Source organism: Mesorhizobium sp. P2_A12 (assembly GCF_056405075.1).
This window is the reverse complement of record NZ_JBFUCU010000001.1, coordinates 559,954-616,436: the sequence shown is the minus strand read 5'-3', so window position 1 is coordinate 616,436 and position 56,483 is coordinate 559,954. Positions and strand designations below refer to the sequence as shown.

Annotated in this window: 52 protein-coding genes and 1 riboswitch (2 of these 53 only partly in view); of the genes, 31 read left to right on the top strand and 21 right to left on the bottom strand. The window is 63.3% G+C overall.

Going from position 1 to position 56,483, the window contains the following annotated elements; translation table 11 throughout:
- From AC1DZU_RS02985 to AC1DZU_RS02965, 5 genes are all read right to left on the bottom strand, one after another.
- Positions 1-260: the 5' portion of a hypothetical protein gene (locus AC1DZU_RS02985; RefSeq protein ID WP_477281578.1), read on the bottom strand. 139 nt of this gene lie to the left of the window's left edge; 260 of the gene's 399 nt are visible here — the first part of the coding sequence; it begins with the start codon at positions 258-260; its stop codon lies beyond the left edge, outside the window.
- A 104-nt stretch (positions 261-364) separates the two neighbouring features.
- Entirely contained in the window at positions 365-1,363 is a 999-nt protein-coding gene (locus AC1DZU_RS02980; protein ID WP_477281576.1) for a 2-hydroxyacid dehydrogenase, read from the bottom strand.
- Positions 1,360-2,382 (bottom strand): LacI family DNA-binding transcriptional regulator, encoded by a 1,023-nt coding sequence (locus tag AC1DZU_RS02975; protein WP_184873355.1) that lies wholly within the window; start codon positions 2,380-2,382, stop codon positions 1,360-1,362. Before AC1DZU_RS02975 ends, AC1DZU_RS02980 begins: the two co-directional genes overlap by 4 nt.
- 124 nt (positions 2,383-2,506) lie before the next feature.
- A complete protein-coding gene (locus tag AC1DZU_RS02970) occupies positions 2,507-3,391 on the bottom strand; it encodes a DMT family transporter (protein ID WP_477281574.1) in 885 nt (294 codons plus the stop codon).
- A gap of 240 nt (positions 3,392-3,631) precedes the next feature.
- Positions 3,632-4,039, bottom strand: coding sequence for a DUF2000 family protein (locus AC1DZU_RS02965; protein ID WP_477281572.1), 408 nt, complete (start codon positions 4,037-4,039; stop codon positions 3,632-3,634).
- Positions 4,040-4,088: 49 nt separating this feature from the next.
- On the opposite strand from AC1DZU_RS02965, the gene AC1DZU_RS02960 reads away from it, so the two are divergent.
- Positions 4,089-4,961 (top strand): AraC family transcriptional regulator, encoded by an 873-nt coding sequence (locus AC1DZU_RS02960; protein ID WP_477281570.1) that lies wholly within the window; start codon positions 4,089-4,091, stop codon positions 4,959-4,961.
- A 21-nt stretch (positions 4,962-4,982) separates the two neighbouring features.
- Here AC1DZU_RS02960 and AC1DZU_RS02955 read toward each other — a convergent pair whose 3' ends face one another.
- Positions 4,983-5,453 carry a MarR family winged helix-turn-helix transcriptional regulator gene (locus tag AC1DZU_RS02955; protein ID WP_095084311.1) on the bottom strand — a complete coding sequence of 157 codons (471 nt, stop codon included), beginning with the start codon at positions 5,451-5,453 and terminating at the stop codon, positions 4,983-4,985.
- A gap of 217 nt (positions 5,454-5,670) precedes the next feature.
- A complete protein-coding gene (locus tag AC1DZU_RS02950; protein WP_477281568.1) occupies positions 5,671-6,417 on the bottom strand; it encodes an intradiol ring-cleavage dioxygenase in 747 nt (248 codons plus the stop codon).
- 198 nt (positions 6,418-6,615) lie between these two features.
- Here AC1DZU_RS02950 and AC1DZU_RS02945 point away from each other — a divergent pair, with 198 nt between their 5' ends.
- The gene (locus AC1DZU_RS02945) at positions 6,616-7,683 is read left to right on the top strand and encodes a CobW family GTP-binding protein (RefSeq protein WP_477281566.1); all 1,068 of its coding nucleotides are present in this window, start codon (positions 6,616-6,618) and stop codon (positions 7,681-7,683) included.
- A gap of 243 nt (positions 7,684-7,926) precedes the next feature.
- Positions 7,927-8,901 (top strand): WD40 repeat domain-containing protein, encoded by a 975-nt coding sequence (locus AC1DZU_RS02940; RefSeq protein WP_477281564.1) that lies wholly within the window; start codon positions 7,927-7,929, stop codon positions 8,899-8,901.
- 14 nt (positions 8,902-8,915) lie between these two features.
- Here the strand turns inward: AC1DZU_RS02940 and AC1DZU_RS02935 are convergent, their stop codons facing one another.
- Positions 8,916-9,368: a hypothetical protein gene (locus AC1DZU_RS02935; protein ID WP_477281562.1), complete on the bottom strand. Its 453-nt coding sequence runs from the start codon at positions 9,366-9,368 to the stop codon at positions 8,916-8,918.
- 156 nt (positions 9,369-9,524) lie between these two features.
- Here AC1DZU_RS02935 and AC1DZU_RS02930 point away from each other — a divergent pair, with 156 nt between their 5' ends.
- The 4 genes from AC1DZU_RS02930 to AC1DZU_RS02915 all read left to right on the top strand — a co-directional run bounded on the left by AC1DZU_RS02930 (position 9,525) and on the right by AC1DZU_RS02915 (position 15,125).
- Positions 9,525-10,904 carry an aspartate aminotransferase family protein gene (locus AC1DZU_RS02930; protein WP_477281560.1) on the top strand — a complete coding sequence of 460 codons (1,380 nt, stop codon included), beginning with the start codon at positions 9,525-9,527 and terminating at the stop codon, positions 10,902-10,904.
- 46 nt (positions 10,905-10,950) lie between these two features.
- Positions 10,951-12,336 carry a glutamine synthetase family protein gene (locus AC1DZU_RS02925; RefSeq protein WP_477281558.1) on the top strand — a complete coding sequence of 462 codons (1,386 nt, stop codon included), beginning with the start codon at positions 10,951-10,953 and terminating at the stop codon, positions 12,334-12,336.
- Between the two features lie 87 nt (positions 12,337-12,423).
- Positions 12,424-13,659 (top strand): putative DNA modification/repair radical SAM protein, encoded by a 1,236-nt coding sequence (locus tag AC1DZU_RS02920; RefSeq protein WP_477281556.1) that lies wholly within the window; start codon positions 12,424-12,426, stop codon positions 13,657-13,659.
- Positions 13,660-13,661: 2 nt separating this feature from the next.
- Positions 13,662-15,125 (top strand): UdgX family uracil-DNA binding protein, encoded by a 1,464-nt coding sequence (locus AC1DZU_RS02915; RefSeq protein ID WP_477281554.1) that lies wholly within the window; start codon positions 13,662-13,664, stop codon positions 15,123-15,125.
- 2 nt (positions 15,126-15,127) lie between these two features.
- Here the strand turns inward: AC1DZU_RS02915 and AC1DZU_RS02910 are convergent, their stop codons facing one another.
- The 4 genes from AC1DZU_RS02910 to AC1DZU_RS02895 form a co-directional block, all read right to left on the bottom strand.
- Positions 15,128-16,387, bottom strand: a complete 1,260-nt coding sequence (locus AC1DZU_RS02910) for a glycerate kinase type-2 family protein (RefSeq protein ID WP_477281553.1) — start codon at positions 16,385-16,387, stop codon at positions 15,128-15,130.
- Complete coding sequence (locus AC1DZU_RS02905) at positions 16,384-16,887, bottom strand: heme-degrading domain-containing protein (protein ID WP_477281551.1); 504 nt, start codon at positions 16,885-16,887, stop codon at positions 16,384-16,386. Before AC1DZU_RS02905 ends, AC1DZU_RS02910 begins: the two co-directional genes overlap by 4 nt.
- An 80-nt stretch (positions 16,888-16,967) precedes the next feature.
- Positions 16,968-18,281 (bottom strand): guanine deaminase, encoded by a 1,314-nt coding sequence (gene guaD / locus AC1DZU_RS02900; protein WP_477281549.1) that lies wholly within the window; start codon positions 18,279-18,281, stop codon positions 16,968-16,970.
- Between the two features lies 1 nt (position 18,282).
- Positions 18,283-19,500 (bottom strand): urate hydroxylase PuuD, encoded by a 1,218-nt coding sequence (locus tag AC1DZU_RS02895; RefSeq protein WP_477281547.1) that lies wholly within the window; start codon positions 19,498-19,500, stop codon positions 18,283-18,285.
- Positions 19,501-19,637: 137 nt separating this feature from the next.
- On the opposite strand from AC1DZU_RS02895, the gene AC1DZU_RS02890 reads away from it, so the two are divergent.
- From AC1DZU_RS02890 to AC1DZU_RS02880, 3 genes are all read left to right on the top strand, one after another.
- Positions 19,638-20,558, top strand: a complete 921-nt coding sequence (locus AC1DZU_RS02890) for a LysR family transcriptional regulator (protein WP_477281545.1) — start codon at positions 19,638-19,640, stop codon at positions 20,556-20,558.
- 103 nt (positions 20,559-20,661) lie between these two features.
- Positions 20,662-21,675: an LLM class flavin-dependent oxidoreductase gene (locus tag AC1DZU_RS02885; RefSeq protein ID WP_477281543.1), complete on the top strand. Its 1,014-nt coding sequence runs from the start codon at positions 20,662-20,664 to the stop codon at positions 21,673-21,675.
- A complete protein-coding gene (locus tag AC1DZU_RS02880; RefSeq protein ID WP_477281541.1) occupies positions 21,672-22,937 on the top strand; it encodes an LLM class flavin-dependent oxidoreductase in 1,266 nt (421 codons plus the stop codon). Before AC1DZU_RS02885 ends, AC1DZU_RS02880 begins: the two co-directional genes overlap by 4 nt.
- 13 nt (positions 22,938-22,950) lie before the next feature.
- Here AC1DZU_RS02880 and xdhC read toward each other — a convergent pair whose 3' ends face one another.
- From xdhC to uraH, 4 genes are all read right to left on the bottom strand, one after another.
- Entirely contained in the window at positions 22,951-23,841 is an 891-nt protein-coding gene (xdhC, locus tag AC1DZU_RS02875; RefSeq protein ID WP_477281539.1) for a xanthine dehydrogenase accessory protein XdhC, read from the bottom strand.
- Positions 23,842-23,903: 62 nt separating this feature from the next.
- Entirely contained in the window at positions 23,904-26,252 is a 2,349-nt protein-coding gene (xdhB, locus tag AC1DZU_RS02870) for a xanthine dehydrogenase molybdopterin binding subunit (RefSeq protein WP_477282208.1), read from the bottom strand.
- Complete coding sequence (xdhA, locus tag AC1DZU_RS02865) at positions 26,252-27,733, bottom strand: xanthine dehydrogenase small subunit (RefSeq protein WP_477281537.1); 1,482 nt, start codon at positions 27,731-27,733, stop codon at positions 26,252-26,254. The genes xdhB and xdhA overlap by 1 nt, the downstream gene beginning before the upstream one ends.
- 3 nt (positions 27,734-27,736) lie before the next feature.
- Positions 27,737-28,111: a hydroxyisourate hydrolase gene (uraH, locus tag AC1DZU_RS02860; protein ID WP_477281535.1), complete on the bottom strand. Its 375-nt coding sequence runs from the start codon at positions 28,109-28,111 to the stop codon at positions 27,737-27,739.
- Positions 28,112-28,314: 203 nt separating this feature from the next.
- On the opposite strand from uraH, the gene puuE reads away from it, so the two are divergent.
- From puuE to AC1DZU_RS02795, 13 genes are all read left to right on the top strand, one after another.
- Positions 28,315-29,733 carry an allantoinase PuuE gene (gene puuE / locus AC1DZU_RS02855; RefSeq protein ID WP_477281533.1) on the top strand — a complete coding sequence of 473 codons (1,419 nt, stop codon included), beginning with the start codon at positions 28,315-28,317 and terminating at the stop codon, positions 29,731-29,733.
- A 9-nt stretch (positions 29,734-29,742) separates the two neighbouring features.
- Positions 29,743-30,606, top strand: coding sequence for a bifunctional allantoicase/(S)-ureidoglycine aminohydrolase (locus AC1DZU_RS02850; protein ID WP_477281531.1), 864 nt, complete (start codon positions 29,743-29,745; stop codon positions 30,604-30,606).
- Positions 30,603-31,106 carry an ureidoglycolate lyase gene (locus AC1DZU_RS02845; RefSeq protein WP_477281529.1) on the top strand — a complete coding sequence of 168 codons (504 nt, stop codon included), beginning with the start codon at positions 30,603-30,605 and terminating at the stop codon, positions 31,104-31,106. Before AC1DZU_RS02850 ends, AC1DZU_RS02845 begins: the two co-directional genes overlap by 4 nt.
- Positions 31,106-31,699, top strand: coding sequence for a nucleoside deaminase (locus tag AC1DZU_RS02840; protein WP_477281527.1), 594 nt, complete (start codon positions 31,106-31,108; stop codon positions 31,697-31,699). Before AC1DZU_RS02845 ends, AC1DZU_RS02840 begins: the two co-directional genes overlap by 1 nt.
- An 82-nt stretch (positions 31,700-31,781) precedes the next feature.
- Positions 31,782-33,767: a CocE/NonD family hydrolase gene (locus AC1DZU_RS02835; protein ID WP_477281525.1), complete on the top strand. Its 1,986-nt coding sequence runs from the start codon at positions 31,782-31,784 to the stop codon at positions 33,765-33,767.
- Positions 33,768-33,921: 154 nt separating this feature from the next.
- Positions 33,922-35,508, top strand: a complete 1,587-nt coding sequence (locus AC1DZU_RS02830; RefSeq protein ID WP_477281523.1) for an ABC transporter substrate-binding protein — start codon at positions 33,922-33,924, stop codon at positions 35,506-35,508.
- Between the two features lie 16 nt (positions 35,509-35,524).
- A complete protein-coding gene (locus AC1DZU_RS02825; RefSeq protein ID WP_184873155.1) occupies positions 35,525-36,484 on the top strand; it encodes an ABC transporter permease in 960 nt (319 codons plus the stop codon).
- A 9-nt stretch (positions 36,485-36,493) separates the two neighbouring features.
- Positions 36,494-37,318, top strand: coding sequence for an ABC transporter permease (locus AC1DZU_RS02820; protein WP_184873154.1), 825 nt, complete (start codon positions 36,494-36,496; stop codon positions 37,316-37,318).
- Entirely contained in the window at positions 37,318-38,973 is a 1,656-nt protein-coding gene (locus AC1DZU_RS02815) for an ABC transporter ATP-binding protein (protein ID WP_095083048.1), read from the top strand. The genes AC1DZU_RS02820 and AC1DZU_RS02815 overlap by 1 nt, the downstream gene beginning before the upstream one ends.
- A 209-nt stretch (positions 38,974-39,182) precedes the next feature.
- Positions 39,183-40,022, top strand: a complete 840-nt coding sequence (locus AC1DZU_RS02810) for an alkaline phosphatase family protein (protein ID WP_477281520.1) — start codon at positions 39,183-39,185, stop codon at positions 40,020-40,022.
- Positions 40,023-40,151: 129 nt separating this feature from the next.
- Positions 40,152-40,718: a sigma-70 family RNA polymerase sigma factor gene (locus tag AC1DZU_RS02805; protein ID WP_095084313.1), complete on the top strand. Its 567-nt coding sequence runs from the start codon at positions 40,152-40,154 to the stop codon at positions 40,716-40,718.
- Positions 40,715-41,383: an anti-sigma factor gene (locus tag AC1DZU_RS02800; protein ID WP_477281518.1), complete on the top strand. Its 669-nt coding sequence runs from the start codon at positions 40,715-40,717 to the stop codon at positions 41,381-41,383. Before AC1DZU_RS02805 ends, AC1DZU_RS02800 begins: the two co-directional genes overlap by 4 nt.
- On the top strand, positions 41,373-42,815 hold the full coding sequence (locus tag AC1DZU_RS02795) for a S8 family serine peptidase (RefSeq protein ID WP_477281516.1): 1,443 nt from the start codon (positions 41,373-41,375) through the stop codon (positions 42,813-42,815). The genes AC1DZU_RS02800 and AC1DZU_RS02795 overlap by 11 nt, the downstream gene beginning before the upstream one ends.
- Here AC1DZU_RS02795 and AC1DZU_RS02790 read toward each other — a convergent pair.
- The gene (locus tag AC1DZU_RS02790) at positions 42,787-43,317 is read right to left on the bottom strand and encodes a hypothetical protein (protein ID WP_477281514.1); all 531 of its coding nucleotides are present in this window, start codon (positions 43,315-43,317) and stop codon (positions 42,787-42,789) included. The genes AC1DZU_RS02795 and AC1DZU_RS02790 overlap by 29 nt on opposite strands.
- A 23-nt stretch (positions 43,318-43,340) precedes the next feature.
- Positions 43,341-44,159, bottom strand: coding sequence for a class I SAM-dependent methyltransferase (locus AC1DZU_RS02785; protein WP_477281512.1), 819 nt, complete (start codon positions 44,157-44,159; stop codon positions 43,341-43,343).
- A gap of 78 nt (positions 44,160-44,237) precedes the next feature.
- On the opposite strand from AC1DZU_RS02785, the gene AC1DZU_RS02780 reads away from it, so the two are divergent.
- Positions 44,238-45,146 carry a LysR family transcriptional regulator gene (locus AC1DZU_RS02780; protein ID WP_477281510.1) on the top strand — a complete coding sequence of 303 codons (909 nt, stop codon included), beginning with the start codon at positions 44,238-44,240 and terminating at the stop codon, positions 45,144-45,146.
- A gap of 32 nt (positions 45,147-45,178) precedes the next feature.
- On the opposite strand, the gene AC1DZU_RS02775 is transcribed toward AC1DZU_RS02780, so the two are convergent.
- Positions 45,179-46,210: a substrate-binding domain-containing protein gene (locus tag AC1DZU_RS02775; RefSeq protein ID WP_477281508.1), complete on the bottom strand. Its 1,032-nt coding sequence runs from the start codon at positions 46,208-46,210 to the stop codon at positions 45,179-45,181.
- Positions 46,211-46,572: 362 nt separating this feature from the next.
- On the opposite strand from AC1DZU_RS02775, the gene AC1DZU_RS02770 reads away from it, so the two are divergent.
- From AC1DZU_RS02770 to AC1DZU_RS02750, 5 genes are all read left to right on the top strand, one after another.
- Complete coding sequence (locus AC1DZU_RS02770; RefSeq protein WP_477281506.1) at positions 46,573-47,928, top strand: ABC transporter substrate-binding protein; 1,356 nt, start codon at positions 46,573-46,575, stop codon at positions 47,926-47,928.
- A gap of 255 nt (positions 47,929-48,183) precedes the next feature.
- Positions 48,184-49,197: a carbohydrate ABC transporter permease gene (locus AC1DZU_RS02765; RefSeq protein ID WP_477281503.1), complete on the top strand. Its 1,014-nt coding sequence runs from the start codon at positions 48,184-48,186 to the stop codon at positions 49,195-49,197.
- Position 49,198: 1 nt separating this feature from the next.
- Entirely contained in the window at positions 49,199-50,353 is a 1,155-nt protein-coding gene (locus AC1DZU_RS02760; RefSeq protein WP_477281501.1) for a carbohydrate ABC transporter permease, read from the top strand.
- Positions 50,354-50,357: 4 nt separating this feature from the next.
- Complete coding sequence (bglA, locus tag AC1DZU_RS02755) at positions 50,358-52,022, top strand: beta-galactosidase BglA (RefSeq protein WP_477281499.1); 1,665 nt, start codon at positions 50,358-50,360, stop codon at positions 52,020-52,022.
- Between the two features lie 40 nt (positions 52,023-52,062).
- The gene (locus AC1DZU_RS02750) at positions 52,063-53,175 is read left to right on the top strand and encodes an ABC transporter ATP-binding protein (RefSeq protein ID WP_477281497.1); all 1,113 of its coding nucleotides are present in this window, start codon (positions 52,063-52,065) and stop codon (positions 53,173-53,175) included.
- 71 nt (positions 53,176-53,246) lie between these two features.
- Here AC1DZU_RS02750 and AC1DZU_RS02745 read toward each other — a convergent pair whose 3' ends face one another.
- Positions 53,247-53,486: a DUF680 domain-containing protein gene (locus AC1DZU_RS02745; RefSeq protein ID WP_477281495.1), complete on the bottom strand. Its 240-nt coding sequence runs from the start codon at positions 53,484-53,486 to the stop codon at positions 53,247-53,249.
- 68 nt (positions 53,487-53,554) lie between these two features.
- Positions 53,555-53,755 carry a DUF680 domain-containing protein gene (locus tag AC1DZU_RS02740; protein WP_095083078.1) on the bottom strand — a complete coding sequence of 67 codons (201 nt, stop codon included), beginning with the start codon at positions 53,753-53,755 and terminating at the stop codon, positions 53,555-53,557.
- 513 nt (positions 53,756-54,268) lie between these two features.
- Positions 54,269-54,470: riboswitch (cobalamin riboswitch) on the top strand.
- Positions 54,471-54,584: 114 nt separating this feature from the next.
- Between AC1DZU_RS02740 and AC1DZU_RS02735 the strand changes: the two genes are divergently transcribed.
- Both AC1DZU_RS02735 and AC1DZU_RS02730 read left to right on the top strand, forming a co-directional pair.
- A complete protein-coding gene (locus AC1DZU_RS02735; protein ID WP_477281492.1) occupies positions 54,585-55,832 on the top strand; it encodes an aromatic ring-hydroxylating oxygenase subunit alpha in 1,248 nt (415 codons plus the stop codon).
- Between the two features lie 80 nt (positions 55,833-55,912).
- A protein-coding gene (locus AC1DZU_RS02730) for an FAD-binding oxidoreductase (RefSeq protein ID WP_477281490.1) crosses the window boundary here: on the top strand, positions 55,913-56,483 show its 5' portion. Its footprint extends 530 nt past the window's final position; 571 of the gene's 1,101 nt are visible here — the first part of the coding sequence; it begins with the start codon at positions 55,913-55,915; the stop codon falls past the right edge of the window.

The following is a 56,483-nucleotide window of genomic DNA, read 5'->3' as shown; positions in this document are numbered from 1 at the left end:
TGTTCCTGCCGCCAGAACTTTGCCCGCTCGATGCCAGGCAGGAGCCGGCGGCAGTTCGGCCCCACCGTCAACAGCGACAGGTCATCCGAAACCGACGCGCCGCGCGTGACCGCGCAATTGCCTTGGTCGCCATTGGCCACCAGCCTGTAGCTGTTGGATGGCGCGACCGCATCGGCTGCACTTTCACCGTTGCCGGGATGAAACGGCTGGATGCCGCCAAACAGCGCGGCGGCAGCGATCACCATAGAAAGCGTTTTCATCATCTTCATCCACGCACACGGACAAGATCAAGAATGATTTCAGATGGTTAAACGGACGTCAATAAGTGTGGCAGCCTGCCGTTCCATCCAGACGGAAAGGCGCTTCACACTTTTCCTGGAATTGCTTTGGCCTTCACATTCACAGTCTCCGGCACCGGCGTCAGCGGACGACGTTCTGCGAACCAGGAGACCAGATTGTCGACGCACAGATCCGCCATGGCGCGGCGTGTATGGTCCGAGGCAGAGCCGACATGCGGCAACAGCGAGGTGTTGGGTGCGTCGAGCAGGGCCTTGGGCACGTTCGGCTCGTCGGCGAAGACATCGAGGCCCGCGGCGGCGATGGTGCCATTGGCGAGCGCTGCCGCTAGCGCTGTCTCGTCGACCGTGCTGCCGCGGCCGATGTTGACGAAGACGCCGTTGGCGCCGAGCGCCGACAGGATTTCGGCATTGACCGCCTTCTCCGTCGAGGCGCCGCCGGGCGCCACCGAAATCAGCGTGTCGACCGCTCCGGCAAGGCCCTTCAGCGTCGAATGGTACTGGTAGCTCAACCCCTCGACCCGGCGCCGGTTGTGGTAAGCGACGGGCAGGCCAAAAGCTTCCAGCCGCCTGGCAACCGCCTGGCCGATGCGGCCCATGCCGAAAATGCCGGCGCGGCGCCCGCGCAAGGTCAGCCGGCTCAGGGGATAGTTGCCCTTGCGCAGCCAGCTGCCGTCACGCAGCCAGGTCTCGGCGCGCGGCAGGTCGCGGATGGTGTTGATCAGCAGCCCGATGGTGGTGTCGGCAACCTCTTCGGTCAACACGTCCGGCGTGTTGGTGACCATGATGTTTTTCGCAGCCGCGTGGCCGACATCGACCGAATCATAACCGACGCCGAAGGAGGCGATGAGTTCGAGATTGGGCAATGCATCCATCATTGCCGCATTGATGCCGGCGAACGAGGCAATGCCACGCACGTTGCTGCGCATCTCGTCGGTGACCAGCGCCGGATCGGCTCGTTCGATCCTGACCGGGTTGAAGGTGTTGTCGATGCGCTTGACCGCATGATCGTTGAAATCGCCCGGCACCAGAATGCCGACGGTCTGCAATTGCTCGGTCTTGGTCATGCACGCTCCACCGGCTTGCCGGTCGACTGGCGCACATGCAGTTCCGGCTTGATCAATTCCTGCGACGGCCGCACCGTCTGCCCGTTCAACTTGTCCAGCAGCGCACTGGCGGCGCGGCGTCCAACCTCGCGCTGGCCGTTCCAGACGGTGGTCAGCGCAGGCGTCGCAATCGCCGCCTCTTCGAGATCGTCATAGCCGGTGACCGAGATGTCGACGCCCGGCACCAGGCCGGCACGCGCAATGCCGTTCATAAGGCCGATGGCGACAAGGTCGTTCCAGCAGCAGGCGGCCGTCGGCTTGTCCTTCAGCGCCAGGAACTGCCCGGCGGCCTCGAAGCCGGCTTGCTTGGTGCGCGGGCCGGCGATGCGCCAGGACGGCCTGACTTCAAGCCCGGCCGCCTCCATGGCGTTGACATAGCCCTGGTAGCGATCGCGGCCGGTCGAGGTCTGGTCGGTGCCGCCGATCATGGCGATGCGCTTGTGGCCGAGCGAGATCAGATGGTTGGTGGCGAGCCCGGTGCCATAGGCATCGTCGCCGCGAAAGACCGGCACGTCGGCGCCCTCGACCGTGCGGGCGATCAGCACCGCCGGGAGGCCGTTCTCCTCCGCCATCAGGATGTCGGAAGCCGGCGTGCCGATGGCCGGCGACATGATGACCCCGTCGGCACCGAGCTGCAGCAGCGTATCGATGAAGGTGCGCTGCTTCTCGAGTTGGTCATAGTGGTTGGACAGGATGAAGGTCTGGCGGCTGCGGTCAAGCTCGCTTTCGATCGAGCGCAGGATCTCGGCGAAGAACGGGTTCATGATGTCGTGGACGACGACACCGACAATGCCCGAACGCGAGGTGCGCAGGCTGGCGGCGCGCCGGTTGTAGATATAGCCGATGGCGCGGGCATGTTCCTTGATGCGGTCGCGGGTGGTGCCGGCGACCAGCGGGCTGTCGCGTAGCGCCAGTGACACCGTGGCCGTGGAGACGCCGAGCGCATCCGCGATCGTCGAAAGCTTGATTTTCTGTGCCAGCGACCTGTGCTCCCCGACCGGCTTCAGTCCTTATGCACGTCGTTGTCCCGAAACCGGTTCCCACTTTTGGGCGACATGCATTAAACAGTTTAAAGGCGGCGTTATGCCATCGATCGGCAGTAAATCAAAGTTTTTTTGCCAACGCCTCCGCTTCGACGTCGGAGGCCGCGCGGCTCTGCAGCCGAAGCCGATGCTCGCGATGAACGATGTAGAGGCCGCTGGCGACGATAATGGCGGCGCCGACCAATGTCCAACGGTCGGGAAACTGCTTGAAGACGATCCAGCCGGAAATGATCATCCACACCATCTGCGAATAGGGATAGGGCGCCAATGCGGTGGTCGTCGCCAGCCGGTAGGCCTGGACCAGCAGCCAGTGGCCGACACCGCCGAACACGCCAAGCATGAGCAGGACAAACCAGTGCCAGCCATCATGCGGCAGGGAGAACGAAAACGGCAGCAGGGGCAAAAGCAGCACCGCCGGCGCCAGTGCCGAGAACAGGATGAGGCTTTCCGACGTCTCGGTCGCCGACATGCGGCGCGTCATGATGACGTAGAAGCAGTTCGAGAGCATCGAGCCGAGCGCGAAGAGATGCCCGATGCCGAAGACGCCGACACCCGGCCGGGTGATGATCAGAACCCCGGCGAAAGCGGCAAGGATCGCCAGCCAGCGGCGCCAGCCGGCCCATTCGCCAAGCAGCGGGCCGGCAAGTGCAGTGATCACCATCGGCCCGAAGAAATAGATCGAGGTGGTTTCTGCCAGTTGCAGGGAGCGTAGCGCCAGGATGTTGAACATGGTCGAGCCGAACAGGAACAGACCGCGCAGGACATGGGCCGGCAGGTTGACCGGGCGAAACCGTACCGGTTGGCGCCAGCCGCGCAAAAGCGCGCCGACAAGCACCACATGCACGGCAAAGCGTACCCAGGCCACGATCAGTACGGATACGCCGGCCAGCACGAGATATTTGCTGCTGGTGTCGAGGAAGGTGAAGAAGATGTAGGTGGAAAGCATGCAGAGGATCGCCACCGGGGGCGTTGCGCTTTCTGGATGTCTTTGGGGAGCGCTCACTTGCAGGCCGGATGGGAAGCTGGGCTGGAGCCCACCTTTGCGGGAAATGCCGCTTGCCGGCAAGCCAATTGTCGGCTGCCACCGCGCCAAAGCCGGCTGGCACAACAACAGCGCCCGGCAGGCTTAGTCTTTTGGAGCGAAGGTGCATCGAAACCCCAATCAGGCCGGCATATTCAGCGCACCCTAGTCGTGCATGCGGGCGCCCTTGGTGATCTTGTCGACCACCTTCTTCTCGGCGCGAAGCGCGATACCGACCACCCTGGCGTCTTCAGGTGCGAATTCGGCAAAGACCGCACGGTTGGCAGCGTCGTGGCCGGTCGCGAACATCTCCTCGACATAGAGCGAGGTCGTCACGCCACGCTCCAGCGTGCGCTGGTGGATTGTGGCCAGCGTCGCCTGGTCGGCGGACAGCACGATGACCGGCTGGATCGACAGCGGATTGTAGAGATTGCCTGCGCGGTCGCGGTAGGGTTCGCCGATGATGTCCGGGAACTGGGCGACGATGCCGCTGGTCAGGAAGGCGGTGACGTTGAGTTTCTGCCAGACCGGCAGATCGTGCCTGAGCACGATTGCAAATTTCGTGTCGAACATGAGACATTGACCATTCGAGCTGTGCCCCAACGCGAGGCTGAAGGAGAAGATGTCGCACGATCTAAACAGCCAGGCCTTCGAGGGTCTTGGACGTTTGTGCGTTGACGCGGCGGAGAACTGCATCATTTCCGCCTCCGACCCTGCCGGCATGGAGCGGATCGAGGCGCGGTTCCATGGCAGCGCCTTCGACCTGCACCGCCACGACACCTATGCGATCGGGGTGACGCTGCATGGCGTGCAGCGGTTTCGCTACCTCGGCGCGACGCGCCACAGCCTGCCTGGCCAGGTCATCGTGCTGCATCCCGACGAATTGCATGACGGGGGTGCCGGCACCGAGGACGGATTGCGCTACAGGATGCTCTACCTGGAACCCTCGTTGATGCTCGACTGCCTTGGCGGCGCGTCTTTGCCCTTTGTCAGGGACGGCGTGCTGACGGACGACAGCTTCTGCACGACGCTGCTTTCGGCGCTGGGACCGCTGGAGGAGGAACTCGACGAGCTGTTCGTTGCCGACTTCCTCGCTCAGCTGATGCAAAGCCTGACCCGGCATGCCGGCCAGCCGGCGAAGCCAATGGCCAGAACGGCATGGCGAGCAGCTACGCTGGCGCGCGACTATCTCGCGGAGAATTTCGGCCGCCCGGTGCGTTCGGGTGAGTTGGAGGCGATCACAGGGCTCGACCGCTATGCCTTGTCACGGCATTTCCGGGCCGCCTTCTGCACCAGCCCGCATCGCTTCCTGGTGATGCGCCGGCTTCAGAGCGCGCGGCGGATGATCGCCGCCGGCGAGCCCCTGGCGCAGATCGCCATTGAGGCCGGCTTCAGCGACCAAAGCCATTTCATTAGGCAATTCAAGAAGGCGTTCGGCATGACGCCGGGGCGCTGGTCCTCGCTGATCCAGGGCGCTGCGGCTGAGGCCGCTTGATTGCTGCGCCGGGATCAGCGATCAGTCGTCCGTCTCGGCGTCGTCGTCGATCAACACCAATTCCTCGTTCGAGAGGTTGGCCTCGATGCGGGCAAGCAGCTTGAACAGCGCTTTCTGGTCCTTCTTGTCGAGGCCCTTCAGCGCCTGCTTTTCGGTCTTCTTCACCGATTTCTCGATAGCGTGGATGATGTCTCGGCCCGTGTCGGTGAGGAAAATATGGGCCTGGCGAGCATCGGCCGACGAGGCGCGCTTTTCCAGAAAGCCCTGCGCCTGCAGGCGGTTGATGGTCTTGGTGATGGTCGGCGGGCGCACGCCGAGGCGTCCGGCGAGATTGCCCGGCGTCTGGCCGTCTTCACGATCGAGCGCCAGCATGATCTGGTCCTGGCCGGCATAGAAGCCGTGTGCCAGAAGCCGCGCCGCGAGCGCGGTTCTTGCCAGCCTTGCCGCCGAATGCAGCCGGCTCATTGTTGCAGTTTTGTCCGCCTTGGCCATGGTCATCCCTCTTCGGCCGTACCGGTGCGGTCAGCATAGACGCAGCCGGCCGGTTGGCAATCGACGATCAAAAAGATTCCGGCGCTCCAAACAGCTTTGCCGGCAAGCATTGCGGTGTCCGCCGTGGCTAATGCCAGATGTTTATTTCAGTTAGATGACAAACGACTTTTCGCGACCGGAGTTTTCGCCGCGGGGGCACATGCGTGAGGGATGTCGCTCAACCGGGCTTCACCGCGACGATCATCAGCGCCTGATAGGCATCCTCCACCTCGCGCAGTGCGGCCTGCGACAACGGTCCGGCCTGCCTGGCGATGCCGTCGCTGGCGTTCGAGGTGTCGCGCTTGCCGGGCCGGTCATTGTATGGCGCGACAGCGGTGAATATCTGCTCGCTGAGACTGTCGGGGAAGAACAACTGGCCGGTCATCACCGAATTGTCGTCGGGGAACACCTTGAAGTGGATATGGGTGGTGCGGCCGCGATACCAGCCGGGATAGATGGTGGCGAAGGTAACGATGCCGCTCGCATCGGTCTTCTGCCAACCACGCAGGAAGGTCTGGCCCGACGTGTCGACATCGCGGCCGTCACCTTGTCCCGGGTAGCCCGAATAGGCACCTTGCGCATCGCAATGCCAGATGTCGACGCGGGCGCCGGCAAGCGGGCGGCAGGTCGCGTCGACAACCTGGAGCCTTACGGTGAGGGCAACGCCCTTCTTGCCTTCAGTGACGTCGGCACGTTCGAGTTTCGGGTCGAAATAGAATGGCCCTTCGGTCACCTCGGGTGTGATGGCGCAGACGCCGGCGCCGGATTGGAACAGGGTCAGCCCGGCATAGGACCAGGACTGGGCGGCGGAAGACTGGGCGGCGATTGCCGCGGCCGGCAGGAAGGCACCACCGCCGGCAGTCACCGCGATCAAGCCGAGCGCCTTGCGCCGGCTCAATGACAAGGAGAATGGTTTGCCGGACATATCGCGCCTCTCGAATTGGCCTGCCGTATGCTGATCTAGGCTGTGACAGCGGCTCCCGCCGGTGAAAAACCGGCAATGGCGGCAAGCCGGTTTGGCCCATCGGTTTGCCTCGTGCAAAATCCCGGCACACGTCCTATATGGAGCCAACAATCCCTTTTCGAGGCTTTTTTCAAGGCCCAGATTTTTCCGAGGCAAGTCATGAGCGACGCACAGACGCAGATCCCCGTAACCGTTCTCACCGGCTATCTCGGCGCCGGCAAGACGACGCTGCTCAACCGCATCCTGTCAGAAAGCCACGGCAAGCGTTACGCCGTCATCGTCAATGAGTTCGGCGAAATCGGCATCGACAACGAACTGATCGTGGAATCCGACGAGGAAATCTACGAAATGAACAATGGCTGCGTCTGCTGCACGGTGCGCGGCGACCTGATCCGCGTCGTTGAAGGCCTGATGCGCCGGCCCGGCCGTTTCGACGCCATCGTGGTCGAGACCACCGGCCTCGCCGATCCGGTGCCGGTGGCGCAGACCTTCTTCATGGACGACGACGTGCGCTCCAAGACCAGGCTCGACGCGGTGGTGGCGCTGGTCGATGCCAAGCATCTGCCGCTGCGGCTCAAGGATTCCAGAGAAGCCGAGGACCAGATCGCCTTCGCCGACGTCGTCGTGCTCAACAAGACCGACCTCGTCACCCCCGAAGAGCTCGCCAAGGTCGAAGCGACGATCCGTGCCATCAATCCAGCGGCGAAGATCCATCGCACGACGCGCGCCGGCGTCGCCTTGTCGGAAGTGCTCGACCGCGGCGCCTTCGACCTTTCAAGGGCGCTGGAAAACGATCCGCATTTCCTCAAGGCGCATGACGATCACGATCATCACGACCACGACCACGACCATCATGACCATGACGGGCACGATCACCATGATCATGACGGGCATGACCACCATCACGCGCATCCTTCCGACATCCATGACGTGACGGTGCAGTCGGTGTCGCTGCGCGGCGGCGAGATGGACCCGAAGAAGTTCTTCCCGTGGATCGAGAAGATCACCCAGATGGAAGGCCCCAACATCCTGCGCCTGAAGGGCATCATCGCGCTCAAGGGCGATGACGAGCGCTACGTCATCCAGGGCGTGCACATGATCATCGAGGGTGACCACCAGCGCGCCTGGAAAGACGGCGAGAAACATGAGAGTCGGCTGGTCTTCATCGGCCGCCAACTCGACGCAGAGCGGCTGAAGAAGAGTTTTGACGCCTGCCAGGCTGCCTGATTTCCCAATCAGTTTCTGGCGCTAGCGCTGGCCTTCCTTCGCCCCTTGTGGGAGAAGGTGGCCGAGCGAAGCTCGGGCGGATGAGGGGTGTTCCAGCTTGGCAAACCGCAATCTGTCCAGCACCCCAACCGTCTTGGCGCTGCGCCAATCCACCTTCTCCCACAAGGGGAGAAGGAAACGAGCGCGGTCGCCCGTGATTGAGACGGAAGAGGCGCAAACAGATCTCGAATGGAATAGTTGTAGATGCCCACCGTCGCCCCGCTTGATCTCGAAGGCCATTGCGTCGCCGCCGTCTTCCTCGGCGACGTGCCGCATTTCGCGCTGGCCGATGGTGCCGTCCATCGGCTCGACCATGGCCACAAGACAATTCAAGCCAATGACGGGCTGCTCGCCGCCTTCCACGATGCGGCCAATGACCGGCTGATCACCGGCGGCGAGGATGGCAAGATTTTTTCTGTCACCGCGGGCGGCAGCTTCCAGGAGTTGGCGAGCGCCGGGAAAAAATGGATCACCAGCGTCGCCGCCGGACCGCAGGGCACCATCGCCTATGCCTCAGGCAAGAACGCCTTCGTGCGTTTCGCCGACGGCAAGACCAGGGAATTTGCCCATCCGCGTTCGGTCGAGGGGTTGGCGTTCTCGCCCAAGGGCATGCGCTTTGGTGTTGCCCGCTACAATGGCGCGACGCTGCATTTCCCGGCCACCGAAGGCAAGCCGGCGGAGCTCGAATGGGCCGGCGCCCATACCGGCATCACCTTCTCGCCCGACGGTGCGTTCCTTGTCACCACGATGCAGGAGAACGCCCTGCACGGCTGGAAGCTTGCCGATGGCAAGCACATGCGCATGAGCGGCTATCCCGGCAAGGTCAAAAGCCTGTCGTGGAGCGCGAAAGGCAAGTGGCTGGCGAGCTCCGGTGCGCCGGCGGCGATCGTCTGGCCGTTTTCAGGCAAGGACGGCCCGATGGGCAAGGCACCGCTGGAACTCGGCACGCGCGGCAACGCCATGGTGACGGCGGTCGCCTGCCATCCGAGCCAGGATGTCGTCGCTGTCGGCTATGATGACGGCATGGTGATGGCGGTACGCTTCTCGGACGCCAAGGAAGTGCTGTTGCGGCGACCGGGCAAGGGCACCATCACCTCGATGATGTGGGACAAGGAAGAGCGCCGCGTCGCCTTCGGCAGCGCGGCCGGCGATTGCGGCGTCATCGACATCACGGCATAATTTCAAAAGACGGATCACTCGGCGCCGCAGGAAACCTTGCCGGTCAGATCGGCGGTCTTGCCATCGCCGTCCTTGTCGGCGGTGCTGTCATAGACGGCAAGCGTATACTGCCCGTCATAGATACCTTCATCGCTGGCCTTGGTCAGGATCGTCAGTTCGACGGAACTGAAGGTCTTGGCCACCTCGTGCTCATGATAGATGTTCAGGCGCAACTCCTTGTCGTCGAGCCAGTACTGAGTGAGGTTGGCATCCTCGAACACGGTCTTGCGCAGCTGGTCGTCAGCAGGCCTTGCCTTGATTTCGAGGTCGCCACGAAAGTTGAAAGTCGGGCCGCCCATGCCTCTGGTGACGCCGGCGCCGACCTCGAATGCGACCGCCGCATCGTCGACGTTGCACCAGATGCCACCGGAGGCGCAGGCCATGTTGGCCGACAAAAGCAACCCCGCCGCGCAGATGATCGTCCGCATTTTTCCCCCGCACCCCAAATTGCCCCCCTTATTGGCCCTGGTTTCGCCAGCAGCGTCAAGCGCTGGCACCAGCGGCTGAGCCAATGCAGGACAGACGCGCGGCCGATTGCGGTCGCGGACATGGATTGGCTAAGAGGGACGACCAGAGGGGTTTTCATGCACAGCGACAGTTCCAGGACGTCCATCGGCGGCATCGATCGCGACCGTATTGCCGACCTGCGCGAGATTGAGGCGGCAGCCTTCCGCAAGGCGCGGCCGAAATCGGAGGCGAAGGTCGGCAATGGCCTGCCAGGCTTCTTCGGTGGCGTGCCGATGCACTGGATGAACGACTGGCCGACGCCGTTTCCGATCCTGGTCGACAGAGCCAGGGGCGCCACCATCACTGACATCGACGGTATGAGGCTCGACGATTTCTGTCTGGGCGACACCGGCTCGATGTTCGGCCATTCGCCACCGCCGGTGGCGCGCGCCATCCGCCGCCAGGCCGGGCGGGGCCTGACCTATATGCTGCCCTCCGAAGACGCACTCGCCATCGGCCCATTGCTGCAGCAGCATTTCGGCCTGCCGTTCTGGCAGATCGCGACGACGGCGACCGATGCCAACCGCTTTGCGCTGCGGGTCGCCCGGGCCATCACCGGGCGCGAAAAGATCCTGGTCTTCAACGGCTGCTATCACGGCTCGGTCGATGAGACGATGGTGCGGCTGGTGGATGGTATTCCAGTCAACCGGCCGGGACTGGCGGGCGAATTCCGCGACCTGACCCGCACGGCGAAGGTGATCGAGTTCAACGATGTCGCCGCACTGGAGGCCGCGCTTAGGGATAAGGATGTCGCCTGCGTCATCGCCGAGCCGGTGCTTACCAATTCCTGTATGGTGCTGGCCGATCCGGGCTTCCATGACGCGTTGCGCAGGCTGACGCGCGAAGCCGGTACACTGCTTCTGATCGATGAGACGCATACGATCTCGACCGGCCAAGGCGGCTACACCAGGAAATACGGGCTGGACCCGGACTTCTTCGTGCTGGGCAAGCCGATCGCCGGCGGTGTGCCGGCCAGTGTTTGGGGCATGAGCGATGGCGTCGCCTCGCGCTATGCTGCCTACAACAGGGAGAAGGAGCCGGGTTATTCCGGCATGGGCACGACGCTCTCGGCCAATCCGCTGCAGTTTGCGGCGATGCGCGCCACGCTCGAAGAGGTGATGACCGAAGACAATTATGCCCGCATGGACCATTTGGCGCGGCGACTCGACGCCGGGCTGACCGGCGTGATCGACCGTTACCGCTTGCCCTGGCATGTCGCCCGCGTCGGCGCCCGCGTCGAGTTCATCTGTGCGCCCGGCCCGCTGCGGAATGGCGCCGAGACCGAGACGGCGCATGCGCCGGAGCTGGAAGCGGCCATCCATGTCGCGCTGGTCAATCGCGGCGTGCTGATCGCGCCCTTCCACAACATGATGCTGATCTCGCCGGCGACCACCGGTGCCCAAGTCAACCGGCTGATCTCCGCCTTCGGCGCGGTTGCGGCAAAGCTTGCAGCATGAGACAAGCGGCTAACAAATGGGCGCGCGAAGAAAAGCCGGACAGATCATGACCTCACCTTCGGGCTCGACGCCCACCGAGGCGCAAGCCTTTCTCGACGCCCATCCCGAGATCGAAGCCTTCGATATCGTGCTGACCGACGCCAATGGCGTCGGTCGCGGCAAGATCGTGCGCCGGCATGAGCTGAAAAGCATCTTCGAGGGCGGCCGGCACATGCCGATCTCGATCCTCGGCCTCGATATCACCGGCGAGGATGTGCACGAAACCGGGCTGATCTGGACGACCGGTGACGGCGACCTCAGGGCCTGGCCAATCCCCGGCACGCTGGTGCCGCTCTACGGCACGAACCCGCCGCGCGGCCAGCTGCTGATGGAGATGTATCACCTCGACGGCCAGCCGATGTCGTCGGATCCTCGCCTGGCGCTGGCCCGGCAAGTGGAGATCCTGGCTGCCAAGGGTCTATATCCGGCCGGCGCCTTCGAGCTGGAATTTTTTCTCCTGGCCAACGAGCGCGATGCCGACGGCAAGGTGCAGCCGGCGCGCGCCGTGCTCGACGGCCGCGTCTCGGGCAAGACGGAAGTCTATTCCGTCGATCACCTGCACGGCATGGAGCCGCTGTTCTCCGACATCTATGCGGCTGCCAAGGCACAAGGCATTCCGGCCGAGACGGTGATTTCCGAATATGCCCCTGGCCAGTACGAATTGACGCTGAACTACCGCAAGGACGTGATGCGGGCGGCCGACGACCTGGTCATGCTGAAGCGGCTGGTGCGGGCGCAGGCGCGCCGCCACGGCGTCACCGCTTGTTTCATGGCCAAGCCGATCGAGAAATATGCCGGCTCGGGCATGCATTTCCATGTCTCGCTGCAGGACAAGGCCGGCCGAAACGTCTTTGCCGAATCCGGTGGCGAGAGCTGGTCGCTGCCGCTGCTGCAGGGGCTCGGCGGCCTGATCCAGACGATGGCCGAATCGATGCTGGTGTTTGCGCCGCACGCCAATTCCTGGCGGCGTTTCGTCTCGCAATCCTATGCGCCGGTGGCGCCGACCTGGGGCGTCAACAACCGCTCGGTGGCGCTGCGCGTGCCGGCGGGAGACGCGAAGAACCGGCGCATCGAGCATCGGCCATCGGGCGTCGACGCCAACCCCTACCTGATCGCCGCGACCGTGCTCGCCGCCATCATCAAAGGGCTCGACGAAGGTCTCGATCCCGGCCCTGAGACCACCGGCAACGGCTATGAGGCAGCGATAACGCGCACAACGATGCCGGTCGACTGGCGCGCCGCCATCGAGGCTGCCAGGGCATCCAGCTTCCTGAAAGGCGCGCTCGGCGAAGACCTGCACCGCACCTTCGTGGCGATCAAGCAATCCGAGTACCTGCGCGTGGCGCGCACGGTGAGCGAACTGGATTATCATCTCTACCTGCACGAGGTCTGAGAGCCTTGCGATCAGGCGGCGATCACTTTTTCGCCGCCTGCATCAAATGAGGTGGCGTGTTCGCTCCCGAGAACATATCATGAACAAATGAGCGCACTTACCGTCCGCGAAAAGCTAGCGATCCTGTCCGATGCCGCCAAGTACGACGCCTCCTGCGCCTCATCGGGTGCGGCGAAAAACGATTCCCTGACATCCGGCGGCATCGGCTCCACCGAAGGCATGGGCATCTGCCATTCCTATGCGCCGGATGGGCGCTGCATTTCACTGCTGAAAATCCTGCTGACCAATTTCTGCATCTACGATTGCAGCTATTGCATCAACCGCTCGTCGTCGAATGTGCGGCGCGCCCGTTTCACCGTTGACGAGGTGGTGAAGCTGACCATGGATTTCTACCGGCGCAACTACATCGAGGGCCTTTTCCTGTCCTCAGGCGTCATCCGCTCGCCCGACGAGACGATGGGCGAGATGGTCGAGGTGGCGCGAAGGCTGCGGCTGGAAGCGAAGTTCTCCGGCTATATCCATTTGAAGACCATTCCGGAAAGTTCAGCGGAACTGGTCGAGAAAGCAGGCCTCTACGCCGACCGGTTGTCGATCAATGTCGAGCTGCCCACCGACGAAGGCGTGAAGAGACTGGCGCCGGAAAAGAAGCCGGAAACGATCCGGCTTTCCATGGCCAGGCTGCGCCAGAAGATGGAGGAAAAGGCCGAGCCGACGCTGAGGACCAAAAAGCGCGAGCGCTTCGCGCCGGGTGGGCAGTCGACGCAGATGATCGTGGGCGCCGACAAGACCTCCGATGACGGCATCCTTCATGCCAGCGCGCGGCTCTATGGCAGTTACCATCTGAGGCGCGTCTATTATTCCGCGTTCAGCCCGATCCCGGATTCGTCGTCGTCCCTGCCCTTGCAGAAACCGCCGCTGATGCGCGAACACCGGCTCTACCAAGCCGACTGGCTGATGCGGTTTTACGGATTTTCGCAGCCGGAGATCCTGGCCGGCAGCAGCGACGGCATGCTCGACCTCGCCATCGATCCGAAACTGGCCTGGGCGCTGCGCAACCGGGGACGGTTCCCCGTCGATATCAACCGCGCTGATCGAGAGGCACTGTTGCGCGTGCCCGGTCTCGGCACCAAGGTGATCGCTAAGATCCTGGAGACCCGCCGACACCGGCGGCTGCGGCTGGAAGATATCGGCCGTCTCTGCCAGTCGATCGCCAAGCTCAGGCCTTTTATCGTCGCCGAAGGCTGGTCGCCGGGCGCGCTCACCGACAAAGCCGGTTTGCGCGGCAAGATCGTGCGTTCCTGCGAACAACTGTCCCTGTTTTGACCATGCGGCCGGCGCAGCTCGATCTTGGCAGATATACGGTGCGGCTCGACGCCGAGACCGATTTTTCCGGCTGGCGCGACGCGGCGCGCCGGCTGGCTCTGAATGAGGTCAGGCCCGATGACATCAGCTGGCATGTCGAGCCGGGCTCCAATCAAACCGATTTGCCGGCCGTGCCGGCGGGCGTGCAACTCGAGGTACCGAGCGACGTCGTCGAGCATGCCGAAATCGTCCTCTGCCATTCGGACCCCGGCCGGTTCGCTTTTCTCTACCGGTTGCTCTGGCGATTGCGCACGGAGCCGAAGCTGCTGGCGATTGCATCGGATCCAGACATCAGGCGTCTCGAAACGATGGAGAAAGCGGTGCGGCGCGACATCCACAAGATGCGCGCCTTTGTACGCTTCCGGAAGATCGGCGATGGCGATGAGGAGCGTTATGTCGCCTGGTTCGAGCCGGATCATTTTATCGTCGAGCGCAACGCAGCTTTCTTCGTCAGGCGCTTCACCGGCATGCGCTGGACCATTTTGACGCCGCATGCCTCCGCCGACTGGGATGGCGAGAGGCTGGCGATCGGGCCTGGCGCCATCAAGGGCGATGCGCCGGCGCAGGACGATACCGAAGCCCTATGGCGCACCTATTTCGAGAACATCTTCAATCCGGCGCGGCTGAAGGTGAAAGCCATGCAGAAGGAGATGCCGAAGAAATATTGGCGGAACCTTCCCGAGGCCTCGCTCATTCCGGAATTGATCGCAGGAGCGGACAAGGCCGCCAAGGACATGATCGCCAGAATGCCGACGACACCCGCGCCGCACCACGCCAAGCTGCAGGCAAAGCATTGGTCGAAGAATGAGCCGGCTGAAGGCCTGGGAGAGCAGGCCGCCAACACCATTTCCGAATTGCGGGAGGCGGCAAAAGGTTGCCGGCGCTGCCCGCTTTGGCGCGACGCCACGCAGACCGTGTTCGGCGAAGGGCCTGACGGCGCCAAGGTGATCTTCGTCGGCGAACAGCCCGGCGACCAGGAGGATCTGGCCGGCAAACCTTTCGTCGGCCCGGCGGGCAAGGTGTTCGATGCCATCCTCGACGACGCGGGGGTTGACCGCCAGAAAGTCTACGTGACCAATGCAGTCAAGCACTTCAAGTTCGAGCCGCGTGGCAAGCGACGTATCCATTCCAAACCGAATGCCGGTGAGGTTCAGGCCTGCCGCTGGTGGATCGACAAGGAGTTCGAGCTGATCAAGCCGAATCTGGCCGTGGCACTCGGCGCAACGGCGGCCTTGTCGCTGCTGGGCAAGGCGATCCCGGTAACAAAAATGCGCGGCCAGGTGATCGAACGCGAGGACGGCTTGCGTGTCTTCATCACCATCCACCCCTCCTTTATCCTGCGCATCCAAGAGCCCGCGGACAAGGAAGCTGAACGCCAGCGGTTCCTGCAAGACATGAAGCAGGTGAAGCGGCTGATGGCCGCTTGAGATTACCGGATCAGAATTGCCCGCAGGTCGTTGACATTCGTGCCGGTCGGGCCGGGTACGAATAGATCGCCTATCGCATTGAAGGCCGTCCAGGCATTGTTGCCTGCAAGCATCGCCTTGGCATCGACGCCGGCCGCGCGCATGCGCGACACGGTCGAACCGTCGGCGAAGGCCCCGGCATTGTTTTCCGAACCGTCGATGCCGTCGGTGTCAGCGGCCAGGGCGTGAATGCCTTGCGCGCCGTTGATGCCGATGGCGAAGGCGAGCAGGAATTCCGAATTGCGGCCGCCCTTGCCTTTTTCGCGCAAGGTCACTGTCGTCTCGCCACCGGACAGGATCAGCACTGGCTTTGCGAACGGCCGGTTGCGCGTCGCCGCTTCGCGCGCGATGGCCGCATGGACGCCGCCGACCTCACGTGCCTCGCCTTCGATGGCATCGGAAAGGATGACGGCTTCGATGCCTTGCCGTTTCGCCTCAGTGGCCGCTGCTTCGAGCGAGACCCCGGCCGAGGCGATCAAATGTACCTCGTTGCGTGAAAAGCGCGGATCATCGGAGTTTGGTGCATCGGCGGCAGGCGTGCTGATATGAGCCATTACCGCAGCCGGCAGTTTCATCCCATAGGCTGCAATCGACGCCAACGCGTCTTGACGGCTGCCGGTATCCGGCACGGTCGGACCGGAGGCGACCAGGGCAGGATTGTCGCCGGGAATGTCGGAAACGACCAGGGACACCACCCTGGCCGGCCAGGCTGCGGCAGCCAACCGTCCACCCTTGATGGTGGAAAGATGCTTGCGGATGGTGTTCATCGCCGCGATCGGCGCACCGGATGCGAGCAGCGCCTCATTGACGGCAATCTCGTCCGCCAGCGTCAGGCTGCCGGCGGGCGATGGCAAGAGCGCCGAACCACCACCGGAAATCAGCGCCACGACCAGATCATCCGCTGTCAGCCCCTGGACCTTGGCGAGCAGGCGTTGCGAGGCTTCGAGGCCGGCGGCGTCCGGCACCGGATGCGCCGCCTCGATGATCTCAATGCGCTCGCATGTCGCGCCATAACCGTAGCGGGTCACGACCAGCCCCTCGATCGGCCCGTCCCAGACCTTCTCGAAGGCCGCCGCCATCTGCGCGGAGCCTTTTCCCGCGCCAATGACGATGGTGCGGCCCTTGGGCTTGGCCGGCAAATGATCCCTGATGGTTCTTTCGGGATCCGCGGCGGCGACGGCGGCGTTGAAGATGGAGGTCAGAAAGGTCTTCGGATCGTTCATTTTTCTTCCGGCGGCAGCGCGAGTTCGCGCCCATTGATGCCCAAATGGTTGCATAGCGCCTCGACCACGACGCCATGATCCTGGCGCTCCGGTAGGCCGGAGACGGCGATCACACCAATCACGCCGGCGCCCTTGACCGTGACCGGGAAACCCCCGCCGGCCAGCACATAATCAGCAATATCCAGGCCTTCGCCGATCTTGAAGGTGCGATCGGGGCGCTGCTGTTCCAGCACCATGCGGTAGGTGCTTTTCAGGAACCGCTTGACGACATTGATCTTGCGCCGCGCCCAGTCGGGATTGGAGGCGTTCGAACCTGGCATCGCGGCATAGAACAGTGGGCGGTCGAAAGTCCTGATGTCGACGATAACAGGCAGGTTCTCGGCCAAGGCTCGATCACGGATGACCGAGCCGATCTTGAAGGCCACGGCCTCATCGAAGGCGGGAAAGACAAGAACGTCTTCCTGTCTCTTGATCAGAGCGATGTCTTCGGCAACGGCCATATCGTTCCCCTGTCAACTTCGCCGCACGCTTTGACCGATGGCTGCCGCCGGGTCAAGCAAGGAAACACATCGGAGCGTGCCTAAATCGCCATGTCGGATTTGGCAGCCCGCCCTGCCACATAGACCTCGCGCACCGCGCGATCGTCACCCAGCGTCTGCAAGAGAAACAATTCCTGTGCCAGTGTCTCGACCGTTTCCATCCTGAGCCGCATCGCCGGTGTAGCCCTGGCATCGAGCACGACGATGTCGGCGTCGCTGCCTTCATCCAGCGTGCCGATCTTTTCCGCCACCGACAGCGCCTCGGCATTGCCGCGCGTCATCTGCCAAAAGGACTGGAAGGGATTGAGCTTCTCGCCATTCAGCGCGATCACCTTGTAGCCTTCGTCCATGGTGCGCAGCATGGAATAGTTGGTGCCGCCGCCGACATCGGTGGCGGCGGCGATCCGGATCGGCTTGTTGCGGTGGCGAAAGCGCTGATAGTCGAACAGGCCGGAGCCGAGGAACAGGTTCGAGGTCGGGCAGAACACCGCGACCGAGCCGCTGTCCGACAGCGCATCCGCCTCACGGTCCGACAGATGGATGCAATGACCGAAAAGGCTCTTTTTTCCCAACAGCCCGTAATGCTCGTAGACGTCGGTGTAGTCGCGCGACCACGGATAGAGTTCCTGGGTGAAGGCGATTTCGGCGTGGTTTTCCGACAGATGCGTCTGCATGTGCAGGTCGGGGTGCTCCCGGCACAGCCCGCCGGCCATCTCCATCTGTTCCGGTGACGAGGTGATGGCAAAGCGCGGTGTGATCGCATAGTGCTGGCGGCCCTTGCCGTGCCATTGCGCGATCAGGGCCTTGCTGTCGTCGTAGCCGGATTGCGGCGTGTCGAGCACACCGTCGGGCGCATTGCGGTCCATCATCACCTTGCCGGCGATGTTGAGCATGTTGCGGTCATGCGATTCGGCAAAGAAGGCCTCGGCGGATGCCTTGTGCACCGAGCAGTAGGCGGCCACCGTTGTGGTGCCGTGGCGCACCATCTCGTCGAGGAACAGCCGTGCGACGCGCCGGCCATGCTGCGCATTGGCGAATTTCGTCTCTTCCGGGAAGGTATAGGTGTTCAACCAGTCGAGCAGTTCGGCGCCATAGGAGGCGATGATCTGCATCTGCGGGAAATGCACATGCGCGTCGATGAAGCCCGGCAGCAGCAGATGCGGCCGATGGTCGATTTTTTTCGCTGCTTCGCCTGCCTGTTTCTCGACGTCTGCATAGGCACCGGCGGCGACGATCCGGCCGTCGCGGATCAGCAGGCCACCATCCTCCTCGTAGCGCCAGGCGGAATGGTCATCGATGGTTTGCGGCCAGCGCACGAAGGACAGCGTGCGGCCGCGCAGAAGTGTCGAGGTCATGCTATTTCCCTGCGCCTTCGAACCAAGCCACCAGCAGCGCCCGTTCCTTGTCGGTGATCTGCGAGACGTTGGCCGGCGGCATGGCGTGGCTGCGGCCGGCCTGCAGATAGATCTCGCGGGCATGGTTGGCGATGTCGGCGTCAGTGTCGAGCATCACCCCCTTGGGCGCGTGGTAGATACCCTCATAGACCGGCTCCGCCGCGTGGCACATCGAGCAGCGGCCGAGCACCGTATCGCGCACGGCCGCGAAATGCGCCGAGGCGACATAGACCTGCGCCGCAGCGGACGCCTTGGGTTCGCCGGTCAGCACCTTCGGCGCGGTCGACAGCCATATGATGATGATGAACAGGACAACGGCTCCCAGCCAGGTCCAGGTCGGGTTGCCCTTGCGCGCATGGACGCTGTTGAAATAGTGCCGGATCAGCACACCGATGATGAACACCAGCGAGGCGATGACCCAGTTGAACTGCGTGCCGAACGCCAGCGGATAGTGGTTCGACAGCATCAGGAACAGCACGGGCAGCGTCAGGTAGTTGTTGTGCAGCGAGCGCTGCTTGGCGATCTTGCCGTATTTCGGATCGGGTTTGCGGCCGGCGATCAGGTCGGCAACGACGATCTTCTGGTTGGGGATGATGACCATGAAGACGTTGGCCGACATGATCGTCGCGGTGATGGCGCCCAGATGCAGGAAGGCGGCGCGTCCGGTGAACAGATGGGTGAGCCCCCAGGCGATGAACACCAGCACACAGTAGAGCACTAGCATCAGGCCGGTGTCGCTTTTTCCCAGCGGCGAGCGGCACAAAAGATCATAGACCACCCAGCCGACGCCGATCGTCGCCAGCGACAGCAAGATGCCAACCGGCACCGACATCGGCAGCACGTTGGGATCGATCAGGAACAGATCGGCTCCGGCATAATAGACCACGCACAGCATCGCAAAACCGGACAGCCAGGTGGCGTAGGATTCCCATTTGAACCAGGTCAGGTGCTCAGGCATCTCGGCCGGCGCCACCAGATATTTCTGGATGTGGTAGAAACCGCCGCCATGCACCTGCCATTCCTCGCCGAAGGCGCCGACAGGCATGCCCGGACGCTGCCGCAGGCCGAGATCGAGCGCGACGAAGTAGAAAGACGAGCCGATCCAGGCGATGCCGGTGATGACATGCAGCCAACGCACGGCGAAGCTCAGCCAGTCCCAGAAAATCGAGAAATCCATCATTGAAGTCGTCCCTGCCGATAGGGTGACTTTACGGGCTGGGGCGCAAACGGAAAGAGGCGAGGTGCGCGATGACTTTCAAAAAAAAATGGAAAATACTAGGGTTGCTAGACGCAGCCGCATGAGAGCCACGAAACCGCATGGCCTATCTCGACAACATCGCCGTCTTCGTTCGCGTCGTCGAACTCGGCAATCTGTCGGCGGCAGGCCGCGACATGCGCATTTCGCCGGCGGTCGCCTCCAACCGCATCAAGGAGCTGGAGAAGCATCTGGGCGTGCGGCTGTTCAACCGCACCACACGGCAATTGATGCCGACCGAGCATGGCACGGTTTTCTATTCGGGCGCCAAGCAGGTGCTGGAGGCGATCACCGAAGCGGAGGCTGCGGTCTCGGCGCTGTCCGGCCAGCCACGCGGCACCATCCGCGTCACGGCGCCGCTCGGCCTCGGCCGCCGGCTGGTGGCCTCCGGCATCCCCGATTTCCATGACAAGTACCCCGACATCGAAGTGCGGCTGAGGCTCTCGGACCACAATGTCGATATCATGAAGGAAGGCATCGACGTCGCCTTCCGGCTCGGCATCATCGAAGATTCCAGCCTCAGGATGCGCGGCATCATGGAATGCGAACGCGTGCTGGTGGCAGCGCCGAAATATCTGGAAGCGCGCGGCGAACCCGTTGAGCCACAGGAACTGATCGGCAAGAAACATGACTGCCTTATGCTGCGCTATTCCGGTGCACGCGAATATGTGTGGACGTTGCAGACCCCCACCGGCCCGCAGAAATTCGAGGTGCACGGGCCCTACGACACCGATGATGGCGACGTGCTGACCGGTTGGGCGCTGTCCGGCCGCGGCATCATCAACAAGCCGCGCTTCGAGGTCGAGCCGTTCATCCGCGACCTGCGGTTGAAGGTGATCCTGAGCAATACGCCGCCAACGCCGGTGCAGTTCGCCGCCGTCTATCCGCACAAGAAGCTGCAGGACCCCAAGGTGCGGCTGCTGCTCGACTTCATGGCCGAGCGCTGCCAGCGGCTGATCAAGGATCTTCTTGCCGGCAAATAGGGCTGGCTGGCAAGTGACCGGCCGTTGGCCCAGCGCCAGCGGTTGCCATCGCTGGACGTGACGAACATAGTTCCGATGGTATTTCGCCTTGCAGGGACCATCGATGGACGACGGCGCCACAATGCATCTTGCCGTTTCGCCGTTTCCGGGAATCGCCGAGCCATTGCCAGCACCCGACACAGACTTCAGCCTTCTGGCGCGGTTTGTGCAAAGTGCAGAAGCGGCCGGGCTGGACATGGTGATTTTCGCCGATTCCGCGTCGGCTTCCGGCAGCGATGTCGCGATGATGCCCTTCGAAGCGACGACCTTGCTGGCCGCGCTGGCGACGGTAACGAGCCGGATAGGGCTGGTCGCGGCGGCGTCGACGGTTGCCCACCAACCCTACAATCTGGCGCGTCGTTTTGCTTCGCTCGACATCATCAGCCATGGCCGCGCCGGATGGAACGCGACCATGGCGCAGGCGCCACGTGAGGCAGCCAATTTCAGCCGGCCGGACGGATTTTCCAGCGACGATCTTCGCCGCCGCACTGAGGAATATATCGGCATCGTTCAGGACTTGTGGCAAGGCTGGGACGCGGATGCGCTGCTGTTCGACAAGAGCGGGGGACGCTTCCACGATCCCGAAAAGATGCATCTGCTCGACCACAAGGGCGAATTCTTTTCGGTGCGAGGGCCACTGAACGTCGCGCGCTCACCGCAGGACACGCCGGTGCTGGTGCTGTCCGGCCTGTCGGTATCCGACATGGATATTGCCGCCCGCAGTGCCGATGTCGTCCTGCTGGACAACGAACCGATCGAGAGCGCGAAAACACGTTATGACGATCTGAAGCGGCTTGTTGGCGCCTGCGGACGCGACCCGGGCGCCGTGAAGGTGCTGATGAATGTCTCGCACGTCATTGATGAAAAGCCTGCCGTCACCGCCGACCGCCTCGAAGACATGTTCCGGTCGAAAAGCTGCGATGGGTTCAACATGCAGATGCCGGCGCAGCTTTCGGCACTCCACAGTTTTGTCGATCTGGTTTTGCCCGCGCTGCGGCGACGCGGCCTTTTTCGAGAAAGCTATCGCGGGACAAATTTACGCTCGCATCTTGGGATTGCCGGTGGAGGTGACCTATGACCGCCGCTTCCCGCCAGATGAAACTCGGCGCCTTCCTGTGGGCGACAGGCCATCATATCGCCGCCTGGCGCCATCCCAAGGCACATGTGACGGCGGGCATCGACATCGACCATTACATCCAGGTGGCGCGCAACGCGGAGGCGGCGAAGTTCGACATGGTCTTCTGCGAGGACGCCGCCGGCCTGCGCGAAGCCAATGTCGCGATCGCCAGCCAGACCTCGCGTTCGATCGGCTTCGAGCCGATCAGCCTGCTATCGGCGCTGGCCGTCCAGACCAGCCGCATCGGTCTCGTCTCGACGGCGTCGACAAGCTACAACGAGCCCTACGGGCTGGCGCGGACCTTTCTGTCGCTCGACCATTTGAGCGGGGGTCGGGCCGGCTGGAATCTGGTCACCTCGGCCAGTCCCATCGAGGCCGCCAATTTCGGTTCGACCGGCTTGCGGCCGCATGCCGATCGCTACGAGCGGGCGCGTGAGTTCGCCGAGGTGGTCACCGGACTTTGGCGCGGCAATCCAGATGGGGCTCCCGGTCACGATGGCCAGAGCTTTTCGGTTCGGGATCCGCTCGACCTGCCGCGTTCGCCGCAGGGCGCACCGGTGCTGGTTCAGGCCGGCGCCTCGGATGTCGGCCGCGACCTTGCCGCCCGCACCGCCGATGTGGTGTTCACGGCGGCGCAGACCTTCGAGGAAGCAAAGGCCTTCTACGACGATCTCAAGGGGCGCCTGGCGACCTATGGGCGCGAGCCCGACGACATCAAGATCATGCCCGGCGTCGCTCCCGTGGTGGCTGAAACCGCGGCGCAAGCCCAGGAAAAATACGAGGAATTGCAGGAGCTGATCCCTGACGATGTCGGCGTTGCACTGCTGTCCAGCTACCTCAGCATCGCCGATCTGTGGCGCTATCCGATCGATGGGCCGCTGCCCGAGCTGCCGCCCAGCGAAGGCATGCAGAGCCGGCAAGCGCTGGTCATCGAGCAGTCGCGCCGCGACAACCTCTCCATTCGCCAGCTGGCGCGGCATTTCGCCGGCGCGCGCGGCCATTGGCGCATCGTCGGAACGGCGGCCGAGATCGCCGACGAGCTGCAGGCGCGGTTCGAGGGAGGTGCTGCCGACGGCTTCAACGTCATGCCCTCATACTTCCCCGGCGAACTCGATGCCTTTGCGACACTGGTCGTGCCGGAACTGCAGAGGCGTGGCCTTTTTCGCAAGGATTATGAAGGCCGCACGCTGCGCGACCATCTGGGCTTGAAGCGGCCGATGTAGCTGCGATGTAAGATTAGCCGGCTAACACCTTGTCATGCGGGACCTGACGCCCGGCGTTTGACGCTGCGCTGTGAATGACCATCGCGGTCATGATTTCTGCGGCCGCGAGTGCGGCGATGACAGGCGGGCGCTTGTCCTTTACGGCATCGCCGCCGATCGGCGAGACGAGGCGGGCAAACTCGGCCTCGCTGCCGTCCGCCGATTTCAGGAACCAGTTCTTGAACGTCGCTTTCTTGGTCTTCGAGCCGATCATGCCGACATAGGCGGTATCGTTGCGCTTCAGCGCTTCGGCGACGATCAGGAAATCAAGCGCGTGGTCGTGGGTGAGGATGGCGAAAGCGGTGCCGGCCGGCGCATCGCGCACCATCGCTTCGGGCATCGGTGTCAACCGGGTCTCGACGGTTTCCGGCATGCCTTCGAGGGCCTCGGCCCGCGTCTCGATGACGACGGCGTGCACCGGGAGAAGGGCCACCGCGGAGGCCAGCGCCTGGCCGACATGGCCGCCGCCGAAGATATAGACATAGGGCAGGTGTGCCTCTTCGGTCTCAGCCGCTGCGACAAGCTCGGCTGCCAGCCCTGCGTCAACGAGCCGGATCAACACTTGAACGCGCCCGCCGCAGCATTGACCGATCTCGGGACCCAGCGGCACGTCTAGGGTCGCGCAGACCTCGTCGACCTCGATGCGGGCATCCCTTGAGGGGGAGACAAGCATCTGCCGCGCCTTGTCGATCGCCATGTATTCGAGCTGGCCGCCGCCGATCGTGCCAAAGATCGTTGCCTGCGAGACGAGCATCAAGGCGCCCTTCTCGCGTGGCGTCGAGCCTTTGGTGCCCGCCACTTCGACCAGGGCGACCCGGCCGGCGGTGCTGAGAAAGGCTTTCAGACTTTGCACTTTCGAGTTCATTTCTCACGTTCCCGAATGGGAAATGTAGGCTTTTTCGGCCTGAATTGCACGTTTTGCCGGTTTCAGGCGGTCTTGACCTCGTTCTTCAGCCTCTCGATCGCCATCAGCACCCGTTCCGGCGTCGCCGGCGCATCGAGACGCGGGCAGATCTTGTGGTCGGCGACACTGGCCACCGCGTCCGACAGCGCGTGCAGCACCGACATGCCGAGCGGGAACGGCGGTTCACCGACCGCCTTGGAGCGGTGGATCGTCGGCTCGCTGGCTTCCGGCCAGTCGGCCAAGGTGACGTTGAAGATCTTCGGTCGGTCCGACGCCAGCGGGATCTTGTAGGTTGATGGCGCGTGCGTGCGTAGCCGGCCCTTGCCGTCCCACCACAGTTCCTCGGTCGTCAGCCAGCCCATGCCCTGGATGAAGCCGCCCTCGATCTGGCCGATATCGATGGCGCGGTTCAGCGAGCGGCCCGTGTCATGCAATATGTCGGTGCGCTCGACCATGTATTCGCCGGTCAGCGTGTCGACCGAAACTTCCGAGCAGGAGGCGCCATAAGCGAAGTAGTAGAAGGGGCGGCCCTGGCCCTTGTCACGGTTCCAGTGGATCTTTGGCGTTTTGTAGAAGCCCGCCGCCGAAAGCTGGATACGGGCCATGTAGGCCTGTTTGACGAGGTCGGCGAAGGCGATCTCCTGGTTGCCGATGCGCACCCGGTTGGGCAGGAACAGCACCTGGTCGCGCGGCACCTGATATTTTTCGGCGGCGAAATCGGTCAACCGCTCCTTGATCTGGCGAGCGCCATTCTGCGCCGCCATGCCGTTGAGATCGGAACCGGATGACGCTGCGGTGGCCGAGGTGTTCGGCACCTTGCCGGTCGTCGTCGCGGTGATCTTCACCTGATCGAGATCGATCTGGAACTCTTCCGCCACCACCTGCGCCACCTTGACGTAGAGGCCCTGCCCCATCTCCGTGCCGCCGTGGTTCAGATGCACCGAGCCATCGGTGTAGACATGCACCAGCGCGCCGGCCTGGTTGTAGTGCGTGGCCGTGAACGAGATGCCGAACTTGACCGGCGTCAGCGCCAGGCCACGCTTGATGAAACGGCTGTTGGCATTGAAGGCCGATATCTCACGCCGCCGCCGCGCATAACTGGCGCTTTGCTCAAGCTCAGCGACGATGCGCTGGATGATGTTGTCCTCGACCGTCTGGTGGTAGGGCGTGATATTGCGGTCGCTTGTGCCGTAAAAATTCTTCTTGCGGATTTCGAGCGGATCCTTGCCGACGGCAAAGGCAACCTCGTCGATGACGCGCTCGGCGCCGACCATGCCTTGTGGACCGCCGAAACCGCGGAAGGCGGTATTCGACACGGTGTTGGTGTAGAGAGGTGCCGACTGGGCATGCACCGCCGGCCAGAAATAGGTGTTGTCGCAGTGGAACAGCGCGCGATCGGTCACCGGACCCGACAGGTCCGAGGAGAAGCCGCAGCGCGCCGCGAACATGAAATCGACGCCGAGAATGTTGCCCTCGTCATCGAAGCCGACTTCGTAGTCGACGAGGAAGTCATGACGCTTGCCGGTGGCGATCATGTCGTCGTCGCGGTCGGGCCGGATTTTCACAGCGCGATGGTGCTTTTTCGCGGCGATGGCGGCCAATGCCGCAAACTGGTTGCCTTGCGTTTCCTTGCCGCCGAAACCGCCGCCCATGCGGCGGATTTCCACCGTGATGGCGTTGCTCGGTACGCCGAGCGCATGGCTGACCATGTGCTGGACTTCGCTCGGATGCTGGGTCGAGGAATAGATGGTGACGTCCTCGTCCTCGCCGGGCACGGCCATGGCGATATGGCCCTCGAGATAGAAATGCTCCTGACCGCCGACGCGCATCTGGCCTTTGAGCCGGCGGGGCGCGGCCTTGATCGCTGCCGCGGCGTCGCCGCGCTTCAGGGTCAGTGGCGGCGTGACCAGCTTGTCCTTACGGGGATCAAGTTCGCCGATGTCGGTGACGAAAGGCAATTCCTTGTATTCGACCTTGGCCAGCCTGGTGGCGCGGCGTGCCTGCTCGCGCGTCTCGGCAATGACGCAGAAGATCGGCTGGCCGTAGAACTGCACCTTGCCTTCAGCCAGCACCGGCTCATCATGGCGCCCCGTCGGCGAAATGTCGTTTTCGCCAGGCACATCTTTGGCCGTCAGCACGTCGACGACCCCGGGGGCGGTGCGCACCGCCGACAGGTCCATGCTGGTGATGGTGGCATGGGTGGCAGCCGACAGCCCAAGGCAGCCATGCAGCGTGCCGGCCGGTTCCGGTATGTCGTCGATGTAGACGGCGGTGCCGCTGACATGCTTGTGGCCAGAATCATGCCGCTGGTCGGTGGCGACGCCACCGGTGATCTTTTCAGCCCTGATATTGGGGGTGGCGTGCTTGTTCATCATGCCGCCTCATGCCTTGAAACCTGGATCGGCTCCCTGGTGCCGCTGGTCTCGGCGAAGAAGCGCAGCAAAAGGTTGCGCGCCGCCAGGGCGCGATACTCGGCCGAGGCCCGCATGTCGGTCAGCGGGGTGAAATCGTCGGCATACTTCGCCATCGCAGTCACAACCGTCTGTTCGGTCCACGGCTTGCCGAGCAGCGCGTTCTCGACAGCCGACGCCCGCTTCGGTATCGCCGCCATGCCGCCGTAGGCGATGCGTACATCGGCGACCGTGCCGTCCTTGGCCAGGTTCAGGAAGAAGGCGCCGAGGGCGGCCGTGATGTCCTCGTCGCGGCGCTTGGTGATCTTGTGGACAGCGAATTTCGTGCTCTTGGCGGGGACGGGAACGTGTACCGCCTCGACGAACTCGCCAGGCTGCCGGTCCTGCTTGCCATAGGCGATGAAGAAGGCTTCCAGCGGGATCGTCCGCCGTTTCTTGCCCTTGCGCAGCGTCAGGCGCGCGCCGAGCGCGATCAGGGGCGGTGGCGTATCGCCGATCGGCGAACCGTTGGCGATGTTGCCGCCGACGGTGCCCATGTTGCGCACCTGTTCGCCACCGATGCGATCGAACAGCGGCCCCATCGCCGGGATGCGCTTGGCGAGCGTCGAGAACGCCTCGGTGTAGGTGACGCCGGCGCCGATGGTGATGACGCCGTTGGCTTCGGCGATGGTGCAAAGCCCGTCGAGATCGCCGATGAAGATCACCGGCGAAATATCGCGCATGTGCTTGGTCACCCACAGGCCGACATCGGTCGAGCCGGCAACGATGGTGGCGCCGGGTTCCTTGTCCAGTACAGTGGCGAAATCGTCGACGTTGGCGGGCACGACGAGCCGCTCCTTGCCGGCGCCGATCTCGATCCGCGCGCCGTCATGCATGGCCTGGAGCCTTGCCGTGATTGCCTTGCGCTCGACCGCCAGCGGGTCCTTCGCCGCCTTGCCGTAGCTGGAGATGGCGCGGGCCGCGCGCACGATCGCCTCGTAGCCGGTGCAGCGGCAAAGATTGCCTTGCAGTGCCTTTTCGATAGCTTCATTCGACGGGTCTGATGATTTCATCCACAGGGCATAGAGCGACATGACGAAGCCCGGCGTGCAGAAGCCGCACTGCGAGCCGTGGAAATCGACCATCGCCTGCTGCACCGGGTGCAACTGGCCGGGAAGACCGCGCAAATGCTCGACGGTCACAACATGGGTGCCGTCCAGCGAGCCGAGGAAGCGGATGCAGGCGTTGACGCTTTCATAGACCAGCCCACCAGCCGAGAGCTTTCCGACCAGCACGGTGCAGGCGCCGCAATCGCCCTCGGCGCAGCCCTCCTTGGTGCCGCGCAGCGAACGGTCGAGCCGCAGCCAGTCGAGCAGGGTCGCGTCTGGCGCCACCGACGAAAGCGCGACGTCCCTGCCATTGAGAATGAAGCGTATCTCGTTGCGGATACGGACCTTGGCCATGCCTCAGCTCCCCCTGTAGGTCGAATAGCCATAGGGCGAGACCAGCAGCGGCACATGATAGTGCACCGGTTCGGCCATGCCGAAGCGGATCGGTATCAAGTCGAGAAAGGCCGGTTTGGGCAATTTCGTCCCCTTCTGGCGCAAATAGTCGCCCGCGGCAAAGATCAGTTCGTATTCGCCGGTGCGGAACTCGGCGCCGACAAGCAGCGGTGCGTCGCAACGGCCATCATCATTGGTGACAACGGTCTTCAGATGTGTGCGCGCATCGCCCTCGAGGTGATAGAGCGCGATCGACAATCCCGCCACCGGCATGCCGGTCGCCGTGTCGAGGACATGGGTCGTCAGACGCCCGCCATCGGCTTTCGACGTTTCTGCCACTGGCCGCCTCCCATTTCCTGTACGAGCGAACTGGCCCGGTACAATCGAACATTGCTGATGAATTGTGCGCCAATTAAAGGCGATGCATAAGTCCCGGTCGAGCGGAGTGCGACAAAAACACTTTCAAAAATTTTCGGGGGAATGCGCGAGCAGCCCTTTCGATATCTTGAGCATACATCGGGCAATGCCCGGCGGGAGGGACGATGCGTTACATCAGAGACATGCGCGGCTATGGAGCCAATCCGCCGGATCCGAAATGGCCTGGTGGTGCGCATGTCGCCGTCCAGTTCGTGGTCAACTACGAAGAGGGCGGCGAGAACTGCGTGCTGCATGGCGACAAGGCGTCGGAAGCCTTCCTGTCGGAGATCGTCGGCGCGGCACCCTGGGTGGGCCAGCGCCACTGGAACATGGAATCAATCTACGAATACGGCGCCCGCGCCGGTTTCTGGCGGCTGCTCAGGCTGTTCACCGAGGCCGAAGTGCCGGTGACCTGCTACGGCGTCGCCACCGCGCTCGCCCGTTCGCCCGACCAGGTCGCGGCGATGCAGGAAGCCGACTGGGAGATCGCCTCGCACGGGCTGAGATGGATCGACTATCGCGACCACAGCGCCGAGGACGAGCGCCGCGACCTCGAAGCGGCGATCCGCTTGCACTACGAGGTGACCGGCCAGCGCCCGACCGGCTGGTACACGGGGCGCACATCGGTCAACACGGTGCTGCTGGTGGCTGAGGAAGGCGGCTTCGCCTATGTGTCGGACACCTATGACGACGAACTGCCCTACTGGTTCGAGCATGAGGGCGGCGCCCAGCTCATCATCCCCTACACGCTCGACGCCAACGACATGCGCTTCGCGACGCCACAAGGCTTCAATTCAGGCGACCAGTTCTTTGCCTATCTGAAGGACAGTTTCGACACGCTCTATGCCGAGGGCAAGGCCGGCCGGCCGCGCATGATGAACATCGGCCTGCATTGCCGCCTCGTCGGGCGGCCGGGCCGGGTGGCGGCGTTGAAGCGCTTCGTCGACTATGTGAAGTCGCACGACAAGGTCTGGCTGGCACGGCGCATCGATATCGCCCGCCACTGGCAAGAGAACCATCCCTATCGACCGGCGGCACTCAGGCCATCGAAGATGGAATTCGAGGCGTTCGTCCACACTTTCGGCGGTGTCTTCGAGCATTCGCCATGGATTGCCGAACGCGCCTTCGAGTTGGAACTAGGCCCGGCGCATGACTCATCCGGCGGTCTGCACAACGCGCTCTGCCGCGTCTTCCGTTCCGCCAGCGAGTCAGAGCGGCTTTCAGTGCTCAACGCCCATCCCGACCTTGCCGGCAAACTGGCCAAGGCCAAACGGCTGACGGCGGAATCGACCAAGGAACAGGCCTCAGCCGGCCTCGACGCGCTGACCGATAAGGAGCGCGAACTGTTCTCCAAGCTCAATGCCGCCTACGTCACCACCTTCGGCTTCCCGTTCATCATCGCGGTGAAAGGCAAGGCCAAAGAGGAGATCCTGGCGGAATTCGAGGCACGCATCGGCAACAGCCGCGGCGTTGAATTCGAGACCGCCTGCAAACAGGTCGAGCGCATCGCGCTGCTCCGCCTCAAGGACATGCTTCCGCAATAGGTTTAACCCATGGATACGATCAGGATGCCCGACCGAACCTATTACGCGCCGCATGGCGGCCACCCCGGCCAGAGTGAGCTGCTGACCGGCCGCGCCGTCTTCACTGAAGCCTATGCCGTCATCCCCAGGGGGGTGATGCAGGACATCGTCACCAGCGCCTTGCCGTTCTGGGACAAGACCCGCGTCTGGATATTGTCGCGGCCGCTGTCCGGCTTTGCCGAGACGTTCTCGCAATACATTGTCGAGGTCGCACCCGGTGGCGGCAGCGAGCGGCCGGAGCCGGATGCCGGCGCCGAAGGCGCCCTGTTCGTGGTCGAAGGAGAGTTGACCGTTCTGCTTGCCGGCAAGAAACATGTGCTGCGACCGGGCGGTTTCGCCTTCCTGCCGCCGGCCAGCGGATGGACGGTTCGCAACGCGGGGAAGGCCGATGTCCGTTTCCACTGGATCCGCAAGGCTTACGAGGCGGTCGACGGTCTAGAGGCGCCGGAAGCCTTCTTCACCAACGAACAGGACATCGCGCCAACGCCGATGCCCGGCACTGAAGGCCGCTGGGCGACGACCCGTTTCGTCGATCCGGCCGATTTGCGCCACGACATGCACATGACCATCGTCACATTGGAGCCCGGCGCGGTCATTCCCTTCGCCGAGACCCATGTCATGGAGCACGGGCTCTATGTGCTGGAAGGCAAGGCGGTCTACCGCCTCAACCAGGACTGGGTCGAGGTCGAGGCCGGCGACTACATGTGGCTGCGCGCCTTCTGCCCGCAGGCCTGCTATGCTGGCGGCCCGGGCAAATTCCGCTATCTGCTCTACAAGGACGTCAACCGCCACGCCAAGCTCGGCGGCGCCGGCATTGCAAGGCGGGCGCCGTGACCCGCATCGTCGCGCGGCCGCTGACCCGCGAGAACTTTGCCGCCTTCGGCGACGTCATCGACATGGGCGGCGACAACCACTATCCGATCAATGGCGGCAAGGCCGAGCGCTACCACGATCTTGCCACGGCGCAAGCGACAGGGCCGAACGCCCGCGTGCTGATCTCGATGGTGCGCGGCACGCCTTACGAATTGCCACTGAAGCTGACCATGGTCGAGCGCCATCCCTTCGGCACCCAGGCTTTCATTCCGTTGTCGCCGCGGCCGTTCCTGGTCGTCGTCTGCCACGACGGCGATGGGGGACCGGGTGAACCGCAGGCCTTTATCACCGCGCCCGGACAAGGCATCAACTATTCCCCTAACCTGTGGCACGGCGTGCTGACGCCGCTCGGCGAGGCGCAGGATTTCCTGATCGTCGACCGCGGCGGCGACGGTTCCAACCTGGAAGAATTCCATTTCTCGCACGCCTACGAGATCCATCTCCCCGACGAGAGCCTGTAATGACCGACATTTCCCTGATCGACCGCCTGCTCGACGTCATCGAGCACGACATCGTGCCGAAGACGGCGGAGGGCGTTGCCCACGGCAACAAGCTGTTCGGCGCGGCGATCCTGCGCAAGGACGACCGTTCGCTGGTGCTGGCCGAGACCAACAACGAGATGGAAAACCCGCTCTGGCATGGCGAGGTGCACTGCCTGAAGCGCTTCTACGAAATGCCGAAGGCCGAGCGCGTGGATACCAAGGACGCCATTTTCATCGCCACGCATGAACCCTGCTCGCTCTGCCTGTCGGCGATCACCTGGACCGGCTTCGACAATTTCTACTATCTGTTCAGCCATGAGGATTCGCGCGACAGCTTCGCCATCCCGCACGATCTGAAGATCCTGAAGGAGGTCTTCACCCTCGATCCCGGCGGCTACAATGCCGAGAACGCCTATTGGAAGAGCTTTTCGATCCGCAGGTTGGTGCGGACGCTGCCCGAGGCCGAGCGCCAGCGCCTGGAGATACGCATCGGCAAGATCTCGGCACGCTATGACGACCTGTCCGGCGCCTACCAGGCGAGCAAGGGCGACAACGACATTCCGCTGAATTGACGCGGACTGACCAGCCGAATTCGTAGGCTGGCCCACGACGCGATCCCGTCGGCTCCATCATCTGGCGATCCTGGAGTCCCGCATGAAAACCGTCACCGAATTTCCCCGCAAGGTCGTCGAATATCCGGACATGGGCATCGTCATGCCCGATGGCTGTCGGCTGTCGGCGCGGGTGTGGATGCCGCAGGATGCCGGCGACGATCCGGTGCCGGCGATCGTCGAACACCTGCCCTACCGCAAACGGGACGGCACCATCTTTCGCGATCAGTTAACGCATCCCTATTTCGCCGGCCACGGCTATGCGTCGATCCGCGTCGACATGCGCGGCAATGGCGATTCCGAAGGGCTGATGGACGACGAATATTCCGAACAGGAATTGCAGGACGCCTGCGACGTCATTGCCTGGGCGGCGTCGCAGCCTTGGTGCAACGGCAATGTCGGCATGATGGGCATTTCCTGGGGCGGCTTCAACTGCCTGCAGGTGGCGGCCAAGCAGCCGCCGGCACTGAAGGCGGTTATCAGCCTGTGTTCGACCGTCGACCGCTATGCCGACGACATCCACTACAAGGGCGGCTGCCTGCTGATCGAGAATTTCGGCTGGGCCTCGACCATGCTGTCCTATTCGTCGCGGCCACCGGACCCGTTGCTGGCCGGCGACAACCGGTGGCGCGATCTGTGGCTGACCCGGCTGGAGAACCAGCCCTTCCTGGCACCGCTGTGGCTGAAGCACCAGCATCGCGACGCCTATTGGAAACGCGGCTCGATCTGCGAGGATTATTCCGCCATCCAGGCCGCGGTGCTGTCGATCGGCGGCTGGCATGACGGCTATCGCAACACGATCTCGCACCTCGTCACCAACATCCCGTCTCCGGTGAAGGGCATTGTCGGGCCGTGGATCCACAAATACCCGCACTACGCCGCCCCCAAGCCCGCCATCGGCTTCCTGCAGGAGGCGTTGCGCTGGTGGGACCGCTGGCTGAAGGGCATCGACACCGGCGTCGAGGCCGATCCGGCCTACCGTGCTTATGTCATGGACAGCGTGCGCCCGGCGCGCTGGCATCCCGAACGGCCCGGCCGCTGGGTGGCGGAGCAGGAATGGCCGTCGTCCACCATCAAGACGCAATCGATCGATCTTATCCCCGACGGCAGCAAGCCCGCCGTCGTTGCCTCGCCGCAGAGCTGCGGCCTCGCCGGCGGCGAGTATTTCCCGTTCACCTTCGGCCCCGAACTGCCCGGCGACCAGCGCCCCGACGACGCTTTGTCGGTGTGTTTCGACCAGCCGGAACTGGCTGAGGCGGTTGACATCGTCGGCGCGCCCGAAGTCGAGGTGCGGCTGTCGTCCGACCGCCCGCAGGCGAACATCGCGATCCGGCTGTGCGACGTGCACCCTGACGGCGCCTCGGAACTGATCTCCTATGGCGTGCTCAATCTGACGCATCGCAATTCGCACGAATTCCCCGAGGCGCTGGTGCCGGGCGAAACCGTGTCGGCGCGCGTGGTGCTCGATCAATGCGCTTATCACGTGCCGGCGGGCCACCGTCTGCGCATTGCCGTATCGAACGCCTATTGGCCGATGATCTGGCCGTCGCCGGAACCGGTGCGGCTGGCCTTGTCGGCCGCGACGCTGGCCTTGCCGCTGCGTCCTCTGGCGACCGGCAACGAAGTGACGTTCGCCGAGCCGGAAGGCGCCACGCCGTGGGCGACCGAGACGATCCGCGCCACCAATTCCGAGCGTCATGTCGATCGCGACGAGAAGACCGGAATTGTGACGCTTTCCACAGTGGATGATTTCGGCGAGGTGCGCGATCTCGCCCACGGCCTCGTCCATGGCAGCATCGCCCGTGAGACCTGGACGATCCGTCCGGACGATCCCCTGGCGGCCTCTGGAAAAACGCACTGGACGCAGACCCTGTCGCGAAATGGATGGTCGGTGCGCACCGAAACATTCGCCGAAATGCGATCGGACGCGCAAAACTTCATCGTCAGCGCCAGAATCGAGACCTATGAGGGCGAAACTCTCGTTTTCGAGCGCAACTTCGAGGAAGGGGTGCCGCGCGTCCTCCTTTGAGCACGGGTTTCGTTGGTCCAAATGCGACGTACGATTTACGCCACGGCATGTCGCATTCGGTCTTGCTTACCGCTTTCCCTTGCGGTCATTATTCTCCTCACAAGAAACAAGAAAAACGACCGCAGAGTCGAACCAACAGAGTGAGGAACTCAACATGTCAAACGAACTGGAATTCCTTAGCCGGCGAGTCGCATCCGGCAAACTGAGCCGTCGCGATTTTCTCGGTCGGGCGGCAGCGCTCGGCGTCACCGCGACCTTCGCCAACTCGCTGCTTTCAGGTGCGGCGCGCGCGGCCGGCCCGGTCAAGGGCGGCACATTGAAGGCCGGCCTCGTCGGCGGCGAATCCACCAACAGCCTCGATCCGGCGCTGATGATGACGCAGGTGCCGTTCGCCTTCGGCAAGTGCTGGGGCGAAATGATCGTCGAGCTGTCGCCGGAAGGCAAGCTTGAGAACCGCATTGCCGAGGAGATCGGCTCCTCGGACGACGCCAAGGTGTGGACGTTGAAGATCCGCGACGGCGTCGAATTCCACAATGGCAAGACGGTGACCGCGGCAGACGTCGCCGCGACACTCGAGCGCCATTCGGACGAAAAGTCGAAATCCGGCGCGCTCGGCTACATGAAGGGCATCGAGACCATCAAGGCGAGCGGCAAGGAAGTGGTGCTGACGCTGAAGGAGGCCAACGCCGACCTGCCCTATCTGCTCAGCGACTATCACCTGATCGTGCAGCCGAACGGCGGCAAGGACAAGCCGGATGCCGGCATCTCGGCCGGCCCGTACGTCGTCAAGACCAACGAGCCCGGCGTGCGCCATGGCGGCGAGCGCTTCGCCAATTACTGGCAGGGCGACAAGATGGGCCATGCCGACCAGATCGAAGTCATCGTCATCAACGATGCGACCGCCCGCACGGCGGCCCTGCAGGGCGGCCAGGTAAACATGATCAACCGCGTCGAGCCGAAGATCGTCGACCTGATCAAGCGCCTGCCGGGCGTCACCATCCGCAACCACGCTGGTCCTGGCCATTACGTGTTCATTATGCATTGCAACACGGCACCGTTCGACAACAACGATCTGCGCACGGCACTCAAGCTGGCCATCGACCGCGAGGAAATGCTGGACAAGATCCTGCGCGGCTACGGCTCGCTCGGCAACGACTTCCCGATCAATTCGTCCTATCCGCTCTTCACCGAGATCGAGCAGCGCAAGTACGATCCCGACAAGGCCAAGTTCCACTACAAGAAGTCGGGTCACGACGGCACCGTGCTGCTGAGGACCTCGGATGTCGCCTTCCCGGGCGCTGTCGATGCCTCGCAGCTGTTCCAGCAGAGCGCGGCCAAGGCCGGCATCAAGATCGAGCTCAAGCGCGAGCCCGGCGACGGCTACTGGAACGAAGTCTGGAACAAGCAGCCCTTCTGCGCCTCCTACTGGGGCGGCCGCTCGACGCAGGACCAGATGTACTCGACCGCCTATCTGTCGACCGCCGACTGGAACGACACGCGCTTCAAGCGTCCGGACTTCGACAAGATGGTGCTGGCGGCGCGCGCTGAACTCGACGAGACCAAGCGCAAGCAGATGTATCATGACATGGCTGTCCTGGTACGCGACGAAGGGGGCCTGATCCTGCCGATGTTCAACCAGTTCATCGATGCGACAGGCGCCAAGGTCGATGGCTGGGTCGATGATCCGCATCAGGAATTGATGAACGGCTACGCCCTGGCGAAGTGCTGGCTCCAGGCCTGAGCCCGGCTTTGCGGATATGTCTTCACCCATCCTGAAGCTAATTGCCCAGCGCGTTGCGCTGGGCATCGTCCTGTTGTTGGCCGTTTCGGTCCTGATCTTCGCCGGCACCCAGATCCTGCCCGGCGACGTCGCGCAAGCCATTCTCGGGCAATCGGCAACACCGGAGTCGCTCGCCAATTTGCGCGAGCAACTCGGCCTCAACGATCCGGCCTATATTAGGTATTTCCGCTGGCTCGGCGGCGTGCTCACCGGCGATCTCGGCACAGCCATGTCGAGCGGCCAGGACATCGCGACGTCGATCAAGGACCGGCTGTGGAACACGCTGTTCCTCGCCTTCTGGGCGGCGATCGTCGCCGTACCACTGGCGATCATCCTTGGCCTGATCGCCGTGCGCTACCGCAACGGCTGGGTCGACAAGCTGATCTCCGGACTGGCGCTGGCCTCGACCTCGTTTCCCGAATTCTTCATCGGCTATGTTCTGGTCTATTTCTTCGCCGTGAAGTGGCAGATCTTCCCCGGTATTTCGACCGTCTATGACGGCATGCCGTTCGGCGAACGCATGCAGGCGATCGCCTTGCCGGCGACGGCGCTGACGCTGGTGGTGCTGGCCCATATGATGCGCATGACGCGCGCGGCGATCCTCAACGTCATGCAGTCGGCCTATGTCGAGACGGCGGAACTGAAAGGCCTGTCGGCGTTCAACGTCATCCGCAGGCACGCCTTCCCCAACGCGATCGCGCCGATCATCAACGTCGTGATGCTCAACCTCGCCTATCTGATCGTCGGCGTCGTCGTGGTCGAGGTGATCTTCGTCTACCCGGGCATGGGGCAATATCTCGTCGACCACGTCACCAAGCGCGACGTGCCGGTGGTGCAGGCGGTCGGCCTGATCTTCGCCGCCGTCTACATCAGCCTGAACATCATTGCGGACATAGGGGCTATCGTCGCCAATCCGCGTCTCAGACATCCGAAATAGGGGGCGGATATGCTCGATATCAAACGCATCCCCATCCCCGCGCTGATCGGCATCGTGCTGACGGCACTGTTCGTGCTGGCGGCGCTCTTCGCACCGTGGATCGCGCCGCACGGCAATGGCGAAATCGTCGGCGACGTCTGGGAACCGATGTCGGCAACGCACTGGCTGGGCACCGACAATCTCGGCCGCGATCTCCTGTCGCGCATGATCTACGGCGCCCGCATCACGCTGTTCATCGCCGTGCTTGCCACCGCGCTGTCATTCTCGCTCGGCGCCATCCTCGGTTTCTCGGCGGCGGTGTTCGGCGGCTGGTTCGATACGCTTTTGTCGCGCCTCGTCGATCTCCTGATGTCGATCCCGACGCTGATCATGGCCCTTGTCGTGCTCTCCGTGCTGCCGACCAACCTGGTGACGCTGATCCTGGTGATGGGCGTTCTGGACTCGACCCGCGTCTATCGCCTGTCGCGGGCCGTCGCCGTCGACATCAACGTCATGGACTATGTCGAGGCGGCAAAGCTGCGCGGCGAAGGCAGCGCCTGGATCATTTTCCGCGAGATCCTGCCCAACGCGCTGTCGCCGCTGGTTTCGGAACTCGGCCTGCGTTTCATCTATGCCGTGCTGTTCCTGTCGACGCTGTCGTTCCTCGGCCTTGGCGTCCAGCCGCCGGATGCGGACTGGGGCGGCATGGTCAAGGAAAACAAGGACGGTATCGTCTTCGGCATCGCAGCCGCGCTCATCCCGGCGGCGGCAATCGCCATGCTGGCGATTTCCGTCAACCTGGTTGCGGACTGGGTGCTCAACCGGACGACCAGCCTGAAGGGAGGACGCGGGTGATGGCTGACAGCAAAGCGAACTCTGGCCTCCTGCTCGACATCCGCAATCTGCGCATCGAGGCCACTGTCTTCCCGCCAGGCGAGCCGCCGAAGAACATCGTGCTGGTGCACGATGTCTCGCTGACTCTGCAGAAGGGCAAGGTGCTTGGCCTGATCGGCGAATCCGGCGCCGGCAAGTCGACCATCGGCCTCTCGTCCATGGGCTATGGCCGCGGTGGTGTGCGCATCACCGGCGGCGAGGTGATCCTCAACGGCCGCGATATCCTCAAGGGCGGCAAGGACGGCTTCCGCAAGCTGCGCGGCCGTGAGGTCTGCTACGTCGCGCAATCGGCGGCCGCCGCCTTCAACCCGGCGCACAAGCTAATGGACCAAGTGGTGGAAGCCACCCTCCTGCACGGCACGGCGACACGCGCCGAGGCGGAGAAGCGCGCCGTTGCGCTGTTCAAGAAGCTCAGCCTGCCAAACCCCGAAACCATCGGCGAGCGCTTTCCGCACCAGGTCTCGGGCGGCCAGCTGCAGCGCGTGATGACGGCGATGGCGCTTTGCTCCGAGCCGGACCTGATCGTCTTCGACGAGCCGACCACGGCGCTCGACGTAACGACGCAGATCGACGTGCTGGCGGCGATCAAGGACGCCATCCGCGATACGCATGTCGCCGCGCTCTACATCACCCACGATCTTGCCGTCGTCGCCCAGGTCTCGGACGAGATCATGGTGCTTCGCCATGGCCGGCTGGTCGAATGGGGCGGCACCCGGCAGATCATCAAGGAGCCGCGCCAGGAATACACCAACGCGCTTGTGTCGGTGCATGAGATCGAGCACGCAGAGCAGAAGCCCGGCACGACACCGTTCCTGTCGGTGAAGAACGTCACCGCCGCCTATGGCCGCAGCCATATCAAGGTGCTGAAGAACGTCTCGGTCGACATCTATCCGGGCCAGACGCTGGCCGTGGTCGGCGAATCCGGTTCGGGCAAGTCGACGCTGGCACGCGCCATCACCGGGCTTTTGCCGCCGGAAGAAGGAACCGTCACCTTCGACGGGCGCCCGCTGGCAAACCGGCTGGCCGACCGCCCGAAGGAGGATCTGCGTCAGTTGCAGATGATCTACCAGATGGCCGACGTGGCGATGAACCCGCGCCAGACCGTCGGCACCATCATCGGCCGGCCGCTGGAGTTCTATTTCGGCATACGCGGCCGCGAGCGCGACAAACGCGTCGCCGAACTGCTCGACAAGATCGAGATGGGCAAGGGCTTTTCCGACCGCTACCCGGCCGAGCTTTCCGGCGGCCAGAAGCAGCGCGTCTGCATCGCCCGTTCGCTCGCCGCCAAGCCGAAGCTGATCATCTGCGACGAGGTGACCTCGGCGCTCGATCCACTGGTGGCGCACGGCATCCTGAAGCTGCTGCTCGAGCTGCAGAAGGAAGAAAACGTCGCCTATCTGTTCATCACCCATGACCTGGCCACGGTGAAGTCGATCGCCGATTCGATCGCGGTGATGTATCGCGGCGAGGTGGTGCGCTACGGGCCGAAGAGCAAGGTGTTGAGCCCACCCTTCGACGACTATACCGACCTTCTGCTGTCGTCGGTCCCCGAGATGGAGATCGGCTGGCTGGAAAAGGCGATCAAGGGACGGCGCATGGCGAGCGCGGGGAATTAGGGCAATTCGAGGAAAAGTGTGAACCGTTTTCCGGCCGGAGTTGCGTCCGAGCAGGGATAGACCCGACCCGTTGGTCCAGGCACGGCTGCCGTCATCCGCATGCAACACTAGTCTAGCCTATCCTGCCTATTGGTTCATAAACGGAACGCCGTGTGCCCCAGCGGTGCACGGCGTTCTGATTTCAACTGGTCAATCGCAGGGAGCCGCCCGTGGCGCTCAAGACAAAACTTTTGCTGATCATCCTCGATGGCGTCCCCTACGGGAACTGGCGCCGGCTGATGGGCAATCTCGAAGGCTGGGTGCAATCGGGCGAGGCAAGCGTCTGGAAGATGCGCTCGGTGCTGCCGTCGACCTCCGCCTGCTGCTACGCCTCGATCCACACCGGGGTTTCGCCGCAGGTGCACGGCATTCTGTCCAACGAGAACCGGTTCCGCGTCGAACAACCCGACATCTTCTCCGAAGTCAGCAAAGCCGGTGGCAAAACGGGTGCGGTGACCCATTCCTATTGGCCGGAATTCTTCCGTGCCTATCCCTTCGACCTGGTCGAGGACATGGAATTCGACGAGCCGGGCGGGCCGATCACGCATGGCCGATTCCACACCATGACCGGCTACAATCTTCGCAACCAGATGACGCCGAGCGACGTCGATTTGTTCGCGACGCTGACCATGCTGACCAGGCGCCACGGCATCGACTACGGCATCCTGCACACCTGCACGCTGGACTCGATGGGCCACCGCTTCGGCCACGACTGCCACGAGATGGATCATGCCGTCTATGCGATGGACGGCATGCTGGCGGCCTTCCTGCCGCGCTGGATCGAGGCTGGCTACGAGGTGATGGTCACCGCCGACCACGGCCAGACCGATCGCGGCCATCATGGCGGCCATGACGACGAGATGCAGGATTTCGCGCTGTATTATTTCGGGCCCGGCAAGGGACCGCAGGCCGACATGCTGCTCGACCAGCTGCAACTGGCGCCGACCATCTTGAGCCGCCTCGGCGTGCCGGTGCCGGCGACAATGAAAGCGAAGTCGTTTTTGAGTTGAATGGGCGCCTTCCCTCCTCTGGCAACCGCCCCACTCTTCGGTTAGCCTCCGCGAATTCCTTGGCGGAGGATGAACCTTTTTGGACCGATCAGCGACAGAGCAGACAGGAGCCAGGCGGCTCGACCGGCCATGACGGCAGCGACGGAGACCGATCGCGCTCTTGTCGACCGGGTCGCGAAGGGCGACCGTGCCGCCGTGCGGCTCCTGTTCATGCGTCACCACGCGCGGGTCTACCGCTTCGTGGCGCGCCAGACGGGATCGGAAATGATGGCAGACGACATCGCGAACGAGGTGTTCCTCGAACTGTGGCGGCAGGCGCCAGGCTTCGAAGGACGCTCCGAAGTCTCGACATGGCTGCTCGGCATCGCCCGGTTCAAGGCGCTGTCTTCGCTGCGCAAGAAAAAGGAAGACTGGATCGACGACGAGGCTGCAGCCGCAGTGCCCGACAGCGCCGACACGCCGGAAGTCGTCACCATGAAGGAAGACAAGGCTGCCGCCTTGCGGCGCTTCGTCGACGCCTTGCCGGAAGAGCACCGCACGGTGATCGACCTTGCCTATTATCATGGGCAGTCGGTGGGCGAGATCGGCGAGGTGCTCGGCATTCCGGTCGCGACCGTCAAGACCCGGATGTTCTACGCCCGCAAGAAACTCGGCGAGGCCCTCAAGGCCGCCGGTTACGACAGGGGGTGGCCATGAGCGCCGCTGAAAAGATGTCGCGCCGCGACGAAATGGAAACGCTGCTGCCGTTCTATCTGAACGGCTCGCTGGAAGGCTCGGACCTGGAAGCCGTCGAGGAGTGGCTGGCCAGCGATCCCGCTGCGCTGGCCGCCCTTGGCGAGGCCGAGGCCGAATTTTCCGGCACGACGGCCGCCAACGAAGCGATCCGCCCGCCTGCCGATGCGTTGAGCCGCTTCGCCAAGGCGCTCGACGCCGAAGCCGGACCTGCGCGCGCGCCGGCAAACGCGTCCTGGCTGGCGCAGGCCTGGGGCCGCTTCATGGCGGTGCCGGTCGGTGTTGCCTGGGCGGCGGCCGCGGTCCTGCTGGCGCTGATCATGGTCCAGTCGTTTGTTCAGCCCGGCGGCAAGGGCAAGGATTTCGAGATTGCCGGGGCGGAAGGCGATCTGGCGAAAATGCCGTTCGCCCTGGTCAAGTTCAAGCCGGATGCAAGGATGTCGGATATTTCAGGCTTTCTGGGCAACAACGGGCTGAAGATCATCGGCGGACCGACCGCCGATGGCGTGTTCCGGCTTGGCATTCCCGCCGCCAAGGCGGCCGACTACACCAAGCAGCTCGGCCTTATTGCCGCCCAGCCCTTCACCGAGACTGTGATCGAGGGAAGGAAACCGGTTGATGGCGGCTGAGGCGGCGGTCATTCGATTTGCGGCAATCCTGGCGGCGGCGATGACAATCGCCGCCGTGCCTGCGTCGGCGCAGACCAACGCCCCCAACCCCGATCCGACGAAAATCGACTGCGGCGACGCGAACAATGCGGCAAGCGCCGACTGCGCCAAGGATGGCCGCGACACAAAGAATGGGTCGGGCGCGGCGCGGCCCGGCGCTGTCTTCCTGCCAGCCCTGATCGTCGATCTGTTCCCCAATCCGGTCGCGCCTCCGGCACCGCTGCCGACGCCACGGCCGGACCCGGCGACGCCGCCTGCCGACAATCAAGCCGGCCCGCCGCCTGGCGGCCCGATCGTCTCGCCGACCGATCTCAACGCCGTTCAGCCGCCGCGCGGGGTGGCCGGCGATTTCGTGCCCGACGAGGTGCTGGTGACCGTCGACGGCGATGCCGGCGCCGTGCAGCAGATCGCCGCGTCCTTCGGCCTCCAGGTGCGCTCACTGCGCCAGTCGCGGCTGCTTGGCACCACGCTGGTGCGGTTCGGCATTCCCGATGGCCGCCCTGTCGGGGTCGTGCTGGCGCAATTGGCCGCCGACGGCCGCACCCAGCGGCGCGAACCCAACCATGTCTATTCGCTGCAGCAGGCCGCCAGCATCGTCAATTATGCCTTCGAGCGCATCGCGCTCGATTCCAAACAGGCCAGCGGCGAAAACGTCCGCATCGCGGTGATCGACACCGGCATCGACGACAGCAATCCGGCGCTCTCAGGTGTCATCGCCGGGCAGTTCGACGCCATGCCCGACGTGCCGATCGAAAAACGCGATCACGGCACTTCCGTCGACGGGCTGATCGCCGGCGTCGGCGCGCTCGAGGGCATGGCGCCCGGCGCCAGGATCTATCACGCCCGCGCCTTCGAGGGCGGCAAGTCGACCATGGACGTCATCCTGTCGGCGCTCGACTGGGCGACGAGCCAGGATGTGCACATCATCAACATGAGCTTCGTCGGGCCGAAGAACGACCTGCTCGGCGTTGCCTGCCGCAATGCGCGGGCGCTCGGCATCGTGCTGGTCGCCGCCGCCGGCAACAACGGGCCGAAGGCGCCCTATGGCTACCCGGCGGCCTTCGACGGCGTCATCGCGGTGACCGCCACCGATGCCAAGGACGGGCTCATGCCGCAAGCCAATCGCGGCGCCTACGTCTTCATCTCGGCGCCTGGTGTCGAGATGGTGGCGCCGAGCGGCGCCGGCTCGGACGTGGTCACCGGCACCTCGTTCGCGGCAGCGATCGTGACCGGCGCCATCGCCAATCTCATCCACGCCGTGCCCGACCGCTCGGCCGACGGCATCGAGAAGGCGCTGGCGGCAACGGCCAGGGATCTCGGCCCCAAGGGGCGCGACAATGATTTCGGCTACGGCCTGCTCGACATCAAGGCCGCCGAGGCGGCGAAGGAGTAGTCCGCGACGGCTCAAGTCGCGGTTTGGGACGCGCCAGAAAATAGAATGCGGCGATGTGCGTGATCATCAGCAGCGGCACGTAGATGACCGGGATCGCGTAAGTGGCGCCCAATTCCCCCGCGCGAGCGGGAAGGTCGATCTGGACGGCATGGTAATAGTCGACGATGAGGTCGACTATCCCGACGAGATTGAAGGCGACGACGAACGCCCAGAACAGCTGAGGTATCCTCACCGTGAGCAGCGCCAGCATGGCCAGCACCCCGGTTGCGAAGTCGCCATAGGCGGCGAACATGGCGAAGCCGGCGGGCAGATCGGGGCTGACGACGCCCGGGACGAGGAAGACGAGCCCGAAGAAGCGGAAGCTGTGCAAGGTAGCGATAGCGCGTTGCGCCGCGACCCGGTCCATCGATCTCAGCCACGGCAGACCGTACGCACTGAGGCAAAGCAGCCACGCGACATAGCCCAGAACGAGATGGGTTTGGAACAGGACTTCCGTGGACATTTGGTCTCCTCTCAACGATTGGTTCACGCAGCCTCAAACACCGCGGTCAGGACGCCGAGCCGGCCCTCCATGAGATTTCGTCCCAGGTTGGTCGCAAGCTCCGCGAAGTCAGGCCCCATCACCACGCCGAGATTTGGCGAAGGCGGCGGTCCCGAAACGCGGAGCTGTGCGAACCACGCCTTGGCAACCTCGGTGTCGTCTTGCCATGTCAGTATGCGGAAGCCGGCTGGTTCGATCGCCTCGCGCGTCGCACCAATGGTCATGAGAAAGCTCGTCGCCGGCGTTCGCGCCCATGGAAGCGGGTAGTGTGGCTCGCCCATGGCCAACACGACGTCGAAGGTGGCAAACCTGCCACCTTGCTTCAGCACGCGTCGAATCTCGCGATAGAGCTGTGCCCGGTCGGAGATGTTCATCGCCACATGCTGCAGCAGCACGATGTCGAAACGGCCATCATCGAATGGGAGCTCCAGTGCACTGGCGATCTGGAACGACAGCTGCCCGCTCTGTCCCGTGCGGTCGGTCAGATAACGCGCGGCATCCACGAAAGGCTCGCTGATATCCACGCCAGTGACCCGGCAACCATAGGTCGCGGCCAGGAAGCGCGCCGGCCCGCCGATGCCCGAACCGACGTCCAGTACTGACATGCCGGCAGCGATCCCCGTCAATTGGGCAAGCTCGACGGTGGCGGCAAGCCCACGGGTGTGAAATTGGTCAAGGGCGCCCAATTGCTGGGGCGTGAGAAGCTGATCATCCGGGCCAAGGGCAGCCAGCACCGTCTTCAGCCGCTCAGTCAGGCCGGTCGCGCGATAGTGGTCGCGCACCCCATCAAGTTCATCGGTCATTGCAAGATGTCTCCTAGCTTCACCTCCTACCTAAGCCCGCTTCCATAATTCGACTATCCGCTGTAATCACAACAACCCATGAAGCAGAACTACACAGTCCGACACGGTGCGCTGGAGGGCGTCGAGGCGTTTCTGGCTGTCGCCAGGCACCGCAACTTCCGCCGCGCCGCAGCCGAACTCGGCGTGACACCGTCCGCCGTGAGCCAGGCGGTGCGCGCGCTGGAAGCGCGTATGGGCACGGCGCTGTTCGTGCGCACGACGCGCAGCGTCGGCTTGACCGAGCCTGGCCAGCGCTTCCTCGACCGTGCCGGCCCTGCCTTCGAGGAGCTCGTCGCGGCCGGCGAGGCGGTGCGCGACGCCAGCCAGCGGCCGACCGGGCTGCTGCGCCTGTCCGTGCCCCGCGCCGTCGTGCCGTTGATCCTGGAGCCGATGATCGCGTCGTTCTGCCAAGCCTATCCCGAGATCCAGCTGGAGATCGCCGCGAGCGACGAGATGGTCGATCTGGCGACCGGCGGGTTCGATGCCGGCATCCGCCTTGGCCAGTTCATCGCGACCGACATGGTGGCGATACGGCTCACGCCGCCGTTCGCGTTCGTGGTCGTCGGCAGCCCAGACTATCTCGAGCGCCACGGCAGCCCCGAGCGTGTCGACGACTTGCGCCACCATGCCTGCTTGCGCTTGCGCCGTTCGAACGGCGCCATCGCGCCCTGGTCCTTCGTCGATGGCAACGAGGCGATCAAGGCGATGGTCTCAGGCCCGCTGATCGCACACGACTATCCGACGTTGCTCGGTGCCGCCATGCAGGGCGTCGGGCTGGCACAGACGCCTCGACCCGTCGCTGAAGGTGCGATCGCCGAAGGAAAACTCAAGTCGGTGCTGGACGGCGTTGCCGGCTCGACGCCGGGCGTCTTCCTCTATCATCCCGGCAGACGCCAGGTCCTGCCGAAGCTGCGCGCCTTCATCGATCACCTCAAATCCGCGGCCTGAACAACAGCCGGCCAACCATCGTTCGGAGTTGTTCAGTCCCCCAAGGCCGGCGCGCCGGCGACCGAGCCTCGGACCACAAGGTCGACGGGCCAGACCTCGCCACGAGCGCCCTCCTCCAGCCCTGAAATCCGTGCCGCCAGCCGCTCGGCGACGCGCGCGCCGGCGAGACGGATCGACGAGCGCGTCGTCGACAGCGGCACGGAGAAGTTCTCCGGCCTCAGCCAAGGGAAAACGTCGTCATGGGCGATCAGCGATATGTCGCCTGGAATGGTCAGGCCGAGATCGCGCACCGCGCGCACGACGCCCAGCGCCATGATCAGGCTGGAGCAGACGATCGCCGTCGGCGCGTCGCCCGCCTCCAGCAAGCGCCTGGTGGCGCGATAGCCGTTCTCTTCGGTCATGACCACCGAGCAGACATGGCGCTCGTCCAATGCCAGCCCACTCACCGCCAGCGCCCGGCGAACGCCGCGCTCGCGATGGATGGCAAAGGTCTCGCGGTCGTCACCATTGATCAGCGCCAGCCGCCGGTGGCCGAGTTGGATCAACAGCCGCGACGCCTCGTGAAAGGCGCCTTCATTGTCGATGTCGGTGAAGGGATAGTCGAAATCGAAGCCTTCGCTGCGGCCATGGACGATGAAGGGAATGCCGAGCGTGTTGACCAGCGCCACGCGGCGGTCGGCGGGTCTCGGTGAGGAGATATAGACGGCGTCGACCTGCCGGTTGGCGACGATGCGCCGGTAGGTCGTTTCCTGGTCGTCGGCGTCGGCCGGCGACAGCACTAGGTCCAATTCATGCGAGCGGGCATAGTCGCCGAGGCCGGACAGGAACTCGACGAAATGCGGATCGATGTCGACGGAGGCACCGGTCGGCAGGACATAGCCGATCATGCCGGTCTTGCCGGTCGCCAGCCGGCGTGCGCTGGGGTTGGGACGATAGCCGTGGCGCTTGGCGGCGTCCATCACCCGCCGGCGCGTCTCTTCGTTGACCTCGGGATAGCCGTTCAAGGCACGACTTACCGTGGTCTGCGAAAGTGCCAGCATATGGGCGAGCTGCTTGAGGTTCACAGGAGGCCTCCGCGCCTCAAAGCGCTTTTAATTCGATTGGATCCGAGCGCCACGTGGGACGCCGCGATATGAAGACAAGCATAGGCGCGCTTTGGGTGAGTTTGAAACAAAAATTGCTGCTGCACCGCCATAAATACATGCTGCAGCGCACTTTTTACGCGTCGAAAGCCCAAAATTAAATCGATTAGCCGCTCACCCTCTTGACTTCCGAGGGATTCAATGGCGAGATCAAAAAAGCCAAAGCGCTTTGGAAGACTCTTCGAAAGGTTGCGGTTCCTTTCTGACTGAGTCACAGTCCTGCGGCGTCGGCGGGCGGAATGGAGGTTCCGTCCGGTGTTTGTGGCCCACTGGGAGGAATACCGATGAAGAAAATGCTTTTGCTGGGTGCTGCGTTTGCCACGCTCGCCCTGAACGCGCCCGCGCATGCCGAACTGAAGTTCAAGCCGGGCGAGGATCCCCGCTTTAACTGGGCGAATTACGAAGAGCTCAAGAAAGTCGATCTCAAGGGTGAGACGCTATCGATCTTCGGACCGTGGCGCGGTGAGGACGAAGGCCTGGTGCGCGGCGTTCTCGACTATTTCTCGGAAGCCACCGGCGTCGAGATCAAATACTCCTCCTCGGAGAACTATGAACAGCAGATCGTCATCGACACGCAGGCCGGCAGCCCGCCCAACATCGCCGTGCTGCCGCAGCCTGGCCTGATCCAGGACCTGGCATCGAAGGGCCTGCTGACGCCACTGGGCGACGACACCGCCAAATGGGTCAAGGACAATTACGGCGCCGGCCAGTCATGGGTCGATCTCGGCACCTTCAAGGACAAGGACGGCAAGCCGGGCTTCTTCGCCTTCCCCTACAAGGCCGACGTGAAGTCGCTGGTCTGGTACTCGCCGGACAATTTCGAGGAAGCCGGCTACAAGGTACCGAAGACGCAGGAAGAACTCGCCGATCTTGAGAAGAAGATCATCGCCGATGGCGGCAAGCCGTGGTGCATCGGCCTCGGCTCCGGCGGCGCCACCGGCTGGCCGGCGACCGACTGGGTCGAAGACCTGATGCTGCGGACCCAGGCGCCTGACGTCTACGACAAATGGGTGAAGAACGAGATCCCGTTCAACGATCCCGCCGTGGTGAACGCCATCGACATCTTCGGCAAGATCGCGACCGACGACAAGATGGTCGACGGCGGCGCCAAGGCGGTTGCGGCGACCGATTTCCGCGACAGCCCGAAGGGGCTCTTCTCAGTGCCGCCGAAGTGCTACCTGCACCATCAGGCGTCGTTCATCCCGACCTTCTTCCCGGAAGGCACCAAGGTCGGCCAGGACGCGGACTTCTTCTACTTCCCGCCCTATGCCTCCAAGCCTGAACTGGGCACGCCGGTGCTCGGCGCCGGTACGCTGGCGATGATCACCAAGGACTCAAAGGCCGCGCGCGCCTTCATCGAATTCCTGAAGATGCCGCTCGCTCACGAGATCTGGATGGCCGAGGGCGGCTTCGTGACGCCGTTCAAGGGTGTCAACAAGGCTGCCTATGCCAGCGACGCGCTGAGGAAGCAGGGCGAAATCCTCGCCAATGCCTCGACCTTCCGCTTCGACGGTTCCGACCTGATGCCGGGCAAGATCGGCGCCGGCGCCTTCTGGACCGGCATGATCGACCTGGTCGGCGGCAAGTCCGCGCAGGACGTCGCCACCGACATCCAGAAGAGCTGGGACGCGATCAAGTAGGCGGCTGTCAAGTAGCGGCCCGTCCGGCTCGGCGATCAAACGGCCGAGCCGGCCATTCTCGCACTGGATCCGGACCTGCCGGCCCGGATCCGACGGCGGCCCGTGCCGCAGCCTTTCGTCATGAGCGCATCGACATAAAGCGCGATCGGCATGCGAGCAGGTTTCCGCCGCCGAAGACGCTCCAACAACTGAATCGGCGCCTGGTCCCGTCACCAAGGTCATTCCTTGTCGGATCATGCGCAGGGAGAGGGACCCATGGCGGCTCAGATTTTCTCGGCCATATTCGTCATCATCGTCGGGGTCGGCGGTTGCGTCGCCTATTTCTGGGGCGCCAACAAGCTGGTCGACCTGATATTCCCGTCGCGCGGCGTCGCCGGCGCCGCGGCCATCGACAATCTGCGCCGGCAAGGGCTGGTCCGGCCATGGCTGTTCGTCGGCCCGGCAATGATCATCCTGACCATCTACCTGATCTATCCGGTGGTCGAGACGCTGAGGCTGTCGTTCCTCGATCGCGGCGGCATAAACTTCGTCGGCTTCGCCAATTATGAATGGGCGTTCGGCGATCGCGAGTTCCGCAACTCGATCCTCAACAACATCGTCTGGCTGGCGGTGGTGCCGGCCGCCTGCACCTTCCTCGGGCTGATCATCGCCGTGCTCACCGACAAGATCTGGTGGGGCACGGTCGCCAAGAGCCTGATCTTCCTGCCGTTGGCGATCTCCTTCGTCGGCGCCAGCGTCATCTGGAAATTCATCTACGAGTACCGTGGCGAGGGTCAGACCCAGATCGGCCTGCTCAACGCCATCATCCAGCATTTCGGCGGCCAGCCGCAGGTCTGGATATCGCTGCCGTTCTGGAACAATTTCTTCCTGATGGTGATCCTGATCTGGATCCAGACCGGCTTTGCCATGGTCATCCTGTCTTCGGCCTTGCGCGGCATCCCGGAAGAGACGCTGGAAGCCGCCGTCATCGACGGCGCCAATCCGTTCCAGATATTCTGGAAGATCATGGTGCCGCAGATCTGGGGCACGATCGCCGTCGTCTGGACGACGATCACCATCCTGGTGCTCAAAGTGTTCGACATCGTGCTGACCATGACCAACGGCCAGTGGAACAGCCAGGTGCTTGCCAATCTGATGTTCGATTGGATGTTCCGTGGCGGCGGCGATTTCGGCCGCGGCGCCACCATCGCCATCATCATCATGATCGCGGTCATTCCGATCATGGTCTGGAACATCCGCCAGGCGAACAAAGAGACGGGAGGACATTGAGATGGCCGTTGCGACCGGAAATTCCTTCGCCAGCCGCTTCGGCGTCCATATTGCCGTCCTCATCTTCGTCGCTATCTGGACCATACCGACGCTCGGCATCCTGGTCTCGTCGCTGCGTGACAAGGACCAGATCATCGCCTCGGGCTGGTGGAATTCGTTCTCCAGTTCCACCCAGACGGAAGCCGGCCGGCTGCCGGCTGCCTCGATGCAAGTCGAAAAGGATGGCAAGTTCGTCCTTCAGGGCAACATCTTCGGCAACAGCCCCGTCCGCAACATCAGCGCTTTCGGCGTCAAGTCGGCGGCACCGACGCAATACCCGGCCGGCACACCGGCCGATCTCGGCGACGGCGTCACCCTGCAGCTCAATGCTGACGGCAGTTTCATCATGCAATCGCCGAAGGCCTTCGAAGGCGATCGCGGCCAGCGCGTCTATTATGCCTCGTCGGCGCCACCGAAATTCACCACCGACAACTACAAGACCGTGCTGTTTTCGGAAGGCATCGGACGGTCGTTCATGAATTCGCTGACCGTCACCATACCGGCGACCGTCATCCCGATCCTGATCGCCGCCTTTGCCGCCTACGCCCTAGCCTGGATGCGCTTTCCCGGCCGGGCGCTGCTGATCGCGGTCATCATCGGCCTGCTGGTGGTGCCGCTGCAGATGTCGCTGATCCCTCTGTTGAAGCTCTACAACGGCGTCGGCGCTTTCTTCGGCATGCCGTCGAAAACCTATCTCGGCATCTGGCTGGCGCATACCGGCTTCGGCCTGCCCTTCGCCATCTACCTGCTGCGCAGCTATATAGCCGGCCTGCCGCGCGAAATCATGGAATCGGCGCGCATCGACGGCGCCAGCGATTTCGAGATCTTCGTCAAGATCGTGCTGCCGCTGTCGTTCCCGGTGCTGGCCTCGTTTGCCATCTTCCAATTCCTGTGGGTATGGAACGATCTGCTGGTCGCGATGGTTTTCCTGGGTACGGAGGCAGACCAGATCGTGCTGACCGCCAAACTCAACGCGCTGCTTGGCTCACGGGGCGGCGACTGGGAGATCCTGACGACGTCGGCTTTCGTGACCATCATCGTGCCGCTGATCGTGTTCTTCTCGCTGCAGCGCTATTTTGTCCGCGGGCTGCTTGCCGGCTCGGTGAAAGGAGGCTGAGACAATGCAATCCGCTTTGAAGGCCAGTTCGAAGCCTGACCTCGCCGTCGATCGCGACTGGTGGCGAGGTGCGGTGATCTACCAGATCTATCCTCGCAGCTACCAGGACTCGAACGGCGACGGCATCGGCGACCTGCAGGGCATCATCGGCCGGCTCCCCTACATCGCGGCACTCGGTGCGGATGCCATCTGGATCTCGCCGTTCTTCAAATCGCCGATGAAGGATTTCGGCTACGACGTCACCGATTACTGCGACGTCGATCCGATGTTCGGCACGCTGGCCGACTTCGACGCGCTGACCGCCGAGGCACACAGGCTGGGCTTGAAGGTGATGATCGACGAGGTGCTGTCGCACACTGCCGACAACCACCCATGGTTCAAGGAAAGCCGCTCGAGCCGCACCAACCCGAAGGCAGACTGGTATGTCTGGGCGGACGCCAGGCCGGACGGCACGCCGCCCAACAACTGGCTGTCGATCTTCGGCGGCTCGGCCTGGCAATGGGACACCAGCCGTCAGCAATATTACCTGCACAACTTCCTGGCCGAGCAGCCCGATCTCAACTTCCACAACCACGAAGTCCAGGACGCGCTGCTCGACGTCACCCGCTTCTGGCTGGAGCGCGGCGTCGACGGCTTCCGCCTCGACACCATCAATTTCTACTTCCACAGCCAGGGCCTGGAAAACAATCCGCCGCTGCCGCCCGAGCAGCGCAACGACCAGACCGCGCCCGCGGTCAATCCCTACAACTACCAGGACCATCTCTACGACAAGAGCCGTCCGGAAAACCTCGGCTTCCTCGAACGCTTCCGCGCCCTGCTCGATGAATATCCGGCTACCGCCGCAGTCGGCGAAGTCGGCGATTCGCAACGTGGGTTGGAAGTGGTGGCGGCCTATACGGCCGGCGGCAAGCGCGTCCACATGTGCTACTCGTTCGACTTCCTGGCGCCGGAAAAGATCAGCGCGGCCAAGGTCCGTTCGGTGCTGGAATCGTTCGGCAAGGTCGCCAGCGACGGCTGGTCGTGCTGGGCCTTTTCCAACCATGACGTGATGCGCCCGGCCTCGCGCTGGGCGGCAGGCGAAGCCGACCCGACCGCCTATCTCAAGGTCATCTCGGCGCTGCTGATGTCGCTGCGTGGCTCGGTCTGCATCTACCAGGGCGAGGAGCTTGGGCTCGGTGAGGCCGACCTCCGCTTCGAGGATTTGCAGGACCCCTACGGCATTCGCTTCTGGCCGGAATTCAAGGGCCGCGACGGCTGCCGCACACCGATGGTGTGGGACGGCAGTGCCAGGAATGGCGGCTTCTCCTCGGCCAAGCCATGGCTGCCGGTGCCGGCCAAGCACCTGTCGCAAGCGGTCAATGTCCAGCAGGGCGACGAGAGCTCGCTGCTCGAGCACTACCGGCGCTTTCTCACCTTCCGCCGCGCCCATCCGGCGCTGGCCAAGGGCGACATCACATTCATCGAAAGTGAGGGCGATACGGTCGCCTTCACACGCCGAGCGGGCAATGAGCAGGTCGTCTGCGTCTTCAATCTGGGAGCCAGGCCAACCAAGATTGACCTTGGCAACCGATCGCTGCACCCTTTGCCGGGACACGGATTTTCGGGGCAGGCGAGCAGTGGCTCCATACAGCTCGACGGCTACGGCGCCTGGTTCGGGCGCATCGACTGAATTTCAGATCACTTGAATTTCAATCACTGGGAGGAAACCAATGGCCGATGTCACGCTAAGACAAGTGAAGAAGTCCTACGGCAATCTGAACATTCTCCACGGCATCGACCTCGATATCAAATCGGGCGAGTTCATCGTCTTTGTCGGCCCGTCGGGCTGCGGCAAGTCGACATTGCTGAGGTCGATCGCCGGGCTGGAGGAAATCACCTCCGGCGAACTCAAGATCGCCGGCGAGGTCGTCAACGACGTGCCGCCATCGAAGCGGGGCATCGCCATGGTGTTCCAGTCCTACGCGCTCTACCCGCACATGACCGTCTACGACAACATGGCGTTCTCGATGAAGATCGGCAAGGAGAACAAGGCCGAGATCGACCGCCGCGTGAGGCAGGCGGCGGAAATCCTGCAGTTGACCAAATATCTCGACCGCCTGCCCAAGGCGATGTCAGGTGGCCAGCGCCAGCGCGTCGCCATCGGCCGCGCCATCGTGCGCAATCCGAAAGTGTTCCTGTTCGACGAGCCGCTGTCTAACTTAGACGCCGCACTGCGGGTCGCCACCCGCATCGAGATCGCCAAGCTCAAGGAATCGATGCCCAACACGACCATGATCTACGTCACCCACGACCAGGTCGAGGCGATGACGCTGGCCGATCGCATCGTGGTGCTCAAGGAAGGCCATATCGAGCAGGTCGGCACGCCGATGGACCTCTACAAGAAGCCCGGCAACCTGTTCGTTGCCCAGTTCATCGGCTCGCCGGCCATGAACATTCTGCCGGCTACCATCGACAAGACCGGAAACCCGACCGTCATCAGCCATGTCGGCGGGCGCAAGGCAAGCGTGCCGATCGCGACGCCGGCTTCGGCAAAGGGTGCTGCGGTGAGTTTCGGCGTGCGGCCGGAAGATCTGATCATCGCCAGCGGCACGGACTATCTGTTCGAGGGGACGGTCGACTATGTCGAGCAACTCGGCGAGGTCCAGCTTGTCTATGTCGACATCGGCCGCGCCGACCTGCCCCTGGTGACCAAGCTGCCTGGCAATGTCGAGGTCAAACGCGGTGCGACGCTGCGGCTGAGCGCGGACGCGAACGACCTTCACATCTTCGACGCGGACGGGCACTCCTTCTCGCTCCGTCAGCCGGAAGTAAAGGCGGCTTGAGACAGAACCAAGTCTCGACACGAAAAGAGSGGCGGGGCCCGCCGCTCTTTTTTGGAAATCAACTTCGGCTGTTAGTGATTGCCGAAGAGGTCGCGGTCGGCGCTCTGAGGGGCGGACTTCTCTACGTCACCCGACGAGTTGAGCAGCTTGCCGACGAAACCACCGCTGCTGCGGATCGAGCTCGTTTGCGAGTTGTCAACCGAACCGACAGCAGGCTGGTTTGCGCCATTCGAACCGTAGTTGTCGCTGGCGGCGAAAGCGCTGCCGGAGATCGCCAGGACGGCGGCGGCAGCAAGCATGATCTTCTTCATTTCAAGTCTCCTGAATTCTGGTTTTCGCCAGGACGGCGGGAGAGCCCGCCGCCCCTGGGAATCGGCTGTTAGTTGTTGCCGAAGAGGTTACGGTTGCTACCCTGGGCAGGCGTCTGAGCAGCCGGCTCCGACTTCTTGGTCGAAGCGGTGTACGAGCTGTCGACAGCAGCGGTGGCTGCCGGGGCATTCGAACCATAGTGGTCGCTGTTCGCGAAGGCGCTGCCGGAAATGGCCAGAAGGGCGGCGGCAGTGAGGATGATCTTTTTCATTTTTTGGTACTCCAGTATTTCTTATTTTTGCCGTCCGTCTAGCGGCGTGTCTTGGAAAGAAATCGCGTCGTTCCGGACAGCCCCGATGTGGGAGAGCCATCCAGTCATTTCCAATCACGAAGTTGTTCCGCGTGGACCAAGAATCCACCACTTGAAATTGTGCCAGGGGTTTCCACACTCAATGTTTTTCTAAGTTATATCAAATAGTTGTACAAAACAGCCACCCCGATCACCAACTGTGTCGGAGGCCCAGCGTTCACACGTCCTGCACGCACCGTCAACAGAAACGAACCGTTCGGTTCGATTTTAGAGGCTGCTAATAGTCACTTTTCGATACCGATAGCCTTCTTTGCTTCCCGACAAGGGGGCAGATTCGGCGATATTGCAGCCGGCTATGGTTGCCCAAGAGATAGGGCTTCCGCTCCGCGATCGCCCACCGGAACGTTTCGCAAGCGTGTCGCGCCGCATGGATACGATGTCGTTTTCATGCCGATGGCGCGCCCGCGATCGTGATTAGATCATGCCATCTCAGGTGCCGCTTCGTGACGACGAGGTGGAGAATTGGGAAGCCGGTCAGAATCCGGCGCTGCCCCCGCAACGGTGGTGGAGTTCAAGTCGCAACGGGAGACCACTGGGCAATCGCCTGGGAAGGTGTCGCGATGGTCCGCAAGGACAACTCCAGAGCCCGGAAACCAGCCCGAGATGTCTAGACTCGACTGATCGCGGTGGGCGGTCAAGAGGTGGATAGTGCATGTCCGGCGGATCGCCGGCCTGCGTCCAATCCTTCCTCCGTCACCACCAGTTCAGTCCTTAGAAACGAGGACAGGACATGGATGCTCGCAACGACATGCTGAGGCTCTTGAGTGGGCGCCGGCAAGGCTTTTCGCTGGAACAGCCCTTCTACACCGATCCAGACTATTTCAAGCTCGACATGGAGCTGATCTGGTATCGCGACTGGCTGTTCATCGGTCATGATTGCGAGCTGCCGAAGCCGGGCAGTTACATCACGGCGCAGATTGGCGACTATCCAGTCGTGCTTGTCCGCGACCAGAAGGGCAATATCAACGCCTTCCACAATTCCTGCCGCCATCGCGGCAGCCGCGTCTGCAATTCCGACAAGGGCACGGCGGCAAAGCTGGTCTGCCCCTATCACCAATGGACCTATGAGCTGGACGGAAGGCTGTTGTTTGCCAGGCAGATGGCCGACGGTTTCGACAAGAGCCAGTTCGGCTTGAAGCCAGTCGCCTGCGAAAGCGTCGGTGGCTACATTTTCATCTGCCTGGCCAAGGAGCCGGCGGATTTCGCACCGATGCGCGCGATGATCGAGCCCTACCTTTTGCCGCACCGGCTGCGCGAGGCCAAGGTGGCGTTCGAGTCGACCATTGTCGAGAAGGGCAACTGGAAGCTGGTCTGGGAAAACAACCGCGAGTGCTATCATTGCGCCGGCAATCATCCGGAGCTCTGCAAGACGTTTCCGGAGGCACCCACGGTGACCGGCGTGCAAGGCGCCGACAGCGACCCGGAAATGCTTGCGCACTGGGCGAAATGCGAAGCAGCCGGCCTGCCAAGCAAATTCCGCATCGACCCGGCCGGACAGTACCGCGCCACCCGCGCGCCGCTGTTGCGCGACGCCGTCAGCTACACGATGACGGGAAAGCGTGCGGTCAAGAAGAACCTGTCCGACAGCGTTTCGACCGACCGCATCGGTTCCCTGCTGCTCTATCACTATCCGACGACCTGGAACCACATCCTGGGCGACCACGCCGTCACCTTCCGGGTGTTGCCGATCAGCGCCACGGAGACGGCGGTAACGACCAAATGGCTGGTCCACAAGGATGCGGTCGAAGGCGTCGATTACGATCTCGACGAACTCACCCACGTCTGGACCGAGACGAACGACCAGGACCGGCGGATCGTCGAGGAAAACGCCTTCGGCATCCTGTCGCCCGCCTACGAGCCCGGCCCCTATTCGGAGCTGCATGAGGGTGGCGTCATCCAGTTCGTCGAGTGGTACGCGTCGTTCATCGGCCCGCGCCTTGCCGAAGGCGGCCGGCCGGCGCTGCGCAGCGTTGCCTAGTGCATGTCGCCCAAAAGTGCGCAGTGGTTTTGGGATCTCGACATGCATAGGGCAATAGTGAGGACAAAAGGATGAATGCGATGACCGATCTCGGCCTCTATCGCCATCTCGACCAGATGACGCCCTGGAACGACAGGCTCCAGGTGCTGGAAGTGATCGGCGTCAGCGACGAAGCGCCTGATGTGAAGACCTTCACCTTCCGCTCCGACAACCAGACCTGGTTCCGCTACAAGCCGGGTCAGTTCGTGACGCTGGAACTGCCGACCGCCGACGGGCCGCTGATGCGCACCTATACGCTGTCGTCTTCGCCATCGCGGCCGTTCTCGATCGCAGTGACGATCAAGGCGCAAGCGGGCAGCATCGGCACACGCTGGATGTTCGATCATCTGACGCCCGGTTCGCACGTCAAGGCCTATGGGCCGACCGGCGACTTTTCGCTGCACAGCCACCCGGCGGCCAAGTACCTGTTCATTTCAGCCGGCTCCGGCGTGACGCCGATGATGTCGATGCTACGCTGGCTCAATGACTGCGCGCCATGGACCGATGTCGGGTTCGTCAACTGCGCACGGCGCCCGGAAGAGATCATTTTCCGCAAGGAGCTCGAACTGCTCGGCAGCCACATGCCGGGTCTGTCGCTCGGTTTCATGATCG

What these genes read in the sequence shown, in the direction of transcription:
- AC1DZU_RS02980 (WP_477281576.1), bottom strand. Translation starts at nt 1,363, where the DNA reads ATGACCAAGACCGAGCAATTGCAGACCGTCGGCATTCTGGTGCCGGGC.
- AC1DZU_RS02970 (WP_477281574.1), bottom strand. Translation starts at nt 3,391, where the DNA reads ATGCTTTCCACCTACATCTTCTTCACCTTCCTCGACACCAGCAGCAAA.
- AC1DZU_RS02965 (WP_477281572.1), bottom strand. Translation starts at nt 4,039, where the DNA reads ATGTTCGACACGAAATTTGCAATCGTGCTCAGGCACGATCTGCCGGTC.
- AC1DZU_RS02960 (WP_477281570.1), top strand. Translation starts at nt 4,089, where the DNA reads ATGTCGCACGATCTAAACAGCCAGGCCTTCGAGGGTCTTGGACGTTTG.
- AC1DZU_RS02955 (WP_095084311.1), bottom strand. Translation starts at nt 5,453, where the DNA reads ATGGCCAAGGCGGACAAAACTGCAACAATGAGCCGGCTGCATTCGGCG.
- AC1DZU_RS02950 (WP_477281568.1), bottom strand. Translation starts at nt 6,417, where the DNA reads ATGTCCGGCAAACCATTCTCCTTGTCATTGAGCCGGCGCAAGGCGCTC.
- AC1DZU_RS02945 (WP_477281566.1), top strand. Translation starts at nt 6,616, where the DNA reads ATGAGCGACGCACAGACGCAGATCCCCGTAACCGTTCTCACCGGCTAT.
- AC1DZU_RS02940 (WP_477281564.1), top strand. Translation starts at nt 7,927, where the DNA reads ATGCCCACCGTCGCCCCGCTTGATCTCGAAGGCCATTGCGTCGCCGCC.
- AC1DZU_RS02935 (WP_477281562.1), bottom strand. Translation starts at nt 9,368, where the DNA reads ATGCGGACGATCATCTGCGCGGCGGGGTTGCTTTTGTCGGCCAACATG.
- AC1DZU_RS02930 (WP_477281560.1), top strand. Translation starts at nt 9,525, where the DNA reads ATGCACAGCGACAGTTCCAGGACGTCCATCGGCGGCATCGATCGCGAC.
- AC1DZU_RS02925 (WP_477281558.1), top strand. Translation starts at nt 10,951, where the DNA reads ATGACCTCACCTTCGGGCTCGACGCCCACCGAGGCGCAAGCCTTTCTC.
- AC1DZU_RS02920 (WP_477281556.1), top strand. Translation starts at nt 12,424, where the DNA reads ATGAGCGCACTTACCGTCCGCGAAAAGCTAGCGATCCTGTCCGATGCC.
- AC1DZU_RS02915 (WP_477281554.1), top strand. Translation starts at nt 13,662, where the DNA reads ATGCGGCCGGCGCAGCTCGATCTTGGCAGATATACGGTGCGGCTCGAC.
- AC1DZU_RS02910 (WP_477281553.1), bottom strand. Translation starts at nt 16,387, where the DNA reads ATGAACGATCCGAAGACCTTTCTGACCTCCATCTTCAACGCCGCCGTC.
- AC1DZU_RS02905 (WP_477281551.1), bottom strand. Translation starts at nt 16,887, where the DNA reads ATGGCCGTTGCCGAAGACATCGCTCTGATCAAGAGACAGGAAGACGTT.
- guaD (WP_477281549.1), bottom strand. Translation starts at nt 18,281, where the DNA reads ATGACCTCGACACTTCTGCGCGGCCGCACGCTGTCCTTCGTGCGCTGG.
- AC1DZU_RS02895 (WP_477281547.1), bottom strand. Translation starts at nt 19,500, where the DNA reads ATGATGGATTTCTCGATTTTCTGGGACTGGCTGAGCTTCGCCGTGCGT.
- AC1DZU_RS02890 (WP_477281545.1), top strand. Translation starts at nt 19,638, where the DNA reads ATGGCCTATCTCGACAACATCGCCGTCTTCGTTCGCGTCGTCGAACTC.
- AC1DZU_RS02885 (WP_477281543.1), top strand. Translation starts at nt 20,662, where the DNA reads ATGGACGACGGCGCCACAATGCATCTTGCCGTTTCGCCGTTTCCGGGA.
- AC1DZU_RS02880 (WP_477281541.1), top strand. Translation starts at nt 21,672, where the DNA reads ATGACCGCCGCTTCCCGCCAGATGAAACTCGGCGCCTTCCTGTGGGCG.
- xdhC (WP_477281539.1), bottom strand. Translation starts at nt 23,841, where the DNA reads ATGAACTCGAAAGTGCAAAGTCTGAAAGCCTTTCTCAGCACCGCCGGC.
- xdhB (WP_477282208.1), bottom strand. Translation starts at nt 26,252, where the DNA reads ATGAACAAGCACGCCACCCCCAATATCAGGGCTGAAAAGATCACCGGT.
- xdhA (WP_477281537.1), bottom strand. Translation starts at nt 27,733, where the DNA reads ATGGCCAAGGTCCGTATCCGCAACGAGATACGCTTCATTCTCAATGGC.
- puuE (WP_477281533.1), top strand. Translation starts at nt 28,315, where the DNA reads ATGCGTTACATCAGAGACATGCGCGGCTATGGAGCCAATCCGCCGGAT.
- AC1DZU_RS02850 (WP_477281531.1), top strand. Translation starts at nt 29,743, where the DNA reads ATGGATACGATCAGGATGCCCGACCGAACCTATTACGCGCCGCATGGC.
- AC1DZU_RS02840 (WP_477281527.1), top strand. Translation starts at nt 31,106, where the DNA reads ATGACCGACATTTCCCTGATCGACCGCCTGCTCGACGTCATCGAGCAC.
- AC1DZU_RS02835 (WP_477281525.1), top strand. Translation starts at nt 31,782, where the DNA reads ATGAAAACCGTCACCGAATTTCCCCGCAAGGTCGTCGAATATCCGGAC.
- AC1DZU_RS02830 (WP_477281523.1), top strand. Translation starts at nt 33,922, where the DNA reads ATGTCAAACGAACTGGAATTCCTTAGCCGGCGAGTCGCATCCGGCAAA.
- AC1DZU_RS02825 (WP_184873155.1), top strand. Translation starts at nt 35,525, where the DNA reads ATGTCTTCACCCATCCTGAAGCTAATTGCCCAGCGCGTTGCGCTGGGC.
- AC1DZU_RS02820 (WP_184873154.1), top strand. Translation starts at nt 36,494, where the DNA reads ATGCTCGATATCAAACGCATCCCCATCCCCGCGCTGATCGGCATCGTG.
- AC1DZU_RS02815 (WP_095083048.1), top strand. Translation starts at nt 37,318, where the DNA reads ATGGCTGACAGCAAAGCGAACTCTGGCCTCCTGCTCGACATCCGCAAT.
- AC1DZU_RS02805 (WP_095084313.1), top strand. Translation starts at nt 40,152, where the DNA reads ATGACGGCAGCGACGGAGACCGATCGCGCTCTTGTCGACCGGGTCGCG.
- AC1DZU_RS02800 (WP_477281518.1), top strand. Translation starts at nt 40,715, where the DNA reads ATGAGCGCCGCTGAAAAGATGTCGCGCCGCGACGAAATGGAAACGCTG.
- AC1DZU_RS02795 (WP_477281516.1), top strand. Translation starts at nt 41,373, where the DNA reads ATGGCGGCTGAGGCGGCGGTCATTCGATTTGCGGCAATCCTGGCGGCG.
- AC1DZU_RS02790 (WP_477281514.1), bottom strand. Translation starts at nt 43,317, where the DNA reads ATGTCCACGGAAGTCCTGTTCCAAACCCATCTCGTTCTGGGCTATGTC.
- AC1DZU_RS02785 (WP_477281512.1), bottom strand. Translation starts at nt 44,159, where the DNA reads ATGACCGATGAACTTGATGGGGTGCGCGACCACTATCGCGCGACCGGC.
- AC1DZU_RS02780 (WP_477281510.1), top strand. Translation starts at nt 44,238, where the DNA reads ATGAAGCAGAACTACACAGTCCGACACGGTGCGCTGGAGGGCGTCGAG.
- AC1DZU_RS02770 (WP_477281506.1), top strand. Translation starts at nt 46,573, where the DNA reads ATGAAGAAAATGCTTTTGCTGGGTGCTGCGTTTGCCACGCTCGCCCTG.
- AC1DZU_RS02765 (WP_477281503.1), top strand. Translation starts at nt 48,184, where the DNA reads ATGGCGGCTCAGATTTTCTCGGCCATATTCGTCATCATCGTCGGGGTC.
- AC1DZU_RS02760 (WP_477281501.1), top strand. Translation starts at nt 49,199, where the DNA reads ATGGCCGTTGCGACCGGAAATTCCTTCGCCAGCCGCTTCGGCGTCCAT.
- bglA (WP_477281499.1), top strand. Translation starts at nt 50,358, where the DNA reads ATGCAATCCGCTTTGAAGGCCAGTTCGAAGCCTGACCTCGCCGTCGAT.
- AC1DZU_RS02750 (WP_477281497.1), top strand. Translation starts at nt 52,063, where the DNA reads ATGGCCGATGTCACGCTAAGACAAGTGAAGAAGTCCTACGGCAATCTG.
- AC1DZU_RS02745 (WP_477281495.1), bottom strand. Translation starts at nt 53,486, where the DNA reads ATGAAGAAGATCATGCTTGCTGCCGCCGCCGTCCTGGCGATCTCCGGC.
- AC1DZU_RS02740 (WP_095083078.1), bottom strand. Translation starts at nt 53,755, where the DNA reads ATGAAAAAGATCATCCTCACTGCCGCCGCCCTTCTGGCCATTTCCGGC.
- AC1DZU_RS02735 (WP_477281492.1), top strand. Translation starts at nt 54,585, where the DNA reads ATGGATGCTCGCAACGACATGCTGAGGCTCTTGAGTGGGCGCCGGCAA.